Source organism: Domibacillus mangrovi (assembly GCF_001906925.1).
GTDB lineage: Bacteria > Bacillota > Bacilli > Bacillales > Domibacillaceae > Domibacillus > Domibacillus mangrovi.
This window is the reverse complement of the sequence record NZ_MRWQ01000001.1, coordinates 229896-286448: the sequence shown is the minus strand read 5'-3', so window position 1 is coordinate 286448 and position 56553 is coordinate 229896. Positions and strand designations below refer to the sequence as shown.

Here is a 56553-nt window from a genome sequence, read left to right as displayed (position 1 = left end):
GATATTGTCCGATTAAACAACCAGCATTCTACTTGGAAGCAAATTGCAGATAAGCTTGATTTATCCGTTGAAAAAGTAAAATACAAATGGCGAAAATGTGTGTTGGAGCGGGATGGGATGTCTTGGCAAAGTGATTTAAATGCAGTTTTTTTATCAGCAGACCGTTTGTATTGTAGATGGCGCGTTCACCCATCTATTTTAGAAGCGGCTAAACGCTGTAACAAACCGCTTAATCCAGCCATAATGGATTTGCGAATTTTTGATATTACTGATATTTATTTTAATGGTATGAATGCGCACTCTGTTACATGTATAAAAGTAAGTGTAAGCGATCAATTTTGGACGATAAAAGGATTAAGAAGAAATCGCTCATATATTTGTGAACTCGGTTTTTTAACAGAGTCGTATTTATTCTTTCCAATCTTGCAATCTCATCCTGTTCATACACCGTATCAAAGCAGCGGAGACTACGTTTACAAGATGTATGATGCAGAGCAGTTTCATCAGAACCCATTCCGTGTTCCTGCCTGGATTGAGCATCCTGACTGCTCGACGTGATTCATGCACAAAAATGAATGGAGGTATACGTAAAATGGAATATCCATTTTCTATCATGGCACTGGCAGATAGTCCGTTTCGGCCTCTCGTTCTTGCCGGTTCAAGTATGAGTAGTAAAGAAATAATGAAAATTATGGATGTGTATGGTTATATACTTGCAGCTGCTGAAAAATCAACAGGTGATCGGCCGATTGCTGCTACGATCAACTTATTTACATTAGGCTGGCTGAATGGTGTAAGAGGGAAGATGGCCGTTCAAGCATTTATGCAGCAAGAGCCGAACCATGAAGCCGCAGCTGTATTACGCAAGCATGACAGTTCATTTATCGAAGCTTGCCGGGCGCTAATCAAGGAAAATAAATTGCTGCTCATACCGATGGCGCTCAGTCAATTCCCGCTCACGTCATATCCAGTGAAGGAAGCGGCTGGTGAAGACATTAAACGGACAGCGAAAATTTGGCAGGAGCTTTTTGACGAGGTTCCCCCATCCATTTGGCTTCCACGCGGTGCCTATATGCCGGGAATCGATGAACTCCTCTACCGTGAAGGCTGTCAATTTGTAATGATTCATGAGGAGGCATTTCCAGCGCATGAACGTGATATGTTTCATTGGATTTCGCCGCATGGTTTATCGATTTTGCCATATGAGTACGGACAAATGAATGTGGATCATAAGCTATTGATTCCAGTGGTCATGCGATTAGGTGATGATAATGCCCGCACTTTTTTTGAGGAGATTGATTCATTAGCCGTTCAAGCACCTGCCAGACAATTTCATGAACGGATTATTCATATTCCACTCGTATATGAACGTATGAATGAAGGGAAGCCGTTAATGACAACAGACGAATTGAATCGATGTGAAGCTGTATTCCAACTGAAAAACGAGTGGGATGAAAAGGCGGCCACTCAAATGTGCGAGGCGGGTGGTGTCCTCGATTTAGAATGGGCATTTTGTTTATATGCTTGTTTGCAGAATCTTGATGCTGAATTGGAAAGTGCGAAAGATTCTCTTCGCTATTTGCTGGACGGAGCGAGTAAAGATTTTCCGGATTTTGATTATGCTCATCAAAGGATGAGACTTCATTACGGTGTTGAACTTATTCCAACAATTTTAAGTGAAGAGATGGATGAGATGGACGGTGCCATTTTGATGCTTACGTGGGAATATCCGCCGAATATTATTGGTGGCATGGCAAGGCATGTGCATGGGCTTGCCGAAGCACTCGTTGAATCAGGCCGCGAAGTCATTGTTCTGACATCTTCGTATCAAGGTTCTCCAGAATATGAATGTGTAAATGGTGTTCATATATACCGTACAGGTCCTCTCCATGAAGGTGAGCCCGACTTCATGCGCCGTGTGGCAGATTTGAATATGTGTTTATTCCAAAAGGGAGAAGCACTCATTCGTGATTATGATATATCGGTGATTCATACGCATGATTGGTTAACCGGTGACGCAGCTATTCTTCTCTCAGGTAATCATTGGCTTCCAATTGTGTCCACTATTCATGCAACAGAACATGGCCGTAATAATGGAATTCATAATGAATTGCAGTCTGCTATTGCATTGAAAGAAAAGGAACTTATTTCGATATCAGACACGGTAATTGTATGTAGCCAGCCTATGAAAGAGGAACTACGTGTGCATTATGAAGCGAAACGAAAAGACATTCATGTTATTCCAAACGGTGTTGAATTTGAAGAGAAAACAACGGTAGAAGGACGATTCAACCAAATGGGTCCGTTCATCTTTTCACTTGGGCGCATGGTGTTTGAAAAAGGATTTCAAACATTTTTTAATATGGATTTAAAAAGCTTGAAAAAAACGAATATTCAGTTTATTATTGCGGGTAAGGGTCCGCTTTTAGAAGAGTGGCGAATGGAAGCGAGGAAGCGCGGTTTCGAAGGCATCATTCATTTTGTCGGCTATGTGAGCGATGATGAGAGAAAAGCATTATTTCAGACGTGTGAAGCAGCTGTTTTTCCAAGTCTTTATGAGCCGTTCGGCATAGTAGCGCTTGAAGCAATGGCCTTTCAAAAGCCGGTTATTGCCTCAGCGACAGGTGGGCTTAAGTCATTTGTCTTGCATGAGCAAACAGGTCTTTTATTTGAGCCGGGAAATGCAGGTGATTTATCAGAAAAAATCACAACAATTTTAGAACGTCCGGATCTTGCAAAAGAACTTGGTGCGAATGGGCATGAAATGGCCAAAGCGTTGTATAGTTGGAAACACATCAGTGAGCAGACAGAAAAGGTGTACGATCAAACCGTTTTTATCAAGAAAATGGAAGGTGTTCGCACATGATAGGAGTATTGCTTGCAGGAGGAAGAGGAAAACGTCTCCGACCGATTACAGATTATATCCCCAAGCCAATGGTGCCACTATTGAATAGACCGCTTTTAGATTACAATTTGAATGTATTCAAGATGAATGAGATTCGCCGTGTATTTATGACAGTCTGTTATAAAAAAGAGATCATCAAACAGTATGCGGGGAATGGAGAAGAAATTGGGCTGGACATTCAATACATTGAGGAAACAGCACCGCTTGGAACAGCGGGGAGTCTTTTTGCATCGAGTGATTTATTTGAAGAAACGGTGGCCGTATTGAGTGGCGATGCACTGACAAATGTGTCGCTTCGCGATGCATATGCTTTTCATAAAGAACACAAAGCGCGTGTCACCATAGTCATAACCCCATCAGAGCGGCCGGAACAATTTGGTGTGTGTCTAGCGGACCAAGAAGGCCGTCTTATATCTATTCTGGAGAAACCAGACGAACCACGCCTCTTGACGAATCAGGTAAGTACAGGTATTTATTTAATTGAACCTTCTCTTTTTTCCGATTATGCATTCAGTGGAGAAGTTGATTTTGCAAAAGATGTATTCCCGGCACTAATTGCTAATGAAGAGCCTGTTTATGTATATGAAACAAATGCGTATTGGCAGGATATTGGTACACTTCGTCAATATGCACTGGCCGAAAAAAGGCTCAAAAGGGGCATTACAGGAATTAGTATGCCAAAGCAATTATATCCGTGTTCTCACAGCTACTCTGCGTCAAACCCACTTGAAAAAACGCAGGTTAATGTACTTGGTGATTCACATTCATCAATCTTGAAAAAACAGGCTGGTGTTTCTGATGAAAAAGTGCTATTATAGTAAAGTCGCATTGAACATAATAAGCGAGACAAGTTTGGAGGGAAATAAACTATGCGTGTAAATATTACATTGGCTTGCACTGAGAGCGGTGATCGCAATTACATCACAACAAAAAACAAACGTAACAACCCGGATCGTCTCGAGTTGAAAAAATACAGCCCGCGATTAAAAAAAATGACAGTGCATCGTGAAACGAAGTAAGCAGCAGGAAACTTTCCTGCTGTTTTTTCTTTTTGATGGAGGGAATTATGAATAAAAAACAAATGCGAATAAACATAAAAGCGAAGTTGTCGGCACTCGAAAAAACGGAATATGAGCAACGATGTTACCGTATCACGCAGCATTTGTATGCGCTTCCTGAGTGGCGGAACTCTGACATAGTTGCATTAACAGTGTCTGCACCGTTCGAAGTTGATACGTGGTCGATCGTTCGTCATGCGTGGATGAGTGGAAAAAAAGTTTGTGTGCCAAAATGTGTACCTGTAACAAAAGAGATGCAGTTTTATTTTCTTTCTGATTTTCAAGAACTTGAGAAAATTTATGCGGGTATATATGAACCGGTCGTTGATAAAACAAGCGCTATATCTTGTGAAAGTATTGATTTTATGATCGTTCCAGGACTATTATTTAATGAAAATGGATATAGAATTGGATTTGGTGGCGGATATTATGATCGTTTTTTACCTGAATTTACAGGTTATACTGTATCACTGGCATTTTCATTTCAGTTAAGTAGTGATATCCCGGTAGAAGTACACGATTTACCTGTTCAGAAAATTGTGACAGACGAATTTGTCATAAAATGTTTGAAGTAATTCTTCTTACTTTACCAGCTGAATGTGTTTCGCTATAGTGGGAACAATAAGATGTACGAAAGTAGTGATGAAATGAATATACAAACGGATGTGATTTTCTGGCGGCTGGCGTTTTTTTTCGTTATTGAGCAAGAGTACACCATTGCTCGTTTAAGCCAGGACAAACGGGAAATATGGCTGGAGAACCGTTCAAATAAAGAAGCAATGTTAATAAGATTAAAGAATCAGGATCTTGGATGGGCGGCAGATCTCGGTCGGGATGTAAAACGGATTGTCTGGAATGGTGAACAAATCCGTAAAAAGATGGGTATGAGAAAATTGTCTTTATTGAATATTGTGGTTTCTCAACACCCGCCAGTTAATGAATATGAAAGCTATTTAAAACCTGTTCTGTCACCACAAGGCGGCAAAACAAAGGTAGACACACTGCTCTTTACCGAAAAAGATCTCAATCAGTCGCTTCGGCAGTTGGGATTAGTTTTATCACCTGTTCCAGAACGACGTGATTTTGATGGAGCTGAAGATGAAGCAGCTGCGTATGAGAGATCCGTATTATCACATGAAGTAAAGCGAAAAGAAGAGGAAGAGCGCTTTTTTCATTATGGGAAACCATTTTTCACGTATCTCTTTACAGCCATTAACATTATTCTTTTTATTCTGATGACACTTGCTGGCGGGAGTACAAATACAACTGTGTTACTTGAATTTGGTGCGAAATTCAATCCACTTATTTTAGAAGGAGAATGGTGGCGGTTTATTACACCGATATTTTTGCATATCGGTTTGCTTCATCTTATCATGAACTCGCTTGCTCTTTATTATTTAGGCATAGCTGTTGAACAAATTTATGGCCGTCTTCGCTTTATCTGGATTTATTTATTTTCTGGCTTTACCGGCAGTCTGCTCAGCTTTTTATTAACGCCTAACTTAGCAGCTGGTGCGAGCGGGGCGATTTTCGGTTTGTTTGGGGCATTGCTTTATTTTGGCGTTACAAAGCCCAAGCTTTTTTTTCGGACAATGGGTATGAATGTACTTTTTGTGATTGGGATTAACCTTGTCTTTGGATTTACGGTCCCAGGAATTGATAATGCAGGTCATATTGGTGGATTAATTGGTGGTTTTCTCGCGACAGGTATTGTTCATTTTCCTAAAAAACGACGTGTTTTACAGCAACTTGCTTTTATCATTGCAACGGTTGCATCCGTTGCAATAGGGCTTGTGCTCGGTTTTCAAAGCGGCTATGCAGCACTTGATGCCGATTCTGTTAATTTGCGGGTTCAGGAAGAAATCAACGTCGGAAATGATGCAGAAGCAGAGCAAATGCTAAAGGCTTTTTTAGAAGACGGTGGCGAGCCTTCTGCAGAAACATATTTTTATCTTGCCTTCATTGAGATGGGAGATGGCCGTCTTGTAGAAGCGGAGCAGCATTTGAAACAGGCTACTCGTGAACGGGCGAATTTTCATGAAGCATATTTTAATATGGCACTCATTTATGTTGAGAACGGGCAGTTAGAAAAAGCGAAGCAATCTATCGAAGAAGCACTTACGTATGCGCCAGATGCTGCGAACTATCAGGAGTTGGCAAAAAAACTTGAGTAATGGGTAAGGTGAACGAAAATGAGAACAATTTATGATGTACAGCAGCTGTTAAAACGATACGGTGTGTTTGTATATATTGGTAACCGCGTAGCGGATTTGCAGTTAATGGAAGCTGAGTTGAAAGAATTATATCAATCACAGCTCGTCGAAACACAGGAATACCAGATGGCGCTGTTGCTTTTGCGCCAGAACATTGCGATTGAAAAAGAAAAAGAACAGGAGAGTTGACGATGGGAGGAAAATGTCTTGCTGCAGTTGACATTGGTGGCACAACCATTAAAATGGCTTTTTTAACAGTGGAAGGTGACATTATTCGCAAATGGGCAATTCCGACAGATCAAGCAGATGGCGGTACAAATATTGTATCCGACATCGTCCGTTCTTTCTCCAACGAACTTAAACAAGACGGATTGACAAACGTTGATGTGATTGCAGTTGGTGTTGGTGCACCAGGTCCTGCTGATCCCATAAAAGGAACCATTTCCGGTGCTGTAAATCTTGGATGGGTAAATAACTATCCATTAAAGAGGTTACTAGAAGAAGCACTTAAACTGCCCGTTTTTATCGAAAATGATGCGAACTGTGCAGCGCTGGGTGAAATGTGGAGAGGTGCCGGAAACGGAACAGGAGATCTTGTCTGTATAACAATTGGAACAGGTGTTGGTGGCGGAATCGTATCAAAAGGAATGATTTTTACCGGCGTAAGCGGATCAGCTGGTGAAATCGGTCATATTACGGTAGTCCCGGAAAACGGAATTTTATGCAACTGTGGGAAGCATGGCTGTTTGGAAACGGTGGCATCGGCAACAGGCATCGTTAATCTTTACAAAGAAGAAGGAAAAGAAGCACCTGATGCTCGAGCAGTGTTTCTTCAAGCCTCAAAAGGTGACGAAGCGGCGAAACGGGTCATTGATCGGTGTGCGTATTATCTTGGGCTTGCTATAGGGAATATTGCTAATACGATGAATCCAGCAAAAATCGTTGTGGGCGGTGGTGTATCAGAAGCAGGCGATGCGCTTCTTTTACCGCTTGAACAATACGTACGCCAGTATACATTCCCGCGAGCGATGGAAGTTCTTTCTATCGAGAAGGCGACGCTTGGCAACGATGCAGGCGTGATCGGTGCAGCGTACTTGGCTAAAGTAAAGACCGTTTCATAACAAATCCAGTCCGCGATTGTTGGACTGGATTTTTTTATGAAACTTTTTAACAATCGGTGCGTATGAATAACGTATAGAATCGTCATGAAAATATTATAAAGACATTTTGTATTGTTCTGTTTGATTTTTTGTAAAAAAAGTATTAAGATTGTGGAAGATAATTTACAAAGGTTGAGAGTTTATTTCAACCCCAGAACGATGTTACAGATGTAACGAGGAGGCTGGAAAAATGAAAAGAACAATTCGCAGCAACATATCGCTTATTGCTGTGGCCGTTTTGTTCTTATGGATGAAAACATATCTCGTCTATAAAACAAGCTTTAACATTGATATCGAAAATACGTTACAAGAGTTTATTTTGCTGATTAATCCGATTAGCTTTATTATGTTGGTCATGGGAGTCGGTTTTTTATTTAAAAGTGATAAAGTACGAAATCGTTATTTGCTCACAATGAGTTTTTTATTAAGCTTTTTGCTTTATGCAAATGTCGTGTTTTACCGCTTTTTTAATGATTTCATTACAATGCCATTGTTATTCCAAACAAGTAACTTTGCCGATCTTGGCAACAGTGTAACAGAAGAATTCAGTCTAACTGACATCTTATATTTTGCAGATGTCATTATTTTATTCCTTCTGTTGAAATTTAAGCCGTCCTTTATGCAATTTCACCCAATGTCAAAAATGAATCGCCGTGCTTACTTTTTATCAGCTTTTGCGATTATGTTTTTAAATCTTGGTCTTGCTGAAATTGAACGTCCACAATTATTGACAAGAACATTTGACCGCGAAATGCTCGTCAAAAATATTGGTACATTTAACTACCATATTTATGATGTCTTTTTACAGTCAAAATCATCTGCACAGCGTGCGCTCGCTAACAGCAGTGAAATGACAGAAGTAGATAACTTTGCGGACGCTAAATATGCGGCGCCGAATGATGAATTGTTCGGTGTAGCAAAGGGCAAAAACTTAATTATGGTATCAGTAGAATCGACACAGGCATTTGTCTTGAATAATAAAGTGAATGGTCAGGAAATTACACCATTTTTAAATGATTTTGCGGAAGAAAGTTTAAATTATACAAACTTTTATCATCAGACCGGACAGGGAAAAACGTCTGATGCTGAATTTTTAACAGAGAACTCTCTTTATCCGCTCAGTCGCGGAGCTGTGTTCTTTACTCACTCAGGCAATGAATTCAATTCAATGGCTGAAAAACTGGCGGAGAACGGCTATTATGCGAATGCGATGCATGCGAATAATAAAAGTTTCTGGAACCGTGACATTATGTACGATTCAATCGGGTATGAGCGTTTCTATGATGAGGAAGACTATGAAATAACAGAAGATAACAGTGTCAACTGGGGAATGAAAGATATTCCGTTCTTTGAACAATCTGTCGGTTTAATGAAAGAGATGCCGAAGCCGTTTTATTCGAAAATGATTACTCTCACAAACCATCATCCGTTCTATTATGACGAAGAAGACAAAATGATTGATGAGTACAATTCAAATAGCGGTACACTGAATCGTTATTTTGTAACGGTCCGCTATACAGATGAATCATTGAAACGTTTTGTTGAAGAATTGAAAGAATCTGGACTATATGAGAATTCTGTCATTGTGCTGTATGGGGATCATTATGGTATTTCTGAGAATCATAATGAAGCAATGTCGCAATACTTAGGTAAAGAAGTAACGCCGTTTGTATCGGCACAGCTTCAAAAAGTGCCATTTATGATTCACATTCCAGGTGTTGATGGACGGGAAATTTCAACGGTCGGTGGGCAGATTGATATAAGGCCAACATTGCTGCATTTATTTGGAATTGATACAAAAGGAGATATTCAATTCGGTCAGGACTTGAATTCAGAAGATCATGAAAGCTTTGCTGCATTCCGTGATGGCCGTTTTATAACAGAAGATTATGTTTATGCAGATAGCAAGTGCTGGGATAAAGCAACTGAACAACCGACAGATAGCAGTTACTGTGAGCCCTATATCGAAAAAGCGGCAACAGAATTGAATTATTCCGACCGTATTATTTATGGAGATCTGCTTCGTTTCTACGATCCGGATTCTGCGAAAAAAGAGCATTAAAAAACTGCCTTCCGAGGCAGTTTTTTAATATGAAAAAAGCACCCGTTACAAACGGGTGCCTGTTTTTTAGTGAGCTGCTGGATAACCTTGGTTAATAATGGTCATGATTGTAAACCAGCCGATGACGCCGGCAGTGCCGAGCCCAAATAAAATACCAAGCGGGTTTTTGTTTTTCAAGGCGCTGATTGTGCCGAATACAGCAAGAATCGCCACTAAAGCGAAAATAATCGTTAAACCGTTCATTTTATTAAACCCCTTTCTGATTAGATCAATAAAAGAAAAAACTATGTAATAGCAGTATACACAACATTATTGTATAGTGTTTTAATCCTTTTGTCGAGAGTGGAAACGCATTGTTCTTTTATCAGACAAGATTTCCTGTTACGATACAATAGTACGAAAAAGGAGAGGTGGAGATTATATGGATTGGACACAATTACCGCTTGGTCCGCTTGCAACGAATTGTTATGTGCTTTCTCATAAAACAGAATGCATTATTTTTGATCCAGGTTCCGAGGGCGAAGCGTTGGCAGAGTGGCTGGATGGAAATGCTTTAAAACCGCTTGCTATACTGCTAACACATGCTCATTTTGATCATATTGGGGCCGTTGAACATATTAGACAAACGTTTAACAGTCCTGTTTACATTCATAAATCAGAAGAACAGTGGCTTGGAAATCCGGAATTAAATGGTTCAAGCCGGTTTGGGATGGGTGCGATTTCAGCACCACCAGCAGATTTTATTCTAGAAAAGGAAGAAGAACTCATAATCGGTCCATTTCAATTTAAGTTATTTCATACACCGGGTCATTCACCCGGCAGCATTTCTTATTATTTTGAAGAAGGAGGCTCCTTATTTGCTGGAGACACATTATTTATGGGCAGCATCGGACGGACAGACCTTCCTGGAGGCAATCACCAGGATTTGCTCGACAGCATTCATAACAGGCTGTTGTCATTGCCAGAAGAAACGATTGTGCTGCCCGGACATGGACCTGCTACGTCCATTGCCAATGAAATGGACAGCAATCCATTTTTAAATGGTTTTTAAAAAAGTAAAAATATCGGATTACTGATAATCAAAAGCCATTATTTTTAATTCGATATTCGTGATTGTGTCTTTTTTTCGTAATACGTGAAAAGTATGACTTTTATCATTTTCTACCATAAGATTGTTGTTTATAATAAATAAAAAACGACAATGGGGTGGCATATTGGATACAATCTTGAAAGTAACAGGTACATTGGCCGATGCAACTAGATATTCGATTTATGAATATATATTAAAAGAACACGATAAAGTAACTGTACAGGATGTAGCAAATGAATTCGGCATTCATCCAAATGTTGCACGTCTTCATTTGACAAAATTAGAAGATGTTCAATTGATTTGTTCTCATTTAAACAAAACTGGAAAAGGCGGCCGGCCAGGTAAAGTGTATAGACCAGCTGAAGAAGCGGTGCAGCTGTCATTTCCACATCGTGATTATCAGCTTCTTGCTAATATTTTAGTGGAAACGGTGCAAATGTTTGGTGAAGATGGATTAAAAATGGCCGAGGTAGCGGCCGTTAAAGCAGGTCGTCGTGCAGTGGAGTCTAGGGCTAAGAACTATGTATCTTCTTTAACAGAGGATGAGAAATTATCTATGCTGCAGTCACTAGCTACCCGAATTGGTTATGTGTTAGAAGCGGAGCCTAAAGAAGATGGATGGCATGTTCAATTTATTATATATAACTGCCCGTTCAAAGGAATGCTTCATGATGAAGCTGAGATTACGTGCAAAATACATACCGCTTTTTTAAAAGGAACATTAGAAGCGCTATTTGATGATGTAGAATTGCACCAAAAAACAACGATGTTAGAAGGGTGTCAAGATTGTACGTATCACGCAATCGTCACAAACTGACCGAAAGAAACATTTACAAATCTGTCACTGTTCCTTTATAATATGATATTGATGGAGTGTATGACAAAGGAGGGATACTTAATGGATCGCATGTTTCGCATGATGGCATTCTGGACCGGGATCTTCTCATTGATGTTTTATCTCGGACACATGGATAAAACTGCATTGCTTTTCCTCGGTCAAACTGGATTTTTCTTGTTATTAGGTTATTTACGTCTCACTGAACGCATGTACATTTACGTCTTTTTCGCATATTTGACCGTTTCTTTTGCAGGCTTTACATACTGGTCAACGTTCATGATGTAATTCAAAAACGCGGTAAAAAATGAATCCCGCTAAAGCCTTTAAAGCATTTTGCTTTAAAGGCTTTTTTGTTAAGATTTTGTAAACTTTAAAATATCTGATGAAACTGTCCGGAAATTGTAGTATGGTGTAAAAAAGAAAGAAGGTGACGGTTTGCACGTCGAACAAAAAATTAAACATGTCTTAATGACTGCGGTTCAAATGCAGGCAACTGATATTCATTTAATGCCAAAAGTAAACGGCTACATAATGAAAATTCGAGCAGGTGGTACACTGACGGGTACCGATTCATTTTCCATCCATGAAGGTGAACGACTGATATCGTATTTAAAGTTTATGGCATCGATGGATATCGGCGAAAAGCGAAAGCCGCAGAGTGGAGCATTTAAACAGATCATTAATGGCATCTCAACTTCTCTACGCATTTCAACACTACCAGCCATTCCTCAAAAAGAAAGCCTTGTTATCCGCCTCCTGCCTCAAGAACACGTACCATCTCTTTCTGATTTAACTCTTTTTCCAGATACAGCAAAAAAATTAACATCATTACTAAACCATTCAACTGGCCTCGTTTTACTCAGTGGTCCAACGGGAAGCGGTAAATCGACCACGCTTTACTCCATGATTCAGCATAGTGCTGCAATGTTAAATAAACATGTTATTACTCTCGAAGATCCTGTCGAAAAACAACACGATTCCTTATTGCAAATACAAGTAAATGAAAAAGCGGGAATTACGTATGCTACTGGGTTAAAAGCGATTTTACGACATGACCCGGATGTGATTATGGTTGGAGAAATACGTGATGAAGAAACGGCTCGAGTTGCTGTTAGAAGCGCTCTTACCGGTCATTTAGTCATGTCAACTATTCATGCACGTGATGCAGCAGGTGTCATTGGCCGTCTCCTTGAATTTGGTGTCACGCATCATGAAATCAGCCAAACAATCGTGGGGATTACTGCACAAAGACTCGTGCGTATCAGCTGCCCTAAATGTGGTGCTCAATGTGAGCCTGATTGTGTTCATTTTACACGTCAAGCTATCGTATGTGAACTTTTATCTGGACGCATGCTTACATCTGTTTTAAAGGAGGTGAGGGCTGGAGACCATCGTGTGGTATACAAGCGGTTGAAGGATGAAATTGGAAAGGGGATTGCCTATGGATATCTCTCCGAGGAAGAGTGGGCTCGCTGGATTTATGAAGAAGCGGAAGACAGCGAAAAGTGGCGCTGAGTTTATTTTTCGGCTTGGTGAAATGCTTGAAAAAGGGTTTACGATTAGAGAGTCAATTGATTTTTTAATGTTAAACATACCAGGAATCGACGGGAAACAAACAAAACACATCCGGCAAATGTTGCAAGCCGGAACACCTCTTCATGAAATTCTACCTATTCTTCATGTGCCATCGCTTATTTGCCTTCAAGTGTATTTCGCTGAAAAACATGGAAATGTACAGGGCGTACTTCTTCATGCAGGAAAACAATGGAAAAAAACGGAACAATCAAAAGAAAATTTGATGAAATTACTTCAGTACCCTATTTTTCTATTATGTTTATTAGTAATGCTTCTGGCAGTACTAAATACATTTGTCCTTCCACAATTTCATGATTTACATGCATCAATGGGATACAAGCCTGAAGGTATGATTTTATTACTGCTCTTTTTTCTAGAATGGGTACCTTCGATCATGCTCATTTTACTTCCATGTGCCATTGGTTTTTCGATCTTTTTATATGCTCGTTACCGCTTGTTATCGCCTAAAAAGAAAGCAGATATGCTCATCCGTATTCCGTACGTCCGTACGTTTTTTCAACTATATTTCACACGTCTGTTTGCTCGCGAAGCCTCTCAATTGTTAAACAGCGGATTTGCTGTGAATGAAATGCTTCATGTATTTGAGCGCCAGACAATATATCCGATGCTCACCGCCGTTTCAGAGGTCATTGATAAACGCTTAATGAACGGTGCATCACTTCAAGAAGCGATTAAACAGATTACATGGTTTGATAAAAAGTTATCGGCTTTGACAGGTCATGGCGGGGCAAATGGACGTCTTGGCGAAGAGCTGCTTATGTATGCGGAGTTTTGTGATGAACTGGTTGAAGAAAAAATAAAAAGGTTGACCAGTTTTATCCAACCAGCTGTTTTTTTGTTTATTGGAGCAGTTGTCATGACCGTTTACTTATCTATTATGCTGCCGATGTTTGAAATGATGACCTCAGTATAAAAGGAGGAATAAAAGATGAAAAAGTGGGTACAAAACGAAAAAGCTTTTACGCTAATCGAAATGATGATTGTTTTACTTGTTATTACCGTCTTATTGTTCATTGCGATTCCGAACGTGGCGAAACAAAGCCAAAACATCAATGCAAAAGGCTGTGATGCTTTTGCGCATATGGTACAAGGACAAGTACAAGCGTATCGGATTGACAATAAGAATTTTCCTGATTCTATTGAAACGATGGTAACAGATGGATACTTGAGGAAAGATGAAACGAAATGTCCAGGCGGCGAGGATCTTACAATTGATGCGGAAGGCGAAGTTTTGGTAAGTGAATCATAAAGAAGGCGGCTTTACACTGTTGGAAATAATGCTTGTGTTAACAGTATTTATAGCATGTTTTGGAGCGGTGCTCATTCCGATTTTGAATGTAACGAATGAAATGAATGAACAGCAATTTTTTAACAAGCTGGAGCGCGATTTATTTGAAGCACAGTCGTACGCAATTTTGAATAATGTGCACGTTATGGTCAATTTTTATGAATCAGGACAGCATAAATATACTATTTCCACGTATGAATATCCCCGTTACATAATAGTCGAGCGGGATATTCCCGCGTACTTCATTCCTGTAAAGGGAAGTATGATGGATATTATGTTTCAAAAAACGGGGATGACGAACCGGTTTGGCACTGTTTATTTTAAATCAGAAGAGAAGCGAATAAAACTAATTTTTTTAATTGGAAGGGGACGTTTTTATTTTCTGGAAGAGTGAAGAAGGATTTACACTGGCTGAAAGTCTTCTAGCACTGACCGCGTTATTCGTTGCAGCTACTTTTATTTTGCCATTATGCATGAAAATTGAAGCTGAAACGTCAAAGAGGTGGGAGCGTCAGGAAGGAATGAGAAAATTATATGAAGAAGCAGAATCGAGGTTGTACGGACCCGCTTCATTCACATATGAAATGGACACGCCTAATTATACAGGCCAGATTTATTGGGAAATGGAGAATGGAAAAAATCAGGCATGTGTATCAACTGCTGATAAAACGGTTTGTGTATCAGAATGATAGAGGGTATACCCTTGCTGAAGCTCTTATTGCGCTGACAGTGTTCATGACATGTGCTGCATCATTTCCGTTAATGTATGATGCAACGTATCGTATTCTAGATGCAAGTAAATCTGAAAAAAATACAGAATGGGAAATTTTTATTATACAGCTGCGCAATGAACTGCAAAAATCCAGTAATTGGAACGTGATGGATGGGAAACTCAATTATGAATTGGAAGGGTCCACCACATCGATCAGCCAGTATGAGGATAAACTGCGGAGACAAATAAATGGGCAAGGACATGAAGTGATGCTACAAAATGTGAAAAAAGCAGCTTTTGCACTTAAAGGAGGGAAATTGTATATTCATGTTACCTTTCAAGATGGAGAAGAAGAAGGAACATCGCTTTATCCATTCAATCAAACGTCTTCGTAAAAATGAGTTGGGGATGATTTATCCCCACGTCCTAATACTGCTTTTTTTGATGAGTGCTGCTGCTGTAACGGCAACAGATGCAGCAGTGACAAAAATGAAAACGGCCGATCAGCTAACGGAATATTATGAAATGCGGCTAGTTGAACTGATGGCCATTAGAGCCATACTAAAAAATCCGGACACTGCTTCCTTTACAATGAAAACAAATAAAGGAATAACGGATGTACAGCTATTAGATCCATCAGAAATAGAACGGATTATTCGCATTACGACAACGAGAGGGCATCGCCAGTTTTATGCTACATTTCTTTATGATAAAGAGAACCATCGACTTACAAAACGGATTGAGCATCAGTAAATGACTGACAGCGGCCGGCAGATAAATAGAGAAGCCCACCGTTCCAGACAGATAGTCGAATAACCGGCTCGAAACGGCGAATAATGGCTTCTTTTTCACGTGTATATTCATCACTGTTATCTGAATTATTTTTATAAAAAGAACGAAGCAATGAAATTTCCTTTTCCTGTTTATTTTTTGCTTCTTTTGCCCATTCGTGGTTTTCCTGATTGAGTTCGTTCATTATCATTTTCTGAATTCGCTTCAGTCCGCTTATGGGAGTAATGAACGGCGATAACACGTAATGAAAGGAAGGAATCGTTTGAGCAAAAGGAACATCGCTTATTTTGGTTAAAAAGTCACGTTGGATTTTTCCACTGATTAAATGAAGAGCGAGCGATTCGATTCTCTCTTTTTTTCCGTTTGCTTCATATGAAATTAAAAAATGGACGAACAGCCATGGTTCCAGTTGAAGAGGCTTTACGGATGAACACTCTTCGTAAAGACGGATAAATAGCGACTGTTGTCCGGCATAGTGAAGCAACTGATGAAACCTTGGCGAACCGAAGCTGATGTATTCTTCGTGGGCACGCAGAGGCTGACCGGTGTCTTTTACATAAAAAGAAACAGTCATGGGTGTTCCTTTTTCGTTCAGCTGATCTTTATAGTGCCAGTAAAAAGGACGATTCATGATTGCCCGGTCCACCTGTTCGGATAACTCTACAGTAATCGATTCATCGTTTTGATGGGTAATATGACAATTACAGGCCGTGAAAAATTGTTTGAGAAAAGTCATCATATATAATTCACTCCAATGCAGCAGTAAGATTATGCACTTTAATTTCCCATTCACGAATGCTTTTTGAATGATGAAAGGCATCGTGCAAATGCTCTTCCACCCAATTTTCTTCCAGAATATCATCCAACTTGCCAATTGCTGACTGGAATAAATGGATTTTTTCATGCAACAGTGTAAGCATACGGTCTTCAACAGTTTGCTCATAAGCGAGATGATAAATGTGTACGTCCTGAGCTTGTCCAAGGCGATGAATGCGTCCGATCCGTTGTTCTAATTTCATCGGATTCCAAGGCAGGTCAAAGTTAATGAGCTGACGGCAAAATTGTAAATTAAGTCCCTCACTGCCTGATTCTGTCGCAATGAAAACTTGAGCAGGCCCTTTAAAGAGTTCAACCATCCAGTCTTTTTTCCCTTTTTTGAAGTTACCTTGAAAGGAAACGGCTAATAATCCATTTTCCTTAAAGTAGTGTTCGAGATAGCGCTGTGTTGCCCGGTACTGTGTAAAGACAATGGTTTTTTCCGGGTGTTTTCTCATAATAGCTAATGTTTTTTCCGCTTTTGAATTTATGTTGATCTGTTCGGCTAGAAGGGCGATCTTTTTATATTTTTGTCCATTTAGTTTTTGAATCGTGCTTAGTGCAGCGTATTTGCTGCTGCATGCTTCCCGTTGTAATGTGAGCAGAGTCATCGCATTTGGTACATCTTCTTTTAAGTGGGCGAGTGAATCGTAAAATGCTTTTTCTTCTTTTGATGGAGTGATCCGGATCGTTTCGACACACCGTTTTACGGGTTGCTGATCCATATCATCCCGTTTGTTTCGAATCATGACCTTTTGTAGCAGCTCTTTAAAAACATCCTGATCGTGAATGGATCGCTTTCCTCTTTTAAATCGGTTATTGAAAGATTCGTTATTACCAAAATGACCTGGTTTTAATAGTGAAACGAGATGAAAGAGTTCATCAACGTTATTTTGTACAGGTGTCGCTGTTAAAAGCAGGCAATATGTTTTTGTCAAACGGCGGACAAATTGATAATTTAAAGTAGCGGGATTTTTTAGACGGTGTGCTTCGTCAATAATCACCATGTCGAACATCGTATTTGCAATGGAATCCGCATATTTTGGTTGTTTGGCCGAATCAATGGAGGCAATTTGGACGCCATTCCACGACCAGTTCGGTTTCTTTTTTTGTACGAGTGCATAAATTTTACACTTATCACGTAGTTCTTTTGCCCATTGATTGACGAGAGAGGCGGGTGTCAAAATAAGGGTGCGAGATACAAGGCCCCGCAGCATGTATTCTTTTAAAATAAGCCCCGCTTCAATTGTTTTTCCAAGTCCGACTTCATCTGCTAAAATAGCGGTTCCATTCATTTCTTCCATGACTGTCCGCGCTGCTTCTATTTGGTGTGGCATAAATTGAATAGAAGGGAGAAAGTCAGGTGTGAGCAGTCCATGAAAATCAGTTGGAATAACGAGCTTTTTCGTTTTGGCTGCTAATGTAAAAAGCGGCCAGTTACTAACGATGGGAGCAGAATGGAGCCAGGCGGGTAGTTGCTTTTCCCATGAGTCATCAATTAAAATGGGCGGTTTCAATGCAAAAATACCTCCTTTTTAATCTAGTTGCTGATCGTTAGAAATGATGATACGATGAAAGAGAAATATGAGATCAGTATGCCCGAATGAATAAATAGTATGAATACATAATGAAACAAAAAGTGTGCTACTTTTATGTAAAAATGGGTAAGAAGGGGGTTTTTGTATGAAAAGAGCAGTCCTATTATTCTTTGTTATATCGTTAGGTTTTATGTTATTGGCACGTTATCAGGCGGAGGATCCCGAACCGGTCGAAGAAAAACCGATTGTGGAAGATAAAAAGCCTGATTCAGAAGAACCAAATCGGTTGTTTGTAATAGAAAAAACAGATTCATTTGAGCTTGAGTTTGGGACAGATTGGAAGGTATCACCAAACGGTAATAAAGAAGCGGCTATTGAAGGGCGCGGTCCGGGTAGTATAGAAGAAGGGAATGGTGTACTCGTTGTAAAAGAGGCAGAAACAACGACACTATTTTCATGGCCAGCAGATGAAGGACAAGAGACCATTAAATATGTGGAGTGGAAAGATGACACTCATGTATATGTCATTGTTGGTTTGTCACAGGGCACGGTGACCAAAGGTGGCAGTTTGTATGAATTGAATGTGGAAACAGGTGATACGAAAGAGGTGGTCATATTAGATGACCCGAAAGAAGAAGTCGTTTTAGTAAACGTTGAGAAAGGAACATATACGCTTCATACATATAAAGATGACAATTTTATGAACGGAAGTACTGAAGAGATTCCGTTGCCATAATAAAAAAGGAGCAGATTCTGCTCCTTTTTTATTTCATTTTAATTTTGCCTGTCCATTTCTTAAATCCACCTTGGAGATGATAAATATCCCGGTACCCTTTTCGATACAGCATCTGCGCAGCACGTCCGCTGCGAAGTCCACTCTGGCAATACAAATAAACAGGTTTGTCGGGACGAATTTCTTTCATACGCTGTTTTATTTGCGTAACGGGAATATTGCGTGCGCCGAGAATGTGTCCGCCATTATATTCATTCGGTTCGCGCACATCAATCAGCTGCGCTTTCCGGTATCCTTGCACAAATTCTTCTTGGCTGAGCGGTTTTACCGCACGTTTTTGGGAGAAATACATAAAGAGAGCGTACAAGATAATCGCTCCGAGCACTGCGGCAATAGAATAAAGCAACGTCGTGTTCCCCTTTCAAATAAACTGCTCCTTTCATTATATCTATATGCTCATCAGATGAAAAGAAAATTCTCTTTTAAAAAAGCAGTGTTCACAGCTTTGAATTTTACCTTTGATTTGTTAGACTATACAAGGGAATTAACTATGAAAAGAAGGCGTTAATGATGAAGAAAGAAAGATGGGCATTTCTTGACACAGGCAATCATGGCCCTGCGTATAATATGGCGGTAGATGAAGCACTTCTTGATTGGCACAGTAAAGGCAAGATTCCACCAGTTGTGCGATTTTACGGATGGGAGCCGGCAGCACTGTCGATCGGTTACTTTCAAAAAGCGGAAAAAGAAGTGAACTTTGATGCGCTTAAGGAGCAGAGTATTGGCTTTGTACGCCGTCCAACCGGTGGAAGGGGCGTTTTGCATGAGCATGAACTAACTTATAGCGTCATCGTTAGTGAAGAGCATCCTAAAATGCCTGCAGGTGTTATAGAAGCATATAGAGTCATTTCAGAAGGTGTGCTGCAAGGATTTCGGGCTCTCGGTCTAGATGCTGAATTTGCCGTGCCGAGAACGGAAGAAGAGAAAGCAAGTTTGAAAAATCCGCGCTCCAGCGTCTGTTTTGATGCACCGAGCTGGTATGAGCTTGTCGTAGAAGGCCGAAAAGTAGCTGGTAGTGCACAGACAAGGCAGCAAGGTGTAATTTTGCAACATGGATCGATTTTGCTTGAAATTGATGAGGAAAAGCTATTTAGCTTATTTTACTATTCAAGCGACCGGGTGAAAGAACGGATGAAACGTACATTTAAAGATAAAGCTGTTGCGATTAATGCGCTTTGTTCAAACCATGTGACGTTGAATGAAGCGCGTATTGCATTTAAACAGGGATTTGAAAAAGGGCTTAATATTGAACTAGAACCGCTTGTTTTAACCGATGAGCAAGTATATCAAATTGAAACGATTCAAAGAGAACGCTATGAAAATCATGAATGGAATTTCCGGAGATAAAAGTTTATGGGCTGCTGCCTGTTTTGTATCTTCGGAAAATATTTTTATGCGTTTAAATTACAGGGGTTAAGCCTTTTTACCACTTTTTTAAGCAAAAAGGCGGCTTGACAAAAATATGATTCTCACTCAATATGTAGGATATGTATGAAAAGGCAAACACAATATATTGTGTTTGTTTTCGTTTTTTCTACTGAAATATGGGTATATGATTTAATGAAACAGAATAATAAAGGAGTTGTTTGCATGCCTGCTACGTCCACAACGCACATGTCGCTAAACGTCGACAGATTAAACAAGGACATCAGCATTTTTCCACAGGTACATCCTGTTACATCGGATATGAAGATTACACACAAAGGTGTTTCCCGTCTCGTCATGATCGACCGTTATTCATTTAAGGATACGGAAAAGATCACTCTGTCTGAAGGCGATTTCGTCGTGTTGACGATTAAAGAAGATCCAAAGTTTCCAGCGCGTGGAACAGGTTTTGTTACAGCGATCGACCGTGAAACAAAAAAAGTGTCTGTCTTAATTGATGAAGAATACAGAAACGCGATTGATGATCAACACGAAGCATCAACTGGAATTGTACAACGTGGATTTGACGTCATTGAAAAGCCGCTTGAAGTGTTTTACGAACAAATTGCCAAGCGTAATGCTGCTGGTCTTTCATCCGTTGAAAAAACAGAAGAAAAACGAAAAGAATGGTTCGATAAATTTTATCATGAACTTGTGAATTTAAACTTTATTCCGGCAGGACGTGTATTGTACGGAGCGGGAGCAGATACGGACGTAACGTATTTTAACTGCTACGTGATGCCTTTTGTTGCTGACTCACGAGAAGGCATTTCAGAGCATCGCAAACAAGTGATGGAAATCATGAGCCGCGGCGGCGGTGTCGGCACGAATGGTTCTACACTCCGTCCGCGTAACACACTAGCTAAAGGCGTAAACGGCAAATCATCCGGCTCTGTTTCATGGCTTGATGATATTGCGAAACTGACACACCTTGTTGAGCAGGGTGGGTCAAGACGTGGTAAATCAATTTAAGTGCCTCGTCTTTAAATAAACCTCGTGAATTGCTGGAAACTCTTTGCATGACTTGTTGGCTACAACGCAACTGGAAACGGTCAACGTGAATGCTTGAAAACAACAAGTGGATAAAGACAATCAGCAGCCAAGCTCCTTAAAGGGAGAAGGTTCAACGACCAGCGAAAGCACACTGAATAAGTGGAAGCGAGTAGAGTAGGGATCAAGTGATTCCGAAGTGCGGGGGCACTCATAGAGTGTAAGATATGGTCTGAACTCTAGGGCGACTTAGAGAGTTGATCTAACGAATCAACGTAACAAATTGGCCCAAATGATTATGTTGGCGGACTGGCATCCTGATATTGTTGAATTTATTATTTCTAAAATGCAAAATCCGCGTATTTTGCGTTATTTGCTTGAAAATACAGAAGACGAACAAATTAAAAAAGCGGCAAAAGACAAGTTGAACTTTAAGCCGCTCACTGAACGTGAAGAGCAAATGTATCAAGGCGTTGTGAATTATAAAAACATTCCTGGCTACGGTGGATTCAGCCCTGAAATATTTAAAGATGCAGAAGAAAAACTTCGCACAGGTGGTACGTACAGTGTGCATAACGCTGAATTTTTGACGGGTGCAAACATTTCGATTTGCTTAACGAAAGAATTCATGGAAGCTGTCGAAAACGATGAGGAATACGATCTCCGTTTCCCAGCTGTGGAAAAGTACAGCAAAGAAGAGATGGCAAACTATAACGAAAACTGGCATAAAGTCGGTGACGTTCGCGAGTGGGAAAAAGAAGGCCATGAAATTCGTTTATATCGGAAAATTAAAGCACGGGAATTATGGAACTTGATCAACGTCTGCGCGACATACTCCGCAGAACCGGGCATTTTCTTTATCGACAATGCGAACGAAATGACGAATGCAAAAGCGTATGGACAGCAAGTCGTTGCAACAAATCCTTGTGGAGAACAGCCACTTGCACCGTTTTCTGTTTGTAACCTTGCCGCGGTTAATTTAGCTGAAATGGCGAATAAAGACACGAAAACAGTGAATTTTGATAAGTTGAAAGAAACTGTTCGAACGGGTGTTCGTATGCAGGATAACGTCATCGACGCGACGCCTTACTTCCTTGAAGAGAACCAGAAGCAGGCGCTTGGCGAACGACGTGTTGGACTTGGAGTTATGGGTCTAGCAGACTTGCTTATATACTGCGAAAAAGAGTACGGTTCACGAGAAGGTAACGTACTTGTTGATGAAGTGTTTGAAGCAATCGCTGTGACGGCGTATGAGACGTCTGTCGAGCTTGCAAAAGAAAAAGGCAGCTTCCCATTCCTTGAAGGAGAAACCCTTGATGAAAGGAACCGTCTGCGCGATGCGTTCATTAATACGGGCTACATGAAAAAAATGCCTGATCATGTTCGTGAAGCGATCGTTGAGAATGGTATTCGCAACTCTCATCTATTAACTGTTGCACCAACGGGCAGCACAGGAACAATGGTTGGAGTGTCTACAGGGTTAGAACCATATTTCTCATTTACCTATTATAGAAGCGGGCGTCTGGGGAAATTTATCGAGGTGAAAGCGGATATCGTAACGGATTATCTTGCGCGTAATCCTAAAGCAGATCCAGATCAACTGCCAGCGTATTTTGTGACGGCAATGGGTCTTGCGCCGGAAGCACATGCAGATGTTCAATGTGTGATCCAGCGTTGGATTGACAGCTCGATCTCCAAAACAGTAAACGCACCACGGGGCTACACAGTTGAGCAAGTAGAAGGTGTGTACGAGCGTTTATACAAAGGTGGAGCAAAAGGCGGTACAGTATACGTCGATGGTAGCCGTGATGCTCAAGTTTTAACGTTAAAAGCAGAAGAAAATAGCTGGGATGAAGAAGAAAAAACCGAACCGAAAGAATTTGAAAATCATGTTGTTCTTGTTGATACGATTCAAGATTTGCGTTCAACAAATGTCACAATCGGCAGCGAAATCGGCAATACATGTCCGGTTTGCCGAAAAGGTACAGTAGAAGAATTAGGCGGCTGCAACACATGCACAAACTGCGGCGCCCAGTTGAAATGTGGATTATAATCGAGTAAAGGAGCCGTTCCTCAGGGAGCGGCTCCTTTGTTGCGTATAGAAATAGAAAAAACCGCCAGTATAAGCGGCGGGTTTATTCGGAAGAAGCACGGGTTCTACGTTTTCCTTTATTTCCTTCGATCACGGTTAAATGTGAAGAATCTTTACGTCGGATCGGCTTTTTATTCAACTTAGTTGAAAGAGAGGTAGAACGTGCCGACGCATATTTTGTTTTAGAATTCGGATGCTTTTTTTGGGATTGCTTTACAGCTTTTGAATAGGCACGATTTTCAGTATTACCGCCCGTTCGTTTTCCCATAAACAAACGGAACAGAAACATTACAATGGCGACAGACACAGCTGCAAAAATAAGTTGCTTCACGAGCTGCCCGGGAGAGGTGATCATCATAGACACGAGACCAATGGCAGCAAGTGCGACAATAATGGACGTTACGACAGTACGAATACTCATTAAAGCCACCTCCCAGAAAATAGTGTTACTTATATATTAGACAATTTCGTCTAATTTTAATCCTTTTTCAGCGTTTTCTTCAATGGAAATTAATTTTTCGAGTGACGCAATAACGACCTCTACTTAATTACCGATCAGTATCTTCCTTCATTTAGAGGTAGTATGACGGGTCTTGCTTATATTTTAGCGATAAAACGGCCAAAATAAAAGCAAGACGTATCAGATGGAGGAGAAAGAATGAAAAACCAAAAAATACCTAAGCAATCAGACTATCTCAACGGAAAAATTATTCAAATAGGCATTGCATCAGGAAGCCTGTTGTTTATGTTCAGCTGGCTGGCCTATACGTTTCATTTCTCAAAAGTAAATCCAATAGTGCCTGGTTTATTTTTGCGTCAATCAACAGCCATTCAATACATCATTGCTGCTTTGATCATTATTATCATTTCCATTGTGCTTTCTTTATTATACTATGCACTATTTAGGAAAAGAACGCCCTTACTTGCAGGGTTTGTTATGGGAATCGTTCTTTTTTTATTGCTTTTCGCATTCATTTCCCAAAGTACACTTAATTTGATTACCGTATTCTGCCTGCTTTTATGTTATTGTGTATTTATCAGTGTATCTGCTTCGTGGTTTTATGAACGGGGCAGGTAGTCATTTATGCTCTAAATATGATAAACTGTTTTGTGAAAAGAATAGGCGGAGGACGGGGAGAATGAAAAAAGTTCTATTGATGAACGGTGTCAATTTAAACAGACTGGGCAAGCGTGAGCCTCATATTTACGGCTACACAACGCTAGATGAATTGGAAGAGCGCGTGATTGAACGTGGGAAAAAAGCAGACCTAGAGGTGATTACGTTCTGTTCCAATTTTGAAGGAGAACTAGTGGATCGCCTTCATCTGGCAGAAGACGAGGGAATGGATGGAATTATCTTTAATCCCGGTGCATTTACACATTACAGTCACGCTATTGGAGATGCCGTTGCAAGTATTACAGTGCCGGTTGTAGAAGTGCATATTTCAAATATTCATGCGCGTGAAGCATTTCGTCATCATTCGGTTATTGCACCTCATGCAGCTGGTCAGCTTTGTGGATTTGGTCTGTACGGCTATGAAATGGCGCTCGACTATTTAATGAATCGGGAGGTCTAATACATGTTGCTACTTGAAAAACTGCGTGTACAGTTAGCAGAAAACGGCATAGATGGACTATTTATTATGAGCCCGTATAACCGCCGCTATGTGACTGGGTTCACAGGAACGGCTGGCGCTGTCATAGTTACACAGCATGCAGCGGTGTTCTTAACGGATTTCCGCTATATGGAGCAAGCAGCGAGACAGGCAGAGGGATTTACGATTGTCCAGCATTCAAAACCCATTTTACAGGAAGCGATGGAACAGGCGGAAAAGCTTGGCCTATCAACGCTTGGATTTGAAACGGAATATGTCTCGCATCAAGAATATGAACAGTTAAAGAAGCAATTTAAAGGTACGCTTAAACCAGTGGCTGGCCTCGTTGAAAACTTGCGCTTGATTAAGACGGAATCAGAGATTAAGATATTAAAGAAAGCGTGTGACATCGCGGATGGAGCGTTCAAACACATTCTCGATTTTTTAAAGCCAGGGATACGAGAAATTGATGTGTCAAACGAACTCGAATTTTACATGAGAAAATGCGGTGCAACTTCTTCCTCTTTTGATATTATCGTTGCTTCCGGTGTGCGATCTGCTTTACCGCATGGTGTGGCAAGCGATAAAATAATCAAATCCGGTGATTTCGTTACGCTTGATTTTGGTGCATTTTACAAAGGATATGCATCGGATATTACGCGTACAGTCGCGGTCGGTGAACCGTCTGCACAGCTGAAAGAAATATATGAAATTGTTCTTGAAGCACAGATGACGGCTGTGGACCAAATTCGACCGGGGATGACAGGGAAGGAAGCGGACGCTATAACGCGTGACATCATTACATTAAAAGGATACGGAGATGCGTTTGGCCATTCGACCGGACACGGCCTTGGACTGGAAATACACGAGAGTCCAACGCTGTCCCTTCGCAACGATAAACCGCTTACAGCTGGTATGGTTGTGACGGTGGAACCGGGCATTTATTTGCCAGGAATCGGCGGTGTTCGAATTGAAGATGATATTTTATTGACAGACAGCGGGAACGAGATGCTCACACATTCTGCAAAAGAGCTTATTATTTTGTAATTACCAGGAGGAACACACATGATTTCAGTAAATGACTTTCGGACAGGTTTAACAATTGAAACAGACGGCGGTATTTGGCGAGTGGTCGATTTCCAACACGTAAAACCGGGTAAAGGCGCAGCGTTTGTGCGCTCGAAGCTTCGTAACCTTCGTACAGGTGCGATTCAAGAAAAAACATTCCGTGCTGGTGAAAAAGTAGAAAAAGCGCAAATTGACAATCGTCGTATGCAATATTTGTATGCAAATGGCGATCAGCACGTATTCATGGATAACGAGTCATACGATCAATTAGAACTTCCAGCAGGACAAATTGAATATGAATTGAAGTTTTTGAAAGAAAACATGGACGTATCGATCATGATGTATGGAACGGAAACACTAGGTGTCGAACTTCCGAACACAGTGGAATTGAAAGTAACGGCAACTGAGCCAGGTATTAAAGGAGATACAACGTCAGGCGGTACAAAACCGGCGATCGTTGAAACAGGTCTATCTGTCAACGTTCCGTTCTTCATCAACGAAGGCGACGTACTGATCGTTAACACAACTGACGGATCATACGTATCACGTGCGTAATCCAAAAGGAGTGTACCTAACCGGTGCGCTCCTTTTTATTTTTTGTCCTTCGTGGGATGAAAGAAAATGAATAGAAAGAAGGTAGTATAAATTGGATATGAAAGAGGAATTACGAACACTTATACCAATGTTTCAAACGAGAGAACCAGCTCTTGATCAGTTAAATTCATTTCCGTTTGATAATATAGAGGATTTGAAGGAAATAGGCTATACGAAAGCGATGATGAGAGAGAATGGAGGGATGTCGCTACTTGATTTTGTTCAATGCCAGGAACTAATTGCAAAAGGGTGCGGGGCAACGGCTTTGTCAATTGGTTGGCATACTGGTATATTGATGGAATATGCCGAACATGAACATTGGAATCCGGCCATTACCGATTTTTTGAAAGAAGAAGTGAATGAAGGAAAGCTCGTGAATGCGGCAGCGAGTGAACGAAATGCAGGCAGTCCACTTCGGGGTGCTGCGTTTAAAACGACTGCATTGTTAGATGACGGTGAATACGTGATAAATGGAGAAAAAACATTTACATCCGCTGCACCGGTACTCGATTATTTTTTTGTGTCGGCATCCATTCAAGGAACAGAAGAATCAGCCGTATTCCTCGTTCCGGCTGATTCAAAAGGGATCTCGATTAGAGAAACATGGGACAGTGTTGCGATGCGTGGAACGGCAAGTCATGATTTGGTCATTGAAAATGTTCGTATTCCGTCAGATTATATTGTTGAGAAACTGGATGGATCTAAAAGGTTACGCCGGAACGGCTCGCTTTTACACATTCCAGCATGCTACATCGGTATTGCGGGTGCTGCCCGTGATTATGCGGTCGAGTTTGCAGCAAACTATACGCCAGCTTCGCTTGATCAGCCGATCGGCACATTACCGGTCACGGAACAGCTGATCGGTGAGATGGAAATGAAATTAATGGCAGCGCAGCAATTTTTATACCGGACAGCTGAATTATATGACCGCGCACCTGATGAACCGATCAAACCGCAAATGGCAGCGGCAAAATCATTCGTTACAAACACAGCAATTGACGTGACTGATATGGCGATGCGTCTCGTTGGTGCTCGCAGCCTGTCTGAAAAAAATCCGCTCCATCGTTATTGGCAAAACGTTCGTGCAGGGCTACATAATCCACCGATGGACGATATCGCATATCGGACACTTGCTCAAAATGCGATTGCCCATATCAATCTATAATACAGGGAAGGACCCGTCATTTTAAATGACGGGCTTTTTATTTTTAAGGCATAGAATAGACGTATAGGTGCTAGTACAAGGGAGCTTCGTAGAAGACACGAATTTAGCATTTGCTTCTCATGACAAATTCATATTTTAGGATTTTCACTCATACAGTGTGAAAAGAGCGAAAGGAGGCGCTGGTTGTCTTGACGTATGAAGCCATTTTGCCCTATTTGCCAGAAATGGTTGCCCGTTCAGTGACGACTATTTTGAAAAAGGATCCTCACATAGAAGAAATTAGGCTCAGAACGGGTCAGCCTATTGAACTTTCGGGGAACAAGCAGTATGTTCTTCCACTCATATTTACAGAAAAAGAGCGGCTTGCATTTGTGCATAAATTAACAAAGCATTCGTTCTACAGGCTGGAAGAACAACTGAAAAAGGGTTACATCACGATTGAAGGCGGTCATCGAATCGGATTGGCGGGACAAGCGGTGTTAAAAAAAGGTTCTGTATATTCGATGAGCAATTTATCTTTTTTTAACATTCGTATTGCGAAAGAAAAGAAAGGATGCGCGCATCACTTGTTACCTTTTCTATATGAAAATGGCTGGCAGAGTACGCTTCTCATAGGTCCGCCCCGCTCCGGAAAAACGACATTGCTACGCGATCTTGCAAGGACAGCTGCTACAGGGTTGACAGAGCGGGGCGTTCTATCTTGTAAAACATCTATTGTGGACGAGCGTTCCGAAATTGCCGGATGTTTGAATGGAGTCCCACAATTGGACGTTGGGAAGCGGGCTGATGTACTTGATGCATGCCCGAAATCAGAAGGGATGATGATGATGATCCGGTCGATGAGCCCGGACGTTATTATTGTGGACGAAATAGGCCGTGCTGAAGATGCTTACGCCATGTCAGAAGCACTGAATGCAGGAATATCTGTCATTGCGACAGTTCATGCACATTCATATGAAGAAGTGATTCGGAGACCGATCATTCGTACGATAAAAGAGAGTGGTCTGTTTAAACGTTACATGGAAATGAACCAAAATCATGAGTGCACCATTCGAGACGAGCAGGGCAGAGTGTTGAAACCAGCTATGGCGCTCCGATGAAATGGGCTGGTGCCTTTTTCATTATTCTCGCTTCATTTCTCATCGGCCAGCGCAAATCAAAAGCGTATACAAATCGGGTTCTGCATATTCGTCAATTTGAATCCGCGCTTTTAACGCTGCAATCAGCCATCCTTTTCGGAGCTGATTCGATTGAAACGACAGCCCGCTTTATTGCGGAGACGATTGAAAAACCGGCCGCATTATTTTTTCGTGATTTTGCGGAGGAGCTGTCGTCAACTGAAATGAGTGCTGCGAACGTATGGACACATACGTTGCAGCGGCATAATGAATTCTTTGACTTGAAACAGTCAGATATCCGTCTTATTGAACAGGCAGGTCACATGCTCGGTTCGTGTACACAGGAAGCAGAAGAGAGAAGAATTAAACATGTGCTTAAGCAGTTGGAAAAGAGAAGAGAAGAAGCAGTGGCAGAAGAGCAACGTTTTGCTAGCATGGTTCGTGCCATTAGCGTTCTATCTGGCCTGTTAACAGCCATTTTGCTTATGTAAGGCGGGGAATGACATGAATGTGGACGTGGATCTTCTTTTTAAAATAGCCGGTATTGGCATCATCGCTGCTTTTTTGCATACTATTTTAGAGCAGCTGGGCAAAAAAGAATACGCTCAGTGGGTAACATTATTTGGCTTTTTGTATATTTTATTTATGGCTGCAACAATCGTTGGACAACTGTTTGACAAAATAAAATCAGTTTTCTTATTCCAGTGACAGGAGCGTTTGAACAATTGATATCACCTACGTTGCCGCTATCGTGCTCGTTGCTGTCTTTCTGTCCATTTTGCTGCGTGAATACAATGCAGGCTACTCGTTGCTGTTCGTTTTTTTCGTCTGTAGCCTTCTTTTATACGGGCTGGCGGGAGAAATAGCGATTCTTATTGCATCGGTCAGAAAATTGGCAGCATACGCCGGTGCGGAAAGAATATACGTTGAAACGGTATTAAAAGCAGTTGGTGTTGCGTATATTTCAGAATTTATTGCGAATATCGCAAAAGACGCGGGTCAAAACGCGCTGGCAGCAAAAATGGAAATGGCCGGAAAAATCATTATTATGACACTTGTGCTGCCAATTTTAGCGTTGCTAATTGAAACGGTCATGTCGATGCTGCCAGGGCGGTGAAAAAAATAGGACAAGTCCTTGATCCAATTATGAAAAACATTGATTTATCTGCAATCGAAGATCGTTGGAGTGAGATCAAGCACATATACGGACCGTTTTTACCTAGTCAAATGGACATGGACATCAATAATTTGGATATCAAGTCGTTTTTTTCGCTAGAAAATTGGATCGATATGTTTCAGTCGTATATCTTGTTTGAGGTTACAGAGAATCTTAAATTGCTATCGATTATTTTTTTGTTGTCTGTTTTGGCATCCGTGTTGAAGACGATGGGATATGCATTTGGTCAGCAAACGGTGAGTAAAACAGCAGAAGCAGCTATTTTAATTCCGATTTTTATTCTTGCGATGAACACATTCCGACTGGCGATTGAATCAGCATCTGATGCAGTGGAAAACATGACGGTGTTTATGACGGCTTTTATGCCGGTGCTTCTGGCATTGCTTGCATTATCCGGTGCTGTTGTATCAGCAGCTCTGTTTCCACCGCTTCTTTTATTTATGATGAATGTATCAGGTGTTTTAATTGATCAAATTGTATTGCCATGTCTCGTTTTCTCTGTTTTATTCAGCTTAGTCGGTTTATTATCGGACCATTATAAAGCAGACCGGATTGCTTCATTGCTCCGCATAATCAGTGTGTCTTTGCTCAGTGCATTTATGGCCGCATTTCTCACCGTTATGACAATGCGGGGGATGAGTGCCGCAACGGCGGACGGATTAACTGTAAAGACGGCTAAATTTATAAGCGGAACATTCGTCCCTGTTGTCGGACGAATGATGGCGGATGCGGCTGATACGGCTTCAGGAGCCGCTTTAATGATTAATAATACAGCGGGTGCAGCGGGCATTGCTCTTCTTTTGTTAACAGCGATATTCCCTGTATTGAAAATTATGATTCTTGCTTTTCTATACAAAGTAGCCGCTGCTGTGCTGCAGCCGCTCGGGGATTCTGCTGCTGCCTCGTGTCTTGACATCATCGGAAAAACGATGTCGTTTGTTCTCGCAGCGCTTGCTCTCGTATCATTTATGTACTTTTTAATGATGGCTGCCGTCGTTGCGGCTGGCAATGCCGCGTACATGATGAGGTGAACGTATGCAATCCATTTTTGACTGGTTGACCGGTGTGCTGGCTGTACTCTTATGTGCAGCTATTATAGACATGATTATTCCAGAGTCGTCTATGCAGAAATACGTGCGTCTTGTGGCTGGACTTGTTATTTTAACGGCTATCATCACACCAGTATTTGCACTGTTGACCGGTGTTGACTTTTCTTTTTCACTAGAAAATGAACAAAAAACGACTGTATTTCAACAGAAAACAGATGATCATCTTAAACAAATGGCTGAAATGGAATCATTGACAGCGAATCCGTATATGAATCAACAGTTATTTGCAGATGCGGAATTGGCACTTCAATCATATCCTTCATGTGATGTAAGAAGTGTGGAAGCGGATATAGAGGACAATGAACTTAAACATGCCCTTTTAACAGTAAAAGGAACAGAAGAGAGCTGCCCGGAAGAAAAAATAATTGATTTGTTGTCTCAAAAGTGGAATATAGATGCCGTCCGAATGAATATGGTGATTCAAAAGGGAGGTTCAGGAGGTGAGTGAGCGGAACCGGCTGTTTTCTTTTTGGAAAAAAGGTAAGGCAGACAAGCCGTTAAAATGGATCGCCGTTATGTTGGGAGGTGGAATTGCTATAATGGCTCTTGGTGATTTGCAGAAAGAAGACTCGATTAAAAGTGAAGAGCCAAGAGATGAGACAGCAGCGGTAAAAGTAGATGTGAAAAGCGAATATGAACGGGAATTAACAAACGCGTTAAATCAAATTGCCGGGACCGGACACGTGTCAGTCGTTGTCAATCTTGCGTCATCTGAGAGGAAAGTACTGGAGAAAAATACATCATCTTCAACAGGGAATGGCGATGTAACAAAAGAAGAACAGGTAGCCATTATTAGGAATGGTGATACCGAAAATCCAGTTATTTTAGAAGTGCGTAAGCCGGATATTCAAGGGGTGCTTGTCGTCGCGGACGGTGCAGAAAATGTGCATGTGAAAAAACGAATTATGGAAGCAGTGACGCGGATGCTTGGTGTACCGGTGCATCGCGTGGCTGTTATACCCGGGAAAACGGAGGAGACAGAATAATGCCGAAAAAACAAACAGTATGGTTATTTACAATGGTGAGTTTAACGGCGGTATTAGGTGTGTATTATGTGACCGGCCCGGATAAATTAATGCCTGCATCAATACTTGAAGAATCAGTACCGGAATCTGCAGCGAAAGATGTGGACGTGAAGGTAGAAGAAACGGCTGGTGATGAGGTTTTTGAATTAATCCGGCTTGAAACGGATGACGAGCGAAGTCGTTTAAAAGAAGAGTTGACTGCTAAGGTGGCATCTGCGGATGTATCAGTTGAAGCAAAAAATGAAGCATACGATGATATGAAGGAACTTGATGCACTTACGTCGAAAGAACAGATGGTAGAGACGCTTATTAAATCAAAAGGATATGATGACGCACTCGTTCGGACAAGCGATGGCGAAGTGAGAATTACGGTAAAATCGGACAGTCATTCAGCAGAAGCAGCAAATGAAATTATCCGGATTGCGAAAGAAGAAATGGGCGAAAAAATGCCTGTTTCAGTTGAATTTCAGCCGTTTAAATAGCAAGAAATGCTCGCCTTTGCATAGGTGAGCCCTTTTTCATTCTTATTCTATATTTGCTAATTGACGAAAAAAAGATAGAATGAGAAAAGGAGTTTTCTCATTTTTGAATGAAGATGCTCTGGACATTATGTATATTGAAGGGGTGTTGAGGAAATGAAAGTACAAGAAATTAGAGAGTTGATCAAACTTGTGGATCAATCAGGGATCGAAGAATTTGTTTTTGAATCAGCAGGAAGCAAGCTGAAAATGAAGAAATCAACAGGCACGACTACATACGCAGCAGCATCGGAAGCACCAGTTGTAAAAAGTGTACCAGTTCAGGAGGCACCAAAATCTGCACCTGTTGTGCAAGAAGTGCAGGCACCGGAAGCACCGAAGTCAGCAATTGATGAAACTGATTTACATAAAATCACATCTCCGATGGTAGGGACTTTTTATCAATCACCGTCGCCAGATGCAGATGTGTACGTAAAATTGGGTGATAAAATTAATGCTCAATCAGTGGTTTGCATCGTTGAAGCGATGAAACTATTCAATGAAATTGAAGCAGAAGTAGACGGCGAAATCGTTGAAATTCTCGTAAAAGATGGGCAACTTGTAGAATATGGACAGCCGCTCTTTTTAGTGAAACCGGAATAAGGAGGATTTGCGATGATAAAAAAAGTATTAATTGCCAATCGTGGCGAAATTGCGGTGCGCATTATTCGTGCCTGCAAAGAGCTTAATATTGAAACGGTTGCTGTATTTTCTGAAGCGGACCGTGATGCTTTGCACGTACAAATAGCAGATGAAGCCTATTGTATCGGCCCAACGGCATCAAAAGATAGTTACTTAAATTTCACGAATATCGTCAGCGTAGCGAAATTAACAGAAGCAGATGCGATTCACCCGGGCTATGGATTTCTTGCTGAAAATGCCGATTTTGCAGAGCTATGCCGTGAATGCAATATCATATTTATCGGCCCAACGCCGGAAGCGATCACACAAATGGGGACGAAAGATGTTGCCCGTGATACGATGGAGAAAGCGGGTGTCCCGATTGTACCTGGTTCAGCCGGTATCATTCAAGATATAGAAGAGGGTTTGGAAACGGCTAAGCAAATCGGCTACCCAGTTATCATTAAAGCAACTGCCGGCGGCGGCGGAAAAGGAATACGAGTTGCCCGTGATCCAGGGGAACTTGAAAAAGGTATAAGCATGACTCAGCAGGAAGCAGCAACGGCGTTCGGGAATCCAGGCGTGTATTTGGAAAAGTTCATTGAAGATTTCCGCCACGTTGAAATTCAAGTGCTTGCTGATACACATGGGAATGTCATCCATCTTGGGGAGCGTGACTGTACGATTCAGCGCCGCATGCAAAAGCTGCTGGAAGAAACACCGTCACCAGCACTTGATGAGAAAACGAGAGCAACCATGGGTGAAGCAGCTGTGAAAGCAGCTAAAGCGGTTGATTATACAGGGGCAGGCACGGTAGAATTTATTTACGATGTAAATCAAAGCACGTTTTATTTCATGGAAATGAACACTCGTATTCAAGTAGAGCATCCGGTGACAGAAATGGTCACAGGCGTGGATTTAATCAAAGAACAAATTTATGTGGCATCGGGTGAAGAGCTTTCTTTGGCACAAGAGGACATAACGTTTGATGGATGGGCGATGGAGTGCCGAATTAACGCAGAAAACCCGGAGAAAAACTTTATGCCGTCACCAGGCCGGGTTGAAGGGTATTTGCCCCCAGGCGGGTATGGGGTTCGAATCGATTCAGCTGTCTATCCGGGCTACATGATTCCACCATACTATGATTCAATGGTCGCAAAGGTTATTGTACACGGCAAAACACGAGAGGAAGCCATTGCACGTATGAAGCGGGCATTGTCTGAATTCGTTATAGATGGTGTATACACAACCATTCCGTTTCACCAAAAACTGCTTGAGCATGACGTGTTTATTGGCGGCGAGTTCAATACGAAGTTTCTTGAAACGTATGACGTGATGAAGTCCCAATCCTAATATCGGAGGTGCATCATAATGGCAGAACAACAATTAACTAATCAAGTACTGGAAATGAGCAACGGTGAAAACGGCCACGGCCGTATTGAAATCGCACCAGAAGTCATCGAAGTGATTGCCGGCATTGCCGCATCTGAAGTAGAGGGCGTTGAAAAAATGCGCGGCAGTTTTGCATCAGGTGTCGTCGAACGACTTGGGAAAAAAAATCATGGCAAAGGTGTCCGAGTTGATTTAACAGAAGATGGTATTAAAGTGGACGTGTACTGTGTCGTGAAATTCGGCGTCTCGATTCCGCGTGTCGCGCAGCTCATACAAGAAGGCATCAGGCAGACGCTTTTAAATATGACAGCACTTGAAGCTGATGAAGTGAACATTCACATTGTTGGCATTCAGTTTGAAACGAAACAGCCGGAACAGGAATACGAAGAAGAAATATAAAAATGACGCTTCGGCATGTCCGAAGCGTTTTTCGTATGTTTTCGCAAGGCTCGTTTTATGCTATGATCATAAAGGCATTAAATTAAAAGGAGCAAATTATGAATGAATAGACGGACAGCGCGTGAAAAGGGTATCCAGGCTCTTTATCAAATGGATTTAAGCGGAGCGGAAGCATTAGAAGCAATTGAAAACGTGTTAAACGGAGATGACGGCGAAAGCAGTTATTTGTATGATGTCGTTGAAGGTGTGGAACGCAACCTTGAAGATATTGACAACACAATAAAAGAAAATCTTGAAAAATGGTCGTTTGACCGCCTGGCAAAAGTCGATCGGAACATTTTACGTCTTGCTGTATACGAAATGAAACAATCAGAAGATGTACCGGCAAAAGTTGCGATTAACGAAGCGGTCGAATTGGCAAAACATTTTAGCGATGAACGTGCCAGCAAATTTATTAATGGTGTATTATCGAAAATAAATAAATCAATGGAATAAGTGAGGGGTTTTTTTATGACAGCAGCAATTATTGATGGAAAAGCAATCGCAAAAGACATTCGTGCCGAATTAAAAGAAGAAATCGAGGCGCTCAAACAGACAGGTATGACGCCAGGACTTGCTGTCGTTATTGTGGGTGACGACCAGGCGTCTCACACGTATGTCAACAGCAAGGAAAGAAGCAGCAAAGAAATCGGCATTCATTCGGAAGTTCACCGTTACCCGGCAGACTATACAGAAGAAAAACTGCTTCAAAAAGTGGAAGAACTGAACAATGATGACCGTATTCATGGTATTCTCGTGCAACTGCCGCTTCCAAAACATATTTCGGAAGATAAAGTAATCGACGCGATTGCACCGGAAAAAGACGTGGATGGATTCCATCCAGTGAATGTTGGCAAAATGGTAATCGGTAAAGATTCATTTTACTCTTGTACGCCATACGGCATCATTAAAATGCTGGAAAAAGAAAATATCTCACTTGAAGGAAAACATGTGGTGGTGATTGGACGAAGCAATATCGTTGGTAAACCAGCAGCGCTTCTTTCATTGATGCATAACGCAACTGTGACAATTTGTCATTCCCGCACGAAAGATCTTCCAGCGATTACACGTCAGGCAGACGTTGTGATTTCAGCAGTAGGCATCGCCAATTATGTTACAGCAGATCATATTAAACCAGGTGCTGTTGTGATTGATGTTGGAATGAATCGGAATGATGCCGGTAAATTGTGCGGAGACGTTGACTTTAACAATGTGAAAGAAGTAGCAGGCGCGATTACACCGGTTCCAGGTGGCGTTGGTCCTATGACGATCACGATGCTTTTATTCAATACAGTCAAAGCTGCTAAAGCAAAATCAGCAAAATAAAGTGAACAGCCGATTCATGAAACTGTCTTTCCGATCATGCTATAATCGGAAAGACAGTTTTTTATTTGAAGAAAAAGGTGAACAGAAATGGAAGCCAATCAATGTTTGACCGTAAAGTCACTAACTAAATATATAAAGCGAAAATTTGATGCGGATCCGTATTTAAAAGACGTAGCCGTAAAGGGGGAGATCTCCAACTTTAAGCATCATTCGAGCGGACATATGTATTTTACGCTGAAAGACGACAGTGCGCGCATTTTGGCCGTTATGTTTCTTGCGGCGAATCGGTCATTAAAGTTTCGGCCGGAAAACGGGATGCAAGTCGTATTGACAGGTGATATAACCGTTTATGACTCGAGTGGACAATACCAAATGTATGTGAAAAAGATGCAGCTGGACGGTGTTGGCGATCTTTATTTTGCTTATGAACAGCTGAAAAAGAAACTAGAGCAAGAAGGGTTATTTCAGGCGGATCGAAAAAAGCCAATCCCCGCATACCCAACATGTGTAGCCGTTATCACTTCGCCGACCGGCGCTGCTGTGCGTGATATTATGACGACGATGAATCGGCGCTATCCGGCTGTTGAAATGTTGATTTATCCTGCACTAGTTCAGGGAGAAAAAGCAGCCGCTTCGATTGTATCGCAAATAGAGCGGGCCAATTTGGATAAACGGGCAGATGTCATCATTGCCGGCCGGGGCGGCGGATCTATTGAAGAACTGTGGGCATTTAATGAAGAACGGGTTGCCCGTGCGATTTGTGCATCACGTATACCAGTGATTTCAGCCGTCGGCCACGAAACCGATTTTACGATTGCTGATTTTGCAGCAAATTTGCGGGCTCCGACACCGACTGCCGCCGCCGAGATGGCAGTGCCGCACGTGGAGGAAGTAGTCGAACGTCTTTTATCAAAGCAAAAACGGCTCACCCGGGCAACAGCCGAGATGGTCCGTGCATCGCGCAATCGTCATCAAGCAGTGATGAATGCCTATATAATACGTTATCCGCAGGCACTATACAGACAACAGTCTGAACAGGCAGACAGACTGCAGGAAAGGTTAATCCGCATCACGCAATCGATTTTTGACGGTAAAAAAATAGCAGCTGATCATGCTGCATCTCGACTTCAGCGACAGGGCCCTGAGCAGCGCATTCAAATAGAAACAACGCAATTAAATAAAATAAACCAGCGCCTCCGTTATATGGCAGAGTCAGCAGTAGAAGATAAAAAAGGCCGTTTTGAAAGAACGATTTCACTGCTTCATGCATTGAGTCCGCTCAAAGTGATGGAAAGAGGGTACAGTTTAACATATCATGATGATACATTAGTAAAATCCGTACAAGATGTGAAAGCGGGCGATAAAATTCGCATTAGGCTGGCGGACGGCACGTTGTACACAGATATTCAATCAATCGGAGGGAAAGACGATGAAATCTGAAGAATTAAGCTTCGAACAAGCGATGGAACGGTTGGAAAAAATTACAGCCCGCCTGGAAGAGGGGGATGTACCGCTTGAAGAAGCACTCGAAGAATATAAGCGCGGTATGGAATTATCTGCACTTTGTCATACTAAATTAAAAAAAGCAGAATCAGATTTAGCCAAAATTGTGACAAAAGAAGGGGAAGAACCGTTTCAATTGGATGGTGAGGAATAATGACAAATATTAAAAGGTATATCGAGGAAAAGTCTTTCGTTTTTGAACCGTATTTACTTGAACGTGTGGAAATACTCGAAGCACCTGTATCAATTAAAGAATCAATGGCATATTCATTGAAAGCAGGCGGAAAGCGAATTCGGCCGATGTTGTTGTTAGCAGTGCTGGAAACGTACGGTCAAAAAGCAGAAAAAGGACTCGACGTAGCATGTGCGCTTGAAATGATCCATACATATTCTCTCATTCACGACGATTTGCCGGCGATGGATGATGATGCACTGCGGCGAGGCCAGCCAACAAACCATAAAGTATTTGGTGAAGCAACAGCGATTCTGGCAGGAGACGGGCTGTTAACATATGCATTTGAACTGATTGCATCGTCAACTGCTCATTCTCCTGAACATTTGATTAAACTTATTCAAATGCTTGCTTCTGCTGCCGGACCTGAAGGAATGGTCGGTGGACAAATGGCTGACATGGAAGGCGAAAAGAGAATGCTGTCACTGCCTGAACTTGAGTACATACATCTTCATAAAACAGGCCGTCTTCTTGCTTTTAGTGTGATGGCCGGTGCATTAATCGGCGGTGCGGATAAACGGGAAACAGCATTGCTTGAAAAATATGCCCAACATATCGGTCTTGCGTTCCAAATACGTGATGACATTCTTGATGTGGAAGGGACGGAAGAAGAAATTGGAAAGCGTGTCGGAAGTGATGAGTCCAACGAGAAAAGCACGTACCCGTCCCTTCTTTCTATGGCTGGAGCGAAAGAAAAGCTGGCAGAAGAATTAAAAGGGGCTTATGATGCACTTGCCTCACTTGGTCGTCCTGCGCCATTGCTCGAATCATTCGCAAGCTTAATTGTTGAGCGCACCACCTAATATCGGAAATTGGTTAGCATCTGTAAACATATGCTATAATAGCGATACATTCCAACAATGATCTGAAACAGATATGAAAGTGAGTTGATCCATTTGGATCTTTTATCAATAACAGACCCATCTTTTGTGAAAAAAATGAACGTACATGAAATGGAACAATTAAGCATAGCAATCCGAAAATTTTTAATTGAAAAACTGTCTGTAACAGGCGGCCATATTGGTCCAAATCTTGGCGTAGTCGAGTTGACTGTAGCGCTCCATCACTGCTTTAGAAGCCCGAATGATAAATTTTTATGGGACGTCGGCCATCAATCGTATGTTCATAAAATTTTAACAGGCCGCGCAGATAAGTTTGATACATTGCGCCAGTATAAAGGACTGTGCGGTTTCCCAAAAACGGCGGAAAGTGAACATGATGTTTGGGAAACAGGCCATAGTTCAACATCTCTATCTGCTGCAATGGGTATGGCCATTGCCCGAGACTTGAAAAAAACGGATTCACATATCGTTCCCATCATAGGGGACGGTGCGTTAACAGGCGGCATGGCGCTTGAAGCATTGAACCATATTGGTCATGAAAAAACGAATATGATTGTTATTTTAAATGATAACGAAATGTCGATTGCACCGAACGTCGGTGCCCTACATGGCATACTTGGGCGTATGCGGACAGGTGGCAAATACAACAAACTTAAAGATGAATTCGAATTAATTTTAAAACGTATTCCCGCTGTTGGCGGAAAAGTGGCAAATACAGCAGAACGTTTAAAAGACAGCTTAAAGTATTTGCTCGTCCCAGGCATGTTTTTTGAAGAATTAGGATTCACATATTTAGGCCCAACGGATGGTCATAGTTTTGACGATTTAATTAAAAGTTTAGAACAGGCAAAACGGACAGAAGGACCAGTACTTGTTCATGTCATTACGAAAAAAGGAAAAGGATATAAGCCAGCCGAGACAGACAAAGTCGGTTCATGGCATGGAACCGGGCCGTATAAAATGGAAACCGGTGCGATCATTAAAGCAAAAAATGAACCGCCGGCGTGGAGCGCGCTTGTCAGTGAAACGGTGCGTGAAATTGCCCGTACAGATGAGCGTGTTGTCGCGATTACACCGGCGATGCCCGTCGGATCCAAACTGCTCGGTTTTGCAGAAGAGTTTCCAGATCGAATGTTTGATGTCGGGATTGCAGAACAACATGCGGCAACGGTTGCAGCGGGACTAGCTACACAAGGAATGAAGCCATTTCTAGCCATTTACTCGACATTCCTTCAGCGCGCGTACGATCAAGTAGTTCATGACATTTGCCGCCCCAATTTAAATGTATTCATTGGTATCGATCGATCTGGACTTGTCGGTGCAGATGGAGAAACTCATCAAGGCGTATTTGACATTGCGTTCCTGCGTCATTTGCCCAATATGGTGCTAATGATGCCGAAAGATGAAAATGAAGGTCGTCATATGGTCAATACAGCGATTCAATATGACGGTGGCCCGATTGCAATGCGTTTCCCTCGGGGCAATGGTCTCGGTGTTGAGATGGACCCTAAGATGACGACGATCCCAATCGGTTCATGGGAAGTGTTAAAAGAAGGAACAGATGCTGTTATTTTAACATTTGGTACAACCATTCCGATGGCAATGGAGGCTGCATTGGTGCTCAATGAACGTGATGTTCATGTCAAAGTGGTCAATGCCCGTTTCATCAAACCGTTTGATAAATCAATGATGGACGATCTGCTTAGTGAAAATATACCGATTTTGACGATTGAGGAAGCGGTTCTGGAAGGTGGATTTGGCAGTGCGGTACTTGAATATGCGCAGGAATCAGGCTTCCACAGTGCCGTCATTGACCGGATGGGCATCCCAGATCGGTTTATTGAACACGGAAGCGTTAATAAACTGCTTGAAGAAATTGATCTAACGGTGGAAGAAGCGGTGCGTAAAATGGCAGCACTCGTGCCCGAAAAACAAGAGGAAAGAGCATAATGATGGCAAAAAAAGAACGAATTGATGTATTGCTCGTTGAAAAAGGATTAATGGAAACGAGAGAAAAAGCGAAACGAGCCGTTATGGCTGGCATTGTGTATTCTAATGAAGAACGCATCGATAAACCAGGTGAAAAAATCCCAATTGATGCACCTCTTGAAATAAAAGGAAAAACAATGCCGTACGTCAGCCGCGGAGGCTTAAAGCTTGAAAAAGCATTGCGTGTATTTGATGTGACTGTACAGGATAAAATATTAATTGACATTGGTGCATCAACAGGCGGTTTTACCGACTGTGCCTTGCAAAACGGTGCAACACTTTCGTATGCACTCGATGTCGGCTATAATCAGTTGGCCTGGAAGATGCGACAGGATGAACGGGTTGTCGTCATGGAGCGGACGAATTTCCGTTACGTGAAGCCGGCTGATTTGTTGAAAGGAATGCCGCAATTTGCGGTGATCGATGTTTCGTTTATATCACTCTCCCTTATTTTACCTGTTTTAAAAACACTGCTCGTGGCGGGAAGCGACGTTGTAGCACTAGTTAAACCTCAATTTGAAGCCGGCCGCGACCAAGTCGGCAAAAAAGGGATTGTACGTGATAAAGTCATTCATAAAGCAGTGATTGAAAAAATTGTAAATCTTTCTTCGCAGCTCGGTTACGTCGTCGTGAACCTTTCGCATTCACCGATTACAGGCGGCGATGGCAATATTGAATTTTTACTGCATATTCGCTGGCCGGGTGAAGGCAATGAAGGCATTGTGCGTTTACCGATTACGCCTGAACAGGCCGTGGAAGCAGCTCATCATGAATTTAAAGAAAAAAGTTGATCAAATTATGTTCAACTCCGAGTGGCCGGCTCTTTCATTGAAAAAGAAGCCGGCTTCTTTTTATATACTTTTCAAAATAAATACAGTATGATAATGTATAAATAAGTATAATTATACATTATGAGGTGGGTATTATGAATAAAGGGCAGCGACATATTAAAATTAGAGAAATGATTGCGAACAACGAAATTGAAACACAGGATGAACTTGTTGAATTGCTAAGAGAAGCGGGTTATAACGTGACACAAGCAACGATTTCACGTGATATTAAAGAACTGCATCTAGTAAAAGTACCATTAATGGATGGCCGTTATAAATATAGTTTGCCTGCAGATCAGCGATTTAACCCCTTGCAAAAATTAAAACGTTCACTTGTTGATTGTTTCGTCAGCATTGATTCAGCAGGCCATTTTGTCGTTATGAAAACATTGCCTGGCAACGCTCAGGCGGTCGGCGCATTAATTGATAATCTGGATTGGGAAGAAATTATGGGTACGATTTGTGGCGATGACACTTGTTTGCTTATTTGTCGTGCACCAGAACAGACAGAAGTGGTATCTTCCCGTTTTTTAGAAATGCTTTAATAAGGATGTGACGATCGTGCTTCAAGAATTATCGATCCGCCATTTTGCGATTATTGATGCGCTTGAATTATCATTTGAACGAGGATTAACTGTCTTAACAGGGGAAACAGGAGCAGGGAAATCAATTATCATTGATGCATTGCAATTGTTAACCGGTGGACGAGGCTCCGGTGAATTTGTCCGGCATGGTGAGAAAAAAGCAGAGATTGAAGGGATGTTTACCTTGAATGAAAACCATCCCTGTTTTCACGTATGTCGTGAATTTGGTATTGATGTAGAAGAGGAAGCGGTCATTTTGCGCCGTGAAATTTCCGCGGCCGGCAAAAGTGTCTGTCGTGTGAATGGTAAAATGGTCACGCTGTCGATTTTACGTGAAATTGGTTCTCGTTTAATGGATATTCACGGCCAGCATGAGCACCAGGAATTAATGAACGCGGGGAGTCATCTTCGCTTGCTGGATGATTTTGGCGGGGCAGCGATTCAATACGCAAAAGAACAATATAGAAACATTTATAATCGTTATGAGCATTTACAAAAAGAAATACGTCGTCTCAGTGAAAATGAACAAAATTTAGCTCACCGTCTTGATTTAATTCAATTTCAATTTAATGAAATTGAAAAGGCAGAATTAACAATAGGCGAGGAAGAAAAATTGGAGTCAGAAAGGCAGCAATTAGCTAACTATGAAAAGTTGTATGCTGCGTTATCGGAAGCTTACAGTGCGCTATCTGGTGATGGAAAAGCGCTTGATTGGCTTGGATTAAGTGTAAACGGACTTGAATCCGCAGCAGGCATTAATGATGAATACAAGTCACTTTACGATGCTGCGGCTAACAGTTTTTACGTTCTTGAAGATACTGTACGCGATGTAAGTTCTATTCTCGATACACTTGAGTTTAACCCCGCAAGGTTGAATGAAATTGAAAGCCGGTTAAACGAAATCAATCAATTAAAACGAAAGTATGGAGCGACAATTGATGATATTTTACAGTATGGCCATAAAATTGCGGAAGAAATGGACCAATTGACGCATCGTGAAACACATGTGAGCCGTTTACAAAAAGAATTGATGGCAATAGAAGTAACACTTACAGCAGAGGGGAGGGAATTGTCTAAACTGCGCCATTCATATTCGAAGAAATTAGAAGAAGCGATTCACCGTGAACTAAAAGAGTTATATATGGAAAAAACGGCCTTTAGTGTGCATGTTCAGTCAGAAAATGGACAATTTAAAAAAGATGGCATAGATCAAATTGAATTTTATATGACGACTAATCCTGGAGAACCGCTTAAGCCGCTTGTGAAAATTGCCTCTGGAGGTGAAATGTCACGGGTTATGCTAGCAATGAAAACGATCTTTTCCAAACATCAAGGTGTCACGTCGATTATCTTTGACGAAGTGGATACAGGTGTAAGTGGCCGTGTTGCACAAGCGATTGGCGAAAAAATTTATAAAATTGCCGTTTATTCACAAGTGCTTTGTATTTCTCATTTGCCACAAGTGGCTGCTATGGCGGATACACATTTATATATTCAAAAAAGCCATGATAGAAAGCGGACGAGCACAGTCGTAACACCGCTTAGTGAGGATGAAAAAGCAGTAGAAATTGGAAGAATGATTTCCGGTGTAGAAATGACGGATTTGACGAAAGAACATGCGAAAGAATTGCTTACATTATCCGCAAAATTAAAAAATTCAGCTGTTTGAAATGACATCCATCTTCGCCCCATATTACCGTTATAATCATACCTCCCTCCGGACAAAGTAACAAGGCAAGACAAGAAGGAGGGAGTGGTATGACGGTAAGAAAAGCATCATATCGATATCTTTTTTCATTTTTGTTAATGTTATCTATAGGGATTGGCTCAGGAACAGCCATTCAAGCAGAACAGGCAGAACAGGATTTGTTACAGTCAGCGGGTTTTCCAGCAGCAAAAGAAGAACGGGAACGTATTTTTGTCATACCGGGTGGTCAATCAGTGGGTCTTCAATTGCAGACGAAAGGGTTGTATATTGTCGGGTTTCATTTCATTGGTACATCGGGTGACAAACAGTCACCTGGAGAGTCAGCTGGACTCCTGCCAGGTGACGTTATTGTAAGTGTAAATGAAAAGAAAATAACCGAGCCGCAGTCAATTCGGCCACTTGTTCAATCAGCAGGCGAACAAAATAAGCCGCTTCAATTATCAGTGCTGCGCGGAAAAAAGAACATTCAGATAACAGTCACCCCGATAAAGGATGGAGAAACAAATACGTATAAACTAGGTGTGTACATTAAAAACCGGACAGCAGGCATCGGGACATTGACATTTTTTGAACCTAAATCCAAAAAATATGGTGCACTTGGTCATATCATTAGTGATGTACAGTCTGGACAGCCATTTTCACCAATAAAAGGAACAATTCATCCAGCTCAAATTACTGGTATTCAAAAAGCAAAGGAAGGGATTCCTGGTGAAAAAACAGCCGTTATTCCGGATGGGAAAAAATGGGGAACCGTAACGTCGAACACTCCATTCGGTATTTTCGGTCGTCTTTCTGCAGATATTGATGGCGGGAGGCTTTATCCTGCTGCTCATCCGGATGAAGTTGTTGAAGGACCAGCTGAAATTTTGACAGTTACTGAAAATGAAACTGTTGAAATGTATAAAGTGTCGATCACACGTACTATTCAACAGACAAAACCAGAAATAAAAGGAATGATCATTAAAATGACCGATACTCGCTTAATTGGCAAAACAGGTGGGATTGTACAAGGAATGAGCGGAAGTCCAATTATTCAAAACGGTCGAATTATTGGAGCAGTCACCCATGTATTTGTTAATGATCCGCTTTCGGGTTATGGTGTTCATATTGACTGGATGTTAAAAGATGCAGGAATTATTTAAAAAGAGGGCATTTGCCCTCTTTTTGACGAAAAAAGAAAAGAAAAACGTCGAAAAATGACATAAAATTGTGTAAAATATATATTTTCAGTTTTTTAAAGGTTTTCATTCCTCTTTGTCGAAAATTCCATTAGAATGGTATTAGTAAGGTTAAAGTGGATAAGGAGGAAACGAATGTGAGTAAAATTAAAGTAGCAATCGTAGATGACAACAGGCAGCTTGTTCAGCTGCTCGAAGAAGTTATTTCAAGTCAGGATGATATGACAGTTGTAGGTACAGCATACAATGGACAAGAATGTTTAACGATGCTTCCAGAAATAGAGGCAGATGTTTTAATTCTTGATATCATAATGCCGCATATGGATGGGCTTGCCGTTTTGGAACGTTTAAATATCAGTGAGCAGGAGAAATTGCCGCATGTTATTATGCTGACGGCATTTGGACAAGAAGATGTAACGAAAAAAGCCGTTGAATTTGGTGCATCTTATTTTATGTTAAAACCATTCGACATGGATAGCCTGATTAGCCAAATTCGCCAGGTGAGCGGAAGTGAAAATCCAGTTCAACATATGGAACATCGGGAAACGATGAAAAAACCAAAGAAAAATATTGATGCGAGTATTACGGCCGTCATTCATGAAATTGGTGTACCAGCTCATATTAAAGGTTATTTATATTTACGTGAAGCGATTACGATGGTTTTCAATGATATTGAATTACTAGGATCGATTACGAAAGTACTTTATCCAGAAGTTGCCCGTAAATATAACACAACACCGAGCCGTGTTGAACGTGCAATCCGCCATGCAATTGAAGTGGCTTGGAGTCGGGGAAATATGGAGTCTATTGCTAAAATGTTTGGCTATACGGTGTCTGTCACAAAAGCAAAACCAACAAATAGTGAATTTATTGCGATGGTCGCGGACAAATTACGTATTGAATATATGGCTTCGTAAAGGTTTAAAACAGTGATAAATTCATTATCTCAAGACTATAAAGTAAAATGGACGTCGATAACTTCATCGCAGCACTTTCAATTTCTTAGTATAGTTAACTAAAAAATTGAAAGTGTTTTTTCGATTGAAAAAAATAAAACCTTGGTTTATATCAATATTATGTTTAAAAAAGATCATTTAATTGGAAAGGTTGTTTCTGATACAATAGATTAGCAGGCGTTACCATCTTTATGGTGGAAAAGAAGAAACAGCCGGAAAAACAAGAAGAGCGGTTTCAACCAAACATCTGATTGAGGCCGCTTTTCGTTATTCTTTATCCTGAAATTTTGGTTGCACTTTATTTTGCTTCCGGTCACGTCTAAAAATAAAGCCGGCCACAAAACCGAGACCGCCGAGAAACAATAGCAAACCAGCTATAAATTGCATCCATAAAAAAGGAAATGGAGGCTGTAAAATACCAAAAAGCATGTCGCGTATTAATTTAATCCCCACTCCGGCAAGAAAGCCAGGAACGACGAGAATAAGTAAAGCAATGATGCGGATCATTGATCGAAACCCTCTTTCAAAAAGTCTTATTCACAAATCATAACGCACCCGTATCATTTGTCAAGAAAGCCTCGTCAACATTTAAAATAATAAAAAATCAACTTATCACATGACATAGTTTTAAAAACTGTATACAATGATGATAGGATATATATGAAGGGGCGAATAAATGTGGTGAAAGAATACGATCTTGTCATTTTAGGCGGAGGAACAGGTGGCTATGTATCAGCCATTCGCGCCGCACAAGCTGGGCTTACAACAGCCATCGTTGAAAAAGAAAAGCTAGGCGGCACATGTCTACATAAAGGCTGTATTCCAACGAAAGCTTTGCTTAGAAGTGCGGAAGTGTTTAGAACAGTTAAAGAAGCAACTGTATTTGGCATAGAGACAGAAAATACATCGCTTCAGTTTAAGCATGTACAGGAAAGAAAAGAAAAAATTGTTCATACGTTATATAACGGGGTACAATCATTAGTGAAGAAAGGTAAAATAGACATATACAGCGGGGTTGGTAGATTACTTGGTCCATCTATATTTTCACCGATGGCCGGCACGATTTCCGTTGAAATGAACGATGGGACGGATAACATTATGCTTGTTCCTAAACAGGTCATTATTGCGACCGGGTCCCGTCCGAAAATATTACCAGGTTTTGAAGTGGATGAAGAATGGATTTTATCGTCGAATGAAGCACTTCAACTTCAAGAAGTACCATCGTCTGTCATTATTGTTGGCGGAGGGGTGATTGGCATTGAATGGGCATCAATGCTTGCTGATTTTGGTGCAAACGTAACTGTTATTGAATATGAGGACCGTATAATCCCGACTGAAGATGAGGATGTTTCAGCAGAGATGGCTCGTCTGTTAACAAAGCGAGGCATACGGATTATGACCGGTGCAAAAGTGCGCCCAGATACAGTAGAAAAAAAGCAAGGTGTGATTCGGGTAGAAGTAGAAACGAAGAATGGCCTACAAGTAGTTGAAGCAGAAAAAATGCTTGTTTCTGTCGGCCGTGCTGCAAATATTGAACACATTGGACTGGAAAATACAGAAATTATCGTTGAAAATGGGTATATTCAAGTGAATGATAGGATGCAAACAAATGAATCTCACATTTATGCGATTGGCGATGTGATCGGCGGGCTGCAGCTAGCACATGTTGCATCTTATGAAGGGATCACAGCAGTGGAACATATAGCAGGAGGGGATATTCATCCGATTGATTATACGACAGTCTCCAAATGTATATATTCAAGCCCTGAAGCTGCGAGTGTTGGATTGACTGAACAGGAAGCTAGAAAAAAAGGGTTTCAAGTGAAAACAGGTAAGTTTCCGTTTCAAGCGATTGGGAAAGCACTCGTTTTTGGTGAAAATGATGGATTTGTGAAAATTGTTGCGGATGAAAAAACAGATGATTTACTCGGTGTTCATATCATTGGCCCGAATGCGACAGAACTTATTTCAGAAGCAGCATTAGCACGCGTTCTTGATGCATCAGCTTGGGAAGTAGGTACGATGATCCATCCGCATCCAACATTGTCTGAAGCGATTGGTGAAGCGGCGCTGTTAGTCGATGGTAAAGCCATTCATATGTAAAAGGAGAATAAACATGGAAAATAGACATAAAAACATGGGGTTATCTGATGAAACAGTGCTTGCGATGTATGAAACGATGCTGCTTGCGCGCCGGATAGATGAACGTATGTGGTTATTAAACCGGTCGGGCAAAATCCCATTTGTTGTATCTGGACAAGGTCAGGAAGCTGCACAGGTCGGCGCTGCATTTGCACTCGACCGCAGTCAAGATTACATATTGCCATATTATCGGGACACGGGCATTGTGCTGGCGTTTGGCATGACGGTTAAAGAATTAATGCTGTTCGTATTTGCTAAAGCAGAAGATCCAAACTCAGGCGGCCGGCAAATGCCTGGTCATTACGGACAAAAGAAAAACCGGATCGTCACAAATTCATCGCCGGTTACGACACAGGTGCCTCATGCAGTAGGCATTGCGCTCGCCGCAAAAATGGAGAAAAAAGACTGTATATCATTCGTTACATTCGGTGAAGGATCATCCAATCAAGGGGATTTTCACGAAGGAGCGAATTTTGCAGGGGTTCATAAGCTTCCAGTTATCTTAATGTGTGAAAATAATCAATATGCGATTTCAGTACCGGCAGATAAGCAGCTCGGTTCTGCCAAAGTGTCGGATCGGGCTATTGGCTATGGCATGCCTGGATATAGAATTAATGGAAATGATCCGCTTGAAGTATATCAGTATGTGAAAGAAGCGGCGGATCGTGCACGACGAGGCGAAGGGCCGACATTGATTGAAACGATGATGTATCGTCTGACACCGCACACATCCGATGACGATGATCGTTCGTATCGTACGGCAGAGGAAGTGGAAAAAGCGAAACTGGAAGACCCAATGATTACATTCCGTACATATGTGAAAGAAACGGGTGTTTTAACGGATGACCGGGAACAGCAAATGGAACGTGATATTGAGCAATTGATCAATGAAGCGACCGATTATGCTGAACAAGCACCGTATGCAAAACCGGAACAGGCACTCGACTTCGTTTACGCTGAAACAGAACAGGAGGGGACCAGGTAATGCCTGTTATTTCTTATATTGATGCTGTTACAATGGCGCTCCGAGAAGAAATGGAGCGCGATTCAAATGTGTTTATTCTTGGAGAAGACATTGGGAGAAAAGGTGGCGTTTTTAAAGCGACGCAAGGACTGTATGAACAGTTTGGAGAGGAACGGGTACTTGATACGCCGCTTTCTGAATCTGCTATTGCAGGTGTTGCGATTGGCGCAGCGATGGTCGGGAAGAGGCCTGTTGCTGAAATGCAATTTGCCGATTTTATCATGCCGGCAGTCAATCAAATTATTTCAGAAGCCGCCCGTATTCGCTATCGCTCAAACAATGATTGGGACTGCCCAGTTGTCATACGTGCCCCATATGGTGGAGGCATTCATGGCGCGCTTTATCATTCGCAGTCTGTTGAAGCGATTTTTGCCAATCAGCCTGGTTTGAAAATTGTCATGCCGTCAACACCTTATGATGTGAAAGGATTGTTAAAAGCAGCGATTCGAGATGAGGATCCGGTCCTGTTTTTCGAACATAAAAAAGCGTATCGATCCATAAAAGGAGAAGTACCAGAAGCCGATTATGTGCTGCCAATCGGAAAAGCGGATGTGAAACGAAAAGGGGACGATATAACCGTTATTACGTACGGCTTGTGCGTTCATTTTGCTATGCAGGCTGCCGAAAAATTAGCGAAAGACGGGATTGAAACGGAAGTTGTTGATTTACGTACGGTGTATCCACTCGATCAAGAAACAATCATTGAGTCAGCTGCAAAAACAGGAAAAGTACTGCTCGTGACAGAAGATAATAAAGAAGGAAGCATTATAAGCGAGGTGTCGGCGATCATTGCAGAAAATTGCTTGTTTGATCTCGATGCGCCGATTCAGCGGCTCGCGGGACCTGAGATACCGGCTATGCCATATGCACCGACGATGGAGAAATATTTTATGATGAATCCTGAAAAAGTCGAGAAAGCAATGCGAGAGTTGGCTGAATTTTAACTGTTTGTCAGAAAGGGGTTTTTCAACATGGTGATACAACATATAACAATGCCGAAGCTTGGAGAGAGTGTCACGGAAGGTACGATTACAAAATGGCTCGTGACACCAGGCGACCATGTAAATAAATATGAACCAATTGCAGAAGTGTTAACGGATAAAGTAAGCGCCGAAATTCCGTCATCGTTTACAGGGGCTATACAAGAAATTGTAGCGAATGAAGATGAGGTATTGTCTGTTGGAGACGTTATTTGCACGATTGAAACAGAGGAAGCACAAGCTGTCCAAACGCAAGAAGAAGTCATTCAATCGACACACACAACTGTCATAGATAATCGTACCCGTTATTCACCTGCTGTCTTAAAACTTGCACAGCAGCACGATCTTGATTTAAAGGCAATGAAAGGGTCAGGGAAAGGCGGCCGGATTACAAGAAAAGATGTGCAGGCACTTATTCATGCCGATGAACAGCCGCAACCTGCCGAAACTCAGTCTAGACAGGGGCAGATGCGCCTTGCCGAAACTCAGCCTGTTGTTGTACCACACATAGGAAGTGGTGATGGCGACACGATTGTTCCACTAGATAGTGTGAAACAAAGTGTTGCGGCTAATATGGTGCGCACGAAACAGGAAGTACCGCATGCGTGGATGATGATTGAAGTCGATGTAACAAAACTCGTTGGATACCGTGATTCTATCAAGAAGTCATTTAAAGAAAGTGAAGGCTATAATATTACTTATTTTGCTTTTTTTGTGAAAGCCGTGGCCCGGGCATTAAAGGAATTTCCAGAAATGAATGCGATGTGGGCAGGCGACCATATCGTCCGTAAAAAAGATATTAATATTTCCATTGCAGTAGCGGCCGATGATAAATTGTATGTACCTGTTGTAAAGCAAGCCGACGAGAAATCGGTGAAAGGCATCGCAAAAAATGTAGTTGACCTTGCACAAAAAGCACGCTCCGGTATATTGTCATCAGAAGATGTCAATAGCGGTACATTTACCGTGAACAACACCGGTTCATTTGGTTCTGTACAGTCGATGGGTATTATTAATTACCCGCAAGCAGCGATTTTACAAGTTGAATCGATTGTGAAGCGGCCGGTTATCATCGATGGCATGATCGCTGTGCGCGACATGGTGAACCTTTGCTTATCAATTGATCACCGTGTGCTTGATGGACTTATTTGCGGGCGTTTTATGCAACGCGTGAAAGAATTGCTCGAAAGTGCGTCGGAAGAAACAATGCCGCTATATTAAAAAAAGGTGTTTTCTCAAGTGAGAAAACACCTTTTGATTATTTAAATAATCCAGCGATGGCATCTACAATCGACTGAAGAAAGTCAAGGATGGACTGAAGAATGCCTTGTCCTTCTTCTGAGCTTTTAAAGCTGTCCCATTGTTCTTTCGCTTTATCAATTTGTGAATTAACTTGATCCCAGTTAATGTTCAAGTTTTTCATTTTATCAAACAATGATGCGAGCTGATCTCGTTGCGAATCACTTAGTTGAATATTCAATTCATTTGAAATGTTGTTAATGATCACTTTAATTTCCTGAATAGTCTGTGGATTTTGTACGGCGACTTCTTCCTTAATCCGTTCGATTAGATTTGTTGCTTCTTCCTGACCGATTTCATCGCCTAGTTTCGCTGTTGTGACCATTTCTTCATTTGCGACTTGCTTTTGCTCTTCCGGAATTTTTTCACCGGTTGTCGACTCATATGCTTTAATAATTCCAGTTAAGGCAGCCGTACCAGATACTTTAAACGGCGCGGTAATATAAATTTCTGCATCTTTTACGCTCGCTGTTGTCAGCGCGTTTGTGTACATTTCTTTTGAAACCCACGTAATATTTTTCGTTTCGACATTTAGGCCAGCACCAGACTCAGCTGTTGTAATTTTACTAGAAGAGATCGCATTCGTTCCGATTTGTGCTTTTGGAATGTAGTCACCTAAATATTGATGTTCTTCTGCATTTGAAACCGTAATGGTCTGCACATCAGCAGGTACGTCCATTTCTTTTAGCAGCTGTTCTTTTTGGAGAGGTGTCAGATTTTCGCCGAGTGTGACAATGATGTCACCGGGTACGCTATCCGCTGAGACGACGGTCCCCAAACTAAAAAGGACAATAATAAGCAGACTAAATAGTTTTCTCATGTTTTCGCTCCTGAATAAAAAATTGCTCTTTAAAAAAAGAGATACTAATAGAATAGCATGCCATTCATAAATTTTCACGTTTTGTCCTATACCGATTGCCTCCCCTGTACCGTTTATAATACAATCAAGGAGAAAGAAATGTGTTTCTTTTTCGCTAGCGCTTCAAAATGAAAACGATTTCAGCAAAAGGGGTGGAAACATGAAGGAACAAACCTTTCCGGCTGTTACATTGGAAGAATGGAAACAGGCTGCACGGTCGTCTTTAAAGGGAAAGTCATTGTCTGAACTGTATACAGAAACGGCAGAAAATATTAAATTGAAGCCGCTTTACACGAAAGCCGATGTAAAAGGGGGACAATCCTCGCTGCCAGGAGAAAAACCGTTTACGAGAGGGTTTGACCGTTTAGGTACATTTCCAAAACAGGCGATAGAATTAGCTATTGACCCTGTATCAGAAGGTGCAGCAGCAGGTGTTTTTCCATCAAAAGAAGTGCTAGAACACATACATAATCAGTCATTTATTACGGTCAACATTGTACCTTACCACATGGCAGGTGCAAACGCTGTGCAGGAACTGGCTGTGGCTTTATCCGAAGCCGTCTTTTATATGAAAATGGCCTCTAATAAAAATGAAATGGTCTCGAAAATGATTGTTCATTTCGCTGTAGGACCACGATTTTTTACGGAAATAGCGAAAATCCGCGCATTCCGGACGCTTTGGTCGGCAGTCATGGATGTATACGAACTAGATGAACGATCGAAGCCAGCAATCAGTGTGGAAACGAGTGAACAGACGTTATCAGCGCTTGATCCACACGTTAACATTTTACGTACGGGCAGTGCTGCGTTTTCTGCTGTGCTGGGCAATATTGATTACTTGCATGTTTTGCCGTTTAATCAGGTAACTAGAAGTGTAACAGAGTTGTCTGAACGGATTGCCCGCAATATTCCGCTAATTTTGAAACATGAAGCGCATCTTGATAAAGTGATTGATCCTGCAGGCGGTTCTTATTACATTGAGTCGTTAACGAATGAAATCGGCCGTATGGCATGGGATGAATTTGCCGGGATAGAAGAAGTAGGCGGAATTGAACACGTACTTAAAGCAGGAACGATACAAAAAGAGATTGCTGCTGTACAGGTGAAACGAGAAAAAAAGATAGGGACCCGCAAACAGTTGTTAATAGGTACGAATATATATGCAAATATGACCGAAGAACATAAATATGTACAACAGAAAACAAAAAGATCAAACATGGAAGGCGAAAAAATTGTAATGCTTACGCCAAAAAGATTGGCAGAGCCGTTCGAGCAGCTTCGTCAAAAAGTGGCGGCGATTGAACAAACTGATAAGTCTGTAAAGGCAGGCATTATTTGCCTCGGTAAGTTGAAAACGAATAAACCGCGTACAGATTATGTAATGGGTATACTCGCTGTGGGGGGCATTCAGACGGTACTGTCTGAAAACATTGAAACAGTGAAAGAAGCAGTCCGATTTGTTGAAACGAATGACTTTCCATACTATTGTATTTGCGGATCAGATTCAACGTATGAACAATTCGGATCAGAACTCGTAGAAGAGTTGAGAAAAGTGTCGGGGGAAGCAGTCATTAATGTGGCTGGAAAATGGCAAGTACCGGGGCTAGATGGCTTCATTGCGCCTGGAGAAAATATTGTGGACAAATTATGGGCACTGCTTTCATTATTTGAAGGGGGGACCGAACGTTGAATTTAAAGGACTATAATCCATTTAAAGAAAGAGTCAAAAAACCGCTTGATGAATGGATAGCAGCGCTGGAACAGGACGTGAAAAAATCATTCGATGATTTGTCGTTTGAAACGAATGAATCGATCCGGCTGAAAGCTATTTATACAGAAGAAGATATAAAGTCACTTGGCCATATAAACGATTATCCGGGTATTGCTCCTTATACACGTGGCCCATATCCGACGATGTATGTGAATCGTCCGTGGACCATCCGCCAGTATGCAGGTTTTTCGACTGCGGAAGAAAGTAATGCGTTTTATCGGCGTAATCTGGCGATGGGCCAAAAAGGGCTGTCCGTTGCATTTGACTTGCCGACACACCGGGGCTATGATTCGGATCATCCTCGCGTCGTTGGCGATGTTGGAAAAGCAGGTGTGGCTATTGATTCAGTGGAAGATACAAATATTTTATTTGACGGCATTCCACTGGATCAAATGTCGGTGTCGATGACGATGAACGGAGCCGTTTTGCCTATTATGGCTTTTTACATCGTTACAGCTGAAGAACAGGGTGTGACGCGTGAAAAGTTGTCCGGTACGATTCAAAATGACATTTTAAAAGAGTATATGGTACGTAATACGTATATTTATCCGCCGGAAACATCGATGCGGATTATTGCTGATATTTTCGACTATACATCAAAAGAGATGCCGAAGTTTAACTCGATCTCTATTTCTGGCTACCATATGCAAGAAGCAGGAGCAACGGCTGATATTGAACTTGCGTATACGCTCGCGAATGGTCTTGAATACGTAAGGACCGGGCTTGCTGCAGGCATTGATATTGATTCGTTTGCACCGCGCCTGTCGTTTTTCTGGGCGATCGGTATGAATTATTTTATGGAAGTCGCAAAAATGCGCGCAGCCCGCCGTATATGGGCACAGCTGATGAAGTCGTTCAATCCGTCTAATGAAAAATCAATGGCCCTTCGTACGCATTCGCAGACATCGGGATGGAGTTTAACGGAGCAGGATCCGTTTAATAATGTCACACGTACGTTAATTGAAGGACACGCAGCCGCGATGGGTCATACACAGTCATTGCATACAAATGCTTTAGATGAAGCGATTGCACTCCCGACGGATTTTTCGGCGCGCATTGCCCGCAATACACAATTATTTTTGCAGGAAGAAACAGGGATCACGAATGTCATTGATCCATGGGGCGGTTCGTATTATGTAGAAGCGCTGACGAATGAATTGATGGAGCGTGCGTGGGCTCATATTGAAGAAATTGAAGAACTGGGCGGAATGACGAAAGCCATTGAAACGGGACTTCCAAAAATGAAAATTGAAGAAGCAGCAGCCCGTCGTCAAGCTAAAATTGATTCCAATGAAGAAACAATCATTGGGGTGAATAAATATCGACTAAAAAAAGAAGACCCCATTGATATTTTGGATATTGACAATACAGCGGTCCGTTTGAAACAAATAGAGCGAATTGAAAAAACAAGAGCAAATCGTGATGAAGTGAAGGTAAAGAGTGCACTAGATGCCATTACAGTGTCTGTACAGTCCGGTGTTGGCAACTTGCTTGAACTTGCAGTGGCAGCTGCAAGGTTACGAGCGACTCTTGGGGAAATTTCCGATGCCGTTGAAGCGGCGAGCGGGAGACATAAGGCGGTGATCAGGTCCGTCAGTGGTGTATACAGTGCTCATTTTTCTGATTCAGAGCAAATAACGTTCGTCCAGCAGTTAACAGCGGAATTTGAAGAGCAAGAAGGACGCCGTCCGCGTATTTTAGTTGCCAAAATGGGACAGGATGGTCATGATCGAGGAGCGAAAGTAATTGCTACAGCCTATGCGGATCTCGGTTTTGATGTCGATATAGGGCCGCTTTTCCAGACGCCAGAAGAAACAGCAAAACAAGCAGTAGAAAATGACGTTCATGCAGTTGGTTTTAGTTCACTTGCAGCTGGTCACAAAACATTGTTGCCGGCATTAGTGGAGGAACTGAAGAAGCTTGGCCGCGATGATATCGTCGTGTTCGTTGGCGGTGTCATTCCAGCACAGGATTATGACTTTTTAAAAGAAAAAGGAGCAGCAGCTATTTTTGGACCTGGTACTGTTATTCCGGTATCTGCCCAGGTCATTTTAGAGAAAGTGTATGATCGGCTTGGTTACGAGGAAGTGATAGAATGACGGAAGAACAACAATATGTCAGAAAAGGCGTGACGGGTGCACA

62 protein-coding genes and 2 pseudogenes (2 of these 64 running past the window's edge) are annotated in these 56553 nt (G+C 41.7%); 57 read left to right on the top strand and 7 right to left on the bottom strand.

Annotation, left to right across the window (positions count from 1 at the left end; translation table 11 throughout):
- The 9 genes from BLL40_RS01440 to BLL40_RS01395 form a co-directional block, all read left to right on the top strand.
- A protein-coding gene (locus BLL40_RS01440; RefSeq protein WP_073710121.1) for a DUF4912 domain-containing protein crosses the window boundary here: on the top strand, positions 1–558 show its 3' portion. It extends 9 nt beyond the left edge of the window; the window shows 558 of its 567 coding nt (coding positions 10–567); its start codon lies off the left edge, out of view; its stop codon occupies positions 556–558.
- A gap of 34 nt (positions 559–592) precedes the next feature.
- Positions 593–2866, top strand: coding sequence for a glycosyltransferase family 4 protein (locus tag BLL40_RS16725; protein ID WP_159434173.1), 2274 nt, complete (start codon positions 593–595; stop codon positions 2864–2866).
- Positions 2863–3723, top strand: coding sequence for a nucleotidyltransferase family protein (locus BLL40_RS01425; RefSeq protein WP_073710120.1), 861 nt, complete (start codon positions 2863–2865; stop codon positions 3721–3723). The genes BLL40_RS16725 and BLL40_RS01425 overlap by 4 nt, the downstream gene beginning before the upstream one ends.
- A gap of 51 nt (positions 3724–3774) precedes the next feature.
- Positions 3775–3924, top strand: coding sequence for a 50S ribosomal protein L33 (gene rpmG / locus BLL40_RS01420; RefSeq protein ID WP_018393928.1), 150 nt, complete (start codon positions 3775–3777; stop codon positions 3922–3924).
- Between the two features lie 47 nt (positions 3925–3971).
- Positions 3972–4538: a 5-formyltetrahydrofolate cyclo-ligase gene (locus tag BLL40_RS01415; RefSeq protein ID WP_083566181.1), complete on the top strand. Its 567-nt coding sequence runs from the start codon at positions 3972–3974 to the stop codon at positions 4536–4538.
- 51 nt (positions 4539–4589) lie between these two features.
- A complete protein-coding gene (locus BLL40_RS01410) occupies positions 4590–6137 on the top strand; it encodes a rhomboid family intramembrane serine protease (protein ID WP_083566178.1) in 1548 nt (515 codons plus the stop codon).
- Positions 6138–6155: 18 nt separating this feature from the next.
- Positions 6156–6365, top strand: coding sequence for a YqgQ family protein (locus BLL40_RS01405; protein WP_073710118.1), 210 nt, complete (start codon positions 6156–6158; stop codon positions 6363–6365).
- A 2-nt stretch (positions 6366–6367) separates the two neighbouring features.
- Positions 6368–7297: an ROK family glucokinase gene (locus BLL40_RS01400; protein ID WP_073710117.1), complete on the top strand. Its 930-nt coding sequence runs from the start codon at positions 6368–6370 to the stop codon at positions 7295–7297.
- Between the two features lie 229 nt (positions 7298–7526).
- Positions 7527–9398, top strand: a complete 1872-nt coding sequence (locus BLL40_RS01395) for an LTA synthase family protein (RefSeq protein ID WP_073710116.1) — start codon at positions 7527–7529, stop codon at positions 9396–9398.
- A 66-nt stretch (positions 9399–9464) separates the two neighbouring features.
- Here the strand turns inward: BLL40_RS01395 and BLL40_RS01390 are convergent, their stop codons facing one another.
- Positions 9465–9641, bottom strand: a complete 177-nt coding sequence (locus BLL40_RS01390; RefSeq protein WP_073710115.1) for a DUF2759 domain-containing protein — start codon at positions 9639–9641, stop codon at positions 9465–9467.
- Positions 9642–9819: 178 nt separating this feature from the next.
- Here BLL40_RS01390 and BLL40_RS01385 point away from each other — a divergent pair, with 178 nt between their 5' ends.
- The 10 genes from BLL40_RS01385 (at position 9820) to BLL40_RS01340 (ending at position 15675) form a co-directional block, all read left to right on the top strand.
- On the top strand, positions 9820–10449 hold the full coding sequence (locus BLL40_RS01385) for an MBL fold metallo-hydrolase (RefSeq protein ID WP_073710114.1): 630 nt from the start codon (positions 9820–9822) through the stop codon (positions 10447–10449).
- 163 nt (positions 10450–10612) lie between these two features.
- Positions 10613–11305 (top strand): helix-turn-helix transcriptional regulator, encoded by a 693-nt coding sequence (locus BLL40_RS01380; protein ID WP_073710113.1) that lies wholly within the window; start codon positions 10613–10615, stop codon positions 11303–11305.
- An 81-nt stretch (positions 11306–11386) separates the two neighbouring features.
- A complete protein-coding gene (locus BLL40_RS01375; protein WP_018393919.1) occupies positions 11387–11611 on the top strand; it encodes a DUF2626 domain-containing protein in 225 nt (74 codons plus the stop codon).
- Between the two features lie 150 nt (positions 11612–11761).
- Positions 11762–12841 (top strand): competence type IV pilus ATPase ComGA, encoded by a 1080-nt coding sequence (comGA, locus tag BLL40_RS01370; protein ID WP_073710112.1) that lies wholly within the window; start codon positions 11762–11764, stop codon positions 12839–12841.
- Positions 12807–13835 (top strand): competence type IV pilus assembly protein ComGB, encoded by a 1029-nt coding sequence (gene comGB, locus BLL40_RS01365; protein ID WP_073710111.1) that lies wholly within the window; start codon positions 12807–12809, stop codon positions 13833–13835. The genes comGA and comGB overlap by 35 nt, the downstream gene beginning before the upstream one ends.
- A 15-nt stretch (positions 13836–13850) precedes the next feature.
- Positions 13851–14171 carry a competence type IV pilus major pilin ComGC gene (gene comGC, locus BLL40_RS01360; protein ID WP_073710110.1) on the top strand — a complete coding sequence of 107 codons (321 nt, stop codon included), beginning with the start codon at positions 13851–13853 and terminating at the stop codon, positions 14169–14171.
- On the top strand, positions 14161–14604 hold the full coding sequence (gene comGD / locus BLL40_RS01355; protein WP_073710109.1) for a competence type IV pilus minor pilin ComGD: 444 nt from the start codon (positions 14161–14163) through the stop codon (positions 14602–14604). The genes comGC and comGD overlap by 11 nt, the downstream gene beginning before the upstream one ends.
- Before the next feature lie 127 nt (positions 14605–14731).
- Positions 14732–14899 (top strand): hypothetical protein, encoded by a 168-nt coding sequence (locus BLL40_RS17285; protein WP_159434172.1) that lies wholly within the window; start codon positions 14732–14734, stop codon positions 14897–14899.
- Entirely contained in the window at positions 14841–15317 is a 477-nt protein-coding gene (gene comGF, locus BLL40_RS01345) for a competence type IV pilus minor pilin ComGF (protein ID WP_159434171.1), read from the top strand. The genes BLL40_RS17285 and comGF overlap by 59 nt, the downstream gene beginning before the upstream one ends.
- Complete coding sequence (locus tag BLL40_RS01340; RefSeq protein WP_143180072.1) at positions 15250–15675, top strand: hypothetical protein; 426 nt, start codon at positions 15250–15252, stop codon at positions 15673–15675. Before comGF ends, BLL40_RS01340 begins: the two co-directional genes overlap by 68 nt.
- Here BLL40_RS01340 and BLL40_RS01335 read toward each other — a convergent pair.
- Both BLL40_RS01335 and BLL40_RS01330 read right to left on the bottom strand, forming a co-directional pair.
- Positions 15650–16453: a YqhG family protein gene (locus BLL40_RS01335; protein ID WP_073710105.1), complete on the bottom strand. Its 804-nt coding sequence runs from the start codon at positions 16451–16453 to the stop codon at positions 15650–15652. The two genes, BLL40_RS01340 and BLL40_RS01335, sit on opposite strands and share 26 nt — an antisense overlap.
- Positions 16454–16460: 7 nt before the next feature.
- Positions 16461–18047: a DEAD/DEAH box helicase gene (locus BLL40_RS01330; RefSeq protein ID WP_073710104.1), complete on the bottom strand. Its 1587-nt coding sequence runs from the start codon at positions 18045–18047 to the stop codon at positions 16461–16463.
- 166 nt (positions 18048–18213) lie between these two features.
- Here BLL40_RS01330 and BLL40_RS01325 point away from each other — a divergent pair, with 166 nt between their 5' ends.
- On the top strand, positions 18214–18804 hold the full coding sequence (locus BLL40_RS01325; RefSeq protein ID WP_073710103.1) for a DUF4652 domain-containing protein: 591 nt from the start codon (positions 18214–18216) through the stop codon (positions 18802–18804).
- 28 nt (positions 18805–18832) lie between these two features.
- Here BLL40_RS01325 and BLL40_RS01320 read toward each other — a convergent pair whose 3' ends face one another.
- Positions 18833–19153, bottom strand: coding sequence for a rhodanese-like domain-containing protein (locus BLL40_RS01320; RefSeq protein ID WP_073710375.1), 321 nt, complete (start codon positions 19151–19153; stop codon positions 18833–18835).
- Between the two features lie 218 nt (positions 19154–19371).
- On the opposite strand from BLL40_RS01320, the gene BLL40_RS01315 reads away from it, so the two are divergent.
- The 3 genes and pseudogenes from BLL40_RS01315 to BLL40_RS01305 form a co-directional block, all read left to right on the top strand.
- The gene (locus BLL40_RS01315; RefSeq protein ID WP_073710102.1) at positions 19372–20208 is read left to right on the top strand and encodes a lipoate--protein ligase family protein; all 837 of its coding nucleotides are present in this window, start codon (positions 19372–19374) and stop codon (positions 20206–20208) included.
- A gap of 243 nt (positions 20209–20451) precedes the next feature.
- A pseudogene (locus BLL40_RS01310) lies at positions 20452–21246 on the top strand (ribonucleotide reductase N-terminal alpha domain-containing protein); the annotation flags it as partial.
- A 316-nt stretch (positions 21247–21562) separates the two neighbouring features.
- Positions 21563–23329: pseudogene (locus tag BLL40_RS01305) on the top strand (vitamin B12-dependent ribonucleotide reductase); the annotation flags it as partial.
- A gap of 82 nt (positions 23330–23411) precedes the next feature.
- Here BLL40_RS01305 and BLL40_RS01300 read toward each other — a convergent pair.
- The gene (locus BLL40_RS01300; RefSeq protein WP_073710099.1) at positions 23412–23789 is read right to left on the bottom strand and encodes an SA1362 family protein; all 378 of its coding nucleotides are present in this window, start codon (positions 23787–23789) and stop codon (positions 23412–23414) included.
- A gap of 237 nt (positions 23790–24026) precedes the next feature.
- On the opposite strand from BLL40_RS01300, the gene BLL40_RS01295 reads away from it, so the two are divergent.
- From BLL40_RS01295 to spo0A, 27 genes are all read left to right on the top strand, one after another.
- Positions 24027–24446, top strand: coding sequence for a YqhR family membrane protein (locus BLL40_RS01295; RefSeq protein ID WP_073710098.1), 420 nt, complete (start codon positions 24027–24029; stop codon positions 24444–24446).
- Between the two features lie 61 nt (positions 24447–24507).
- Positions 24508–24945 carry a type II 3-dehydroquinate dehydratase gene (gene aroQ / locus BLL40_RS01290; RefSeq protein WP_073710097.1) on the top strand — a complete coding sequence of 146 codons (438 nt, stop codon included), beginning with the start codon at positions 24508–24510 and terminating at the stop codon, positions 24943–24945.
- Positions 24946–24948: 3 nt separating this feature from the next.
- Positions 24949–26010: a M24 family metallopeptidase gene (locus BLL40_RS01285; RefSeq protein ID WP_073710096.1), complete on the top strand. Its 1062-nt coding sequence runs from the start codon at positions 24949–24951 to the stop codon at positions 26008–26010.
- Positions 26011–26028: 18 nt separating this feature from the next.
- A complete protein-coding gene (gene efp / locus BLL40_RS01280; protein WP_073710095.1) occupies positions 26029–26586 on the top strand; it encodes an elongation factor P in 558 nt (185 codons plus the stop codon).
- A 97-nt stretch (positions 26587–26683) separates the two neighbouring features.
- Positions 26684–27790: an acyl-CoA dehydrogenase family protein gene (locus tag BLL40_RS01275; protein WP_073710374.1), complete on the top strand. Its 1107-nt coding sequence runs from the start codon at positions 26684–26686 to the stop codon at positions 27788–27790.
- A 188-nt stretch (positions 27791–27978) separates the two neighbouring features.
- Complete coding sequence (gene spoIIIAA / locus BLL40_RS01270; protein ID WP_095532809.1) at positions 27979–28890, top strand: stage III sporulation protein AA; 912 nt, start codon at positions 27979–27981, stop codon at positions 28888–28890.
- The gene (locus BLL40_RS01265; protein ID WP_073710094.1) at positions 28887–29399 is read left to right on the top strand and encodes a stage III sporulation protein AB; all 513 of its coding nucleotides are present in this window, start codon (positions 28887–28889) and stop codon (positions 29397–29399) included. Before spoIIIAA ends, BLL40_RS01265 begins: the two co-directional genes overlap by 4 nt.
- A 13-nt stretch (positions 29400–29412) precedes the next feature.
- The gene (gene spoIIIAC, locus BLL40_RS01260; RefSeq protein ID WP_018393894.1) at positions 29413–29616 is read left to right on the top strand and encodes a stage III sporulation protein AC; all 204 of its coding nucleotides are present in this window, start codon (positions 29413–29415) and stop codon (positions 29614–29616) included.
- Between the two features lie 43 nt (positions 29617–29659).
- Positions 29660–30025, top strand: a complete 366-nt coding sequence (locus tag BLL40_RS01255) for a SpoIIIAC/SpoIIIAD family protein (protein WP_159434170.1) — start codon at positions 29660–29662, stop codon at positions 30023–30025.
- Positions 30022–31116, top strand: a complete 1095-nt coding sequence (gene spoIIIAE, locus BLL40_RS01250; RefSeq protein WP_083566166.1) for a stage III sporulation protein AE — start codon at positions 30022–30024, stop codon at positions 31114–31116. The genes BLL40_RS01255 and spoIIIAE overlap by 4 nt, the downstream gene beginning before the upstream one ends.
- 4 nt (positions 31117–31120) lie before the next feature.
- On the top strand, positions 31121–31642 hold the full coding sequence (gene spoIIIAF / locus BLL40_RS01245) for a stage III sporulation protein AF (protein WP_073710092.1): 522 nt from the start codon (positions 31121–31123) through the stop codon (positions 31640–31642).
- Complete coding sequence (locus BLL40_RS01240; protein WP_073710091.1) at positions 31635–32180, top strand: hypothetical protein; 546 nt, start codon at positions 31635–31637, stop codon at positions 32178–32180. Before spoIIIAF ends, BLL40_RS01240 begins: the two co-directional genes overlap by 8 nt.
- On the top strand, positions 32180–32701 hold the full coding sequence (locus BLL40_RS01235; RefSeq protein ID WP_073710090.1) for a SpoIIIAH-like family protein: 522 nt from the start codon (positions 32180–32182) through the stop codon (positions 32699–32701). The genes BLL40_RS01240 and BLL40_RS01235 overlap by 1 nt, the downstream gene beginning before the upstream one ends.
- Positions 32702–32854: 153 nt before the next feature.
- On the top strand, positions 32855–33340 hold the full coding sequence (gene accB, locus BLL40_RS01230) for an acetyl-CoA carboxylase biotin carboxyl carrier protein (RefSeq protein WP_073710089.1): 486 nt from the start codon (positions 32855–32857) through the stop codon (positions 33338–33340).
- A gap of 12 nt (positions 33341–33352) precedes the next feature.
- Positions 33353–34711: an acetyl-CoA carboxylase biotin carboxylase subunit gene (accC, locus tag BLL40_RS01225; RefSeq protein ID WP_073710088.1), complete on the top strand. Its 1359-nt coding sequence runs from the start codon at positions 33353–33355 to the stop codon at positions 34709–34711.
- Positions 34712–34729: 18 nt separating this feature from the next.
- Positions 34730–35149, top strand: coding sequence for an Asp23/Gls24 family envelope stress response protein (locus tag BLL40_RS01220; protein WP_073710087.1), 420 nt, complete (start codon positions 34730–34732; stop codon positions 35147–35149).
- 102 nt (positions 35150–35251) lie between these two features.
- A complete protein-coding gene (gene nusB / locus BLL40_RS01215) occupies positions 35252–35644 on the top strand; it encodes a transcription antitermination factor NusB (RefSeq protein WP_073710086.1) in 393 nt (130 codons plus the stop codon).
- A 15-nt stretch (positions 35645–35659) separates the two neighbouring features.
- Positions 35660–36514 (top strand): bifunctional methylenetetrahydrofolate dehydrogenase/methenyltetrahydrofolate cyclohydrolase FolD, encoded by an 855-nt coding sequence (folD, locus tag BLL40_RS01210; RefSeq protein WP_073710085.1) that lies wholly within the window; start codon positions 35660–35662, stop codon positions 36512–36514.
- A gap of 87 nt (positions 36515–36601) precedes the next feature.
- Positions 36602–37954 (top strand): exodeoxyribonuclease VII large subunit, encoded by a 1353-nt coding sequence (gene xseA, locus BLL40_RS01205; RefSeq protein WP_073710084.1) that lies wholly within the window; start codon positions 36602–36604, stop codon positions 37952–37954.
- Positions 37944–38171 carry an exodeoxyribonuclease VII small subunit gene (gene xseB, locus BLL40_RS01200; protein ID WP_073710083.1) on the top strand — a complete coding sequence of 76 codons (228 nt, stop codon included), beginning with the start codon at positions 37944–37946 and terminating at the stop codon, positions 38169–38171. The genes xseA and xseB overlap by 11 nt, the downstream gene beginning before the upstream one ends.
- Entirely contained in the window at positions 38171–39052 is an 882-nt protein-coding gene (locus BLL40_RS01195; protein ID WP_073710082.1) for a polyprenyl synthetase family protein, read from the top strand. The genes xseB and BLL40_RS01195 overlap by 1 nt, the downstream gene beginning before the upstream one ends.
- Positions 39053–39145: 93 nt before the next feature.
- Positions 39146–41041, top strand: a complete 1896-nt coding sequence (dxs, locus tag BLL40_RS01190) for a 1-deoxy-D-xylulose-5-phosphate synthase (RefSeq protein ID WP_073710081.1) — start codon at positions 39146–39148, stop codon at positions 41039–41041.
- Positions 41042–41043: 2 nt separating this feature from the next.
- Positions 41044–41871, top strand: a complete 828-nt coding sequence (locus BLL40_RS01185; protein WP_173799881.1) for a TlyA family RNA methyltransferase — start codon at positions 41044–41046, stop codon at positions 41869–41871.
- A 134-nt stretch (positions 41872–42005) separates the two neighbouring features.
- Positions 42006–42455 carry a transcriptional regulator AhrC/ArgR gene (gene ahrC, locus BLL40_RS01180; RefSeq protein WP_073710079.1) on the top strand — a complete coding sequence of 150 codons (450 nt, stop codon included), beginning with the start codon at positions 42006–42008 and terminating at the stop codon, positions 42453–42455.
- 16 nt (positions 42456–42471) lie between these two features.
- On the top strand, positions 42472–44163 hold the full coding sequence (gene recN / locus BLL40_RS01175) for a DNA repair protein RecN (protein WP_073710078.1): 1692 nt from the start codon (positions 42472–42474) through the stop codon (positions 44161–44163).
- An 89-nt stretch (positions 44164–44252) separates the two neighbouring features.
- Positions 44253–45344, top strand: a complete 1092-nt coding sequence (gene spoIVB / locus BLL40_RS01170) for a SpoIVB peptidase (RefSeq protein ID WP_073710077.1) — start codon at positions 44253–44255, stop codon at positions 45342–45344.
- A 173-nt stretch (positions 45345–45517) separates the two neighbouring features.
- Positions 45518–46297 carry a sporulation transcription factor Spo0A gene (gene spo0A / locus BLL40_RS01165; RefSeq protein ID WP_073710076.1) on the top strand — a complete coding sequence of 260 codons (780 nt, stop codon included), beginning with the start codon at positions 45518–45520 and terminating at the stop codon, positions 46295–46297.
- Positions 46298–46603: 306 nt separating this feature from the next.
- On the opposite strand, the gene BLL40_RS01160 is transcribed toward spo0A, so the two are convergent.
- Entirely contained in the window at positions 46604–46843 is a 240-nt protein-coding gene (locus BLL40_RS01160; RefSeq protein ID WP_073710075.1) for a DUF2627 domain-containing protein, read from the bottom strand.
- Between the two features lie 171 nt (positions 46844–47014).
- On the opposite strand from BLL40_RS01160, the gene lpdA reads away from it, so the two are divergent.
- From lpdA to BLL40_RS01140, 4 genes are read left to right on the top strand one after another with little or no spacing between them, the layout of a single operon-like run.
- Positions 47015–48439, top strand: a complete 1425-nt coding sequence (lpdA, locus tag BLL40_RS01155) for a dihydrolipoyl dehydrogenase (RefSeq protein ID WP_095532808.1) — start codon at positions 47015–47017, stop codon at positions 48437–48439.
- Between the two features lie 13 nt (positions 48440–48452).
- Positions 48453–49463: a thiamine pyrophosphate-dependent dehydrogenase E1 component subunit alpha gene (locus tag BLL40_RS01150; protein ID WP_073710073.1), complete on the top strand. Its 1011-nt coding sequence runs from the start codon at positions 48453–48455 to the stop codon at positions 49461–49463.
- Positions 49463–50446, top strand: coding sequence for an alpha-ketoacid dehydrogenase subunit beta (locus tag BLL40_RS01145; RefSeq protein ID WP_073710072.1), 984 nt, complete (start codon positions 49463–49465; stop codon positions 50444–50446). Before BLL40_RS01150 ends, BLL40_RS01145 begins: the two co-directional genes overlap by 1 nt.
- Positions 50447–50473: 27 nt before the next feature.
- Positions 50474–51703, top strand: a complete 1230-nt coding sequence (locus BLL40_RS01140) for a dihydrolipoamide acetyltransferase family protein (RefSeq protein WP_073710071.1) — start codon at positions 50474–50476, stop codon at positions 51701–51703.
- Between the two features lie 37 nt (positions 51704–51740).
- On the opposite strand, the gene BLL40_RS01135 is transcribed toward BLL40_RS01140, so the two are convergent.
- A complete protein-coding gene (locus BLL40_RS01135; RefSeq protein ID WP_073710070.1) occupies positions 51741–52601 on the bottom strand; it encodes a DUF1002 domain-containing protein in 861 nt (286 codons plus the stop codon).
- 199 nt (positions 52602–52800) lie between these two features.
- Here BLL40_RS01135 and BLL40_RS01130 point away from each other — a divergent pair, with 199 nt between their 5' ends.
- The 3 genes in view from BLL40_RS01130 to meaB are tightly spaced (at most 56 nt apart) and all read left to right on the top strand, a layout consistent with a single transcriptional unit that may run on beyond the window.
- Positions 52801–54330, top strand: coding sequence for a methylmalonyl-CoA mutase family protein (locus tag BLL40_RS01130; RefSeq protein WP_073710069.1), 1530 nt, complete (start codon positions 52801–52803; stop codon positions 54328–54330).
- A gap of 56 nt (positions 54331–54386) precedes the next feature.
- On the top strand, positions 54387–56510 hold the full coding sequence (scpA, locus tag BLL40_RS01125; RefSeq protein WP_425429388.1) for a methylmalonyl-CoA mutase: 2124 nt from the start codon (positions 54387–54389) through the stop codon (positions 56508–56510).
- Positions 56507–56553 carry the beginning of a methylmalonyl Co-A mutase-associated GTPase MeaB gene (gene meaB / locus BLL40_RS01120; protein WP_073710067.1) on the top strand. 1039 nt of this gene lie beyond the right edge of the window, so only the first 47 of its 1086 coding nucleotides appear in the window; the start codon lies at positions 56507–56509; the stop codon falls past the right edge of the window. The genes scpA and meaB overlap by 4 nt, the downstream gene beginning before the upstream one ends.

What these genes read in the sequence shown, in the direction of transcription:
- BLL40_RS16725 (WP_159434173.1), top strand. Translation starts at nt 593, where the DNA reads ATGGAATATCCATTTTCTATCATGGCACTGGCAGATAGTCCGTTTCGG.
- BLL40_RS01425 (WP_073710120.1), top strand. Translation starts at nt 2,863, where the DNA reads ATGATAGGAGTATTGCTTGCAGGAGGAAGAGGAAAACGTCTCCGACCG.
- rpmG (WP_018393928.1), top strand. Translation starts at nt 3,775, where the DNA reads ATGCGTGTAAATATTACATTGGCTTGCACTGAGAGCGGTGATCGCAAT.
- BLL40_RS01415 (WP_083566181.1), top strand. Translation starts at nt 3,972, where the DNA reads ATGAATAAAAAACAAATGCGAATAAACATAAAAGCGAAGTTGTCGGCA.
- BLL40_RS01410 (WP_083566178.1), top strand. Translation starts at nt 4,590, where the DNA reads ATGTACGAAAGTAGTGATGAAATGAATATACAAACGGATGTGATTTTC.
- BLL40_RS01405 (WP_073710118.1), top strand. Translation starts at nt 6,156, where the DNA reads ATGAGAACAATTTATGATGTACAGCAGCTGTTAAAACGATACGGTGTG.
- BLL40_RS01400 (WP_073710117.1), top strand. Translation starts at nt 6,368, where the DNA reads ATGGGAGGAAAATGTCTTGCTGCAGTTGACATTGGTGGCACAACCATT.
- BLL40_RS01395 (WP_073710116.1), top strand. Translation starts at nt 7,527, where the DNA reads ATGAAAAGAACAATTCGCAGCAACATATCGCTTATTGCTGTGGCCGTT.
- BLL40_RS01390 (WP_073710115.1), bottom strand. Translation starts at nt 9,641, where the DNA reads ATGAACGGTTTAACGATTATTTTCGCTTTAGTGGCGATTCTTGCTGTA.
- BLL40_RS01385 (WP_073710114.1), top strand. Translation starts at nt 9,820, where the DNA reads ATGGATTGGACACAATTACCGCTTGGTCCGCTTGCAACGAATTGTTAT.
- BLL40_RS01375 (WP_018393919.1), top strand. Translation starts at nt 11,387, where the DNA reads ATGGATCGCATGTTTCGCATGATGGCATTCTGGACCGGGATCTTCTCA.
- comGB (WP_073710111.1), top strand. Translation starts at nt 12,807, where the DNA reads ATGAAGAAGCGGAAGACAGCGAAAAGTGGCGCTGAGTTTATTTTTCGG.
- comGC (WP_073710110.1), top strand. Translation starts at nt 13,851, where the DNA reads ATGAAAAAGTGGGTACAAAACGAAAAAGCTTTTACGCTAATCGAAATG.
- BLL40_RS17285 (WP_159434172.1), top strand. Translation starts at nt 14,732, where the DNA reads ATGAGAAAATTATATGAAGAAGCAGAATCGAGGTTGTACGGACCCGCT.
- comGF (WP_159434171.1), top strand. Translation starts at nt 14,841, where the DNA reads ATGGAAAAAATCAGGCATGTGTATCAACTGCTGATAAAACGGTTTGTG.
- BLL40_RS01340 (WP_143180072.1), top strand. Translation starts at nt 15,250, where the DNA reads ATGTTACCTTTCAAGATGGAGAAGAAGAAGGAACATCGCTTTATCCAT.
- BLL40_RS01335 (WP_073710105.1), bottom strand. Translation starts at nt 16,453, where the DNA reads ATGATGACTTTTCTCAAACAATTTTTCACGGCCTGTAATTGTCATATT.
- BLL40_RS01325 (WP_073710103.1), top strand. Translation starts at nt 18,214, where the DNA reads ATGAAAAGAGCAGTCCTATTATTCTTTGTTATATCGTTAGGTTTTATG.
- BLL40_RS01320 (WP_073710375.1), bottom strand. Translation starts at nt 19,153, where the DNA reads ATGTATTTCTCCCAAAAACGTGCGGTAAAACCGCTCAGCCAAGAAGAA.
- BLL40_RS01315 (WP_073710102.1), top strand. Translation starts at nt 19,372, where the DNA reads ATGAAGAAAGAAAGATGGGCATTTCTTGACACAGGCAATCATGGCCCT.
- BLL40_RS01300 (WP_073710099.1), bottom strand. Translation starts at nt 23,789, where the DNA reads ATGAGTATTCGTACTGTCGTAACGTCCATTATTGTCGCACTTGCTGCC.
- BLL40_RS01295 (WP_073710098.1), top strand. Translation starts at nt 24,027, where the DNA reads ATGAAAAACCAAAAAATACCTAAGCAATCAGACTATCTCAACGGAAAA.
- aroQ (WP_073710097.1), top strand. Translation starts at nt 24,508, where the DNA reads ATGAAAAAAGTTCTATTGATGAACGGTGTCAATTTAAACAGACTGGGC.
- BLL40_RS01285 (WP_073710096.1), top strand. Translation starts at nt 24,949, where the DNA reads ATGTTGCTACTTGAAAAACTGCGTGTACAGTTAGCAGAAAACGGCATA.
- efp (WP_073710095.1), top strand. Translation starts at nt 26,029, where the DNA reads ATGATTTCAGTAAATGACTTTCGGACAGGTTTAACAATTGAAACAGAC.
- BLL40_RS01275 (WP_073710374.1), top strand. Translation starts at nt 26,684, where the DNA reads ATGAAAGAGGAATTACGAACACTTATACCAATGTTTCAAACGAGAGAA.
- BLL40_RS01265 (WP_073710094.1), top strand. Translation starts at nt 28,887, where the DNA reads ATGAAATGGGCTGGTGCCTTTTTCATTATTCTCGCTTCATTTCTCATC.
- spoIIIAC (WP_018393894.1), top strand. Translation starts at nt 29,413, where the DNA reads ATGAATGTGGACGTGGATCTTCTTTTTAAAATAGCCGGTATTGGCATC.
- spoIIIAF (WP_073710092.1), top strand. Translation starts at nt 31,121, where the DNA reads ATGCAATCCATTTTTGACTGGTTGACCGGTGTGCTGGCTGTACTCTTA.
- BLL40_RS01235 (WP_073710090.1), top strand. Translation starts at nt 32,180, where the DNA reads ATGCCGAAAAAACAAACAGTATGGTTATTTACAATGGTGAGTTTAACG.
- accB (WP_073710089.1), top strand. Translation starts at nt 32,855, where the DNA reads ATGAAAGTACAAGAAATTAGAGAGTTGATCAAACTTGTGGATCAATCA.
- accC (WP_073710088.1), top strand. Translation starts at nt 33,353, where the DNA reads ATGATAAAAAAAGTATTAATTGCCAATCGTGGCGAAATTGCGGTGCGC.
- BLL40_RS01220 (WP_073710087.1), top strand. Translation starts at nt 34,730, where the DNA reads ATGGCAGAACAACAATTAACTAATCAAGTACTGGAAATGAGCAACGGT.
- nusB (WP_073710086.1), top strand. Translation starts at nt 35,252, where the DNA reads ATGAATAGACGGACAGCGCGTGAAAAGGGTATCCAGGCTCTTTATCAA.
- folD (WP_073710085.1), top strand. Translation starts at nt 35,660, where the DNA reads ATGACAGCAGCAATTATTGATGGAAAAGCAATCGCAAAAGACATTCGT.
- xseA (WP_073710084.1), top strand. Translation starts at nt 36,602, where the DNA reads ATGGAAGCCAATCAATGTTTGACCGTAAAGTCACTAACTAAATATATA.
- xseB (WP_073710083.1), top strand. Translation starts at nt 37,944, where the DNA reads ATGAAATCTGAAGAATTAAGCTTCGAACAAGCGATGGAACGGTTGGAA.
- BLL40_RS01195 (WP_073710082.1), top strand. Translation starts at nt 38,171, where the DNA reads ATGACAAATATTAAAAGGTATATCGAGGAAAAGTCTTTCGTTTTTGAA.
- BLL40_RS01185 (WP_173799881.1), top strand. Translation starts at nt 41,044, where the DNA reads ATGGCAAAAAAAGAACGAATTGATGTATTGCTCGTTGAAAAAGGATTA.
- ahrC (WP_073710079.1), top strand. Translation starts at nt 42,006, where the DNA reads ATGAATAAAGGGCAGCGACATATTAAAATTAGAGAAATGATTGCGAAC.
- spoIVB (WP_073710077.1), top strand. Translation starts at nt 44,253, where the DNA reads ATGACGGTAAGAAAAGCATCATATCGATATCTTTTTTCATTTTTGTTA.
- BLL40_RS01160 (WP_073710075.1), bottom strand. Translation starts at nt 46,843, where the DNA reads ATGATCCGCATCATTGCTTTACTTATTCTCGTCGTTCCTGGCTTTCTT.
- BLL40_RS01150 (WP_073710073.1), top strand. Translation starts at nt 48,453, where the DNA reads ATGGAAAATAGACATAAAAACATGGGGTTATCTGATGAAACAGTGCTT.
- BLL40_RS01145 (WP_073710072.1), top strand. Translation starts at nt 49,463, where the DNA reads ATGCCTGTTATTTCTTATATTGATGCTGTTACAATGGCGCTCCGAGAA.
- BLL40_RS01140 (WP_073710071.1), top strand. Translation starts at nt 50,474, where the DNA reads ATGGTGATACAACATATAACAATGCCGAAGCTTGGAGAGAGTGTCACG.
- BLL40_RS01135 (WP_073710070.1), bottom strand. Translation starts at nt 52,601, where the DNA reads ATGAGAAAACTATTTAGTCTGCTTATTATTGTCCTTTTTAGTTTGGGG.
- BLL40_RS01130 (WP_073710069.1), top strand. Translation starts at nt 52,801, where the DNA reads ATGAAGGAACAAACCTTTCCGGCTGTTACATTGGAAGAATGGAAACAG.